Consider the following 57671-nt stretch of genomic DNA (forward strand, 5'->3'; position numbering starts at 1 on the left):
CGGCACCGGCCGCGAACGCCTTCTCCGACCCGGTGATCACCACCGCACCGATCGAATCATCGGCCTCGAGCTCCTCGAGCGCGGCCACGACATCATCGAGGACCTGCTTGTTGAGCGCGTTGAGCGCCTTGGGCCGGTTCAACGTGATCCAGCCGACCCGGTCTTTCGTCTCGAGCAGGATGGTCTCGAACTCGCTCATTCGGCGGCCTCCCCGGAGCGGTCGCGGATGTCGGTGACGATCGCCGAGAAGTCCCGGCCCGCGTCGGTCTGGTTGAACCGCTCGTAGATCGCCGCGGCCAGCTCACCGAGCTGTCCGTCGATCCCGTTGGCGCGCAACGCGTTCGCGGCAAGGGTGAGGTCCTTCGACATGAGCGCGGTGGCGAAGCCGGGCCGGTAGTCGTTGTTGGCCGGGCTGGCCGGGACCGGGCCGGGGACCGGGCAGTAGCTGGTGAGGGCCCAGCTCTGGCCCGAGGCGGTGGACACCACGTCGAAGAACGATTGGTGGCTGAGCCCGAGCCGCTCGCCGAGGACGAGGGCCTCCGAGAGCCCGATCATCGAGATGCCGAGCAGCATGTTGTTGCAGATCTTGGCGGCCTGGCCGACCCCCGCGTCACCGCAGTGCACGACCTTGCCGCCCATCACGCCGAGGACATCGCTCGCGTCGGCGAAATCCGCGGCCGCGCCGCCCACCATGAACGTGAGCGTGCCGGCCGTGGCGCCGGCGACGCCACCGGAGACCGGTGCGTCGAGGGGCCGATGCCCGGCCGCGACGGCCTGGGCCGCAGCGGCTTTCGCGTCCGCGACGTCGATGGTGGAACAGTCGATGAACAGGGTGTTCGGCTCGGCGGCGGGCAGCAGCTCGGCGTAGACGTCGAGCACCAGCTTGCCGTTGGGCAGCATCGTGATCACGATGTCGCGACCCGCGGCCGCCTCGGCGGCGGTGGCCACCACGGTGGCGCCGTCGGCACGTGCCTGGTCCTGGGCCGCGGGCACCGGGTCGTAGGCGAGCACGTCGTAGCCGGCCCGCACGAGGTTGGCCGCCATCGGGGCGCCCATGTGGCCCAGGCCGAGGAAGCCGATCTTCTTGGTCATCGCTGTGTCTCCTGTGTCGTCGCCCGCAGTTCCCGCTCGCCCAGGTCGGCGAAGTACGCCGCCACCAGGTCGTCGCTGACATCGGTGAGGGTCGCGGGCGCCCACCGCGGATTCCGGTCCTTGTCGATGACCTGGGCGCGAATGCCCTCGACCAGGTCGTGCGAGGCGAGCGCGGCGATGGAGACCCGGTACTCCTCGTCCAGCACCGCCTCGAGGCTCTCCAACCGGCGCGCGGCACGCAGCGAGCGCAGCGTGACCTTCAGCGCGACCGGTGATTTCGCCAGGATGTCGTCAGCGGCCTTGGTCGCCTCGGGAGCATCGGCGGCCCGCAGGCGCGCCACGATCTCCTCGACCGAATCGGCGGCGTAGCAGGCATCGATCCAGCCGCGCTGGGCGAGCAGGTCCGAGGCAGGCGCGGGCTGGGCGACCGCGGCGATCGCCTGGTCCACGCTCTGCGTGCGCAGCGCGGCGAGGAGCTCAGGGAGCGCGGTCGACGGCACGTAGTGGTCGGCGAAACCGGCCGCGATCGCGTCGCCCGCGGTCATCCGCGCGGTGGTCAGCGCGACGTGGGTGCCCAGTTCGCCCGGTGCCCGCGCGAGCAGGTAGGTGCCGCCGACATCGGGAACGAAGCCGATACCCACCTCCGGCATCCCGATACGGGACCGCTCGGTGACGACGCGGTGGCTGCCGTGCGCGGACAGACCGACCCCACCGCCCATCACGATGCCGTCCATGATCGCCACGTACGGCTTGGGGTAGGCGCCGATCAGCGCGTTGAGCAGGTACTCGTCCCGCCAGAAGCGACCGGTCGGCGAATCCGCGCCCGCCGTACCGTCTTTCGCGTCGGCGTGGATGGCGACGATGTCACCGCCCGCGCACAGCCCACGCTCCCCCGCGCCGGTGAGCACCACCGCGCGGACCGCGTCGTCGTCCGCCCACGCGCGCAGCGCGTCGGTGATCGTCAGCGTCATCGCGTGGTTGAGCGCGTTGATGGCCTTGGGCCGGTTCAGGGTGATCAGGCCGAGTCCGTCGGAGACGGAGATCAGCACTTCGGGTTCGTCGGTCATGCCGCTCCTGTCACTGCGCGGGCGACGACCACCCGCATGATCTCGTTGGTGCCCTCGAGGATCTGGTGGACCCGCAGGTCACGCACGATCTTCTCCAGCCCGTACTCGTGCAGATAGCCGTAGCCGCCGTGCAGCTGCAACGCCTTGTCGGCCACCGCGAAACCGGTGTCGGTGGCGAAACGCTTGGCCATCGCGCACAATTCGACCTTGTCCGGCGCCCCGGCGTCGAGTGCGGCGGCGGCCCGCCACAGCAGGGTGCGCGCCGCTTCCAGCTCGGTCCGCATGTCGGCCAACTCGAAGCGCAGGGCGTCGTTGCGGATCAGCGGCGCGCCGAACGCGTGGCGCTCGGTCAGGTACGGAACCGACTTCTCCAGCGCGGCCTGCGCACCGCCGACCGAGCAGGCGGCGATGTTCAACCGCCCGCCGTTGAGCCCGTTCATCGCGATCGAGAAGCCGTCGCCCTCCTCGCCGAGCCGGTTGGCGACCGGCACCCGCGCATCCTCCAGGATCACCTGGCGTGTCGGCTGCGCGTTCCAGCCCATCTTCCGTTCGTTCGGCCCCACGCTCAGCCCCGGGGTGTCGGCGGGCACGATCAGCGCCGAGATGCCGCGCGCGCCGTCGCCGCCGGTGCGCACCATCATCACGTACACGTCGTTGGCTCCCGCGCCGGAGATGAACTGCTTGGCGCCGGTGAGGACGTAGTCGTCGCCGTCACGAACGGCCCTGGTGCTCAGGGCCGCCGCGTCGGACCCGACGCCCGGCTCGGTGAGGGCGTAGCTGCCGAGCAGTTCCATCGAGGCCATGCCGGGCACCCACCGGTGCCGCTGCTCCTCGGTGCCGTAGGCGTCGATCATCCACGTCGCCATGTTGTGGATCGACATGTACGCCGCCACCGACGGGCAGCCCGTCGCGAGCTGTTCGAAGATGCGCACCGCGTCGAGCCTGCGCAGGGCCGAGCCGCCGACGTCCTCGGCGACGTAGATGCCACCGAGGCCGACCGGACCCGCCTTGCGCAGGACGTCGACCGGAAAGTGCTTGTGCTCGTCCCATTCCAGGGCGTTCGGCGCGAGGAACTCGTCGGCGAACTGGCGCGCGGTCTCGGTGATCGCGCGTTCGTCGTCGTTGAGAATGAACATCGACGCTCAGTCCATCGTCGGGATGACGAAGGCGTTGGACTCCTTCAGCCCCGCGGGCCAGCGCTGCGTCACCGTCTTGGTCTTGGTGTAGAAGCGGATCGAATCCGGGCCGTGCTGGTTCAGATCGCCGAAGCCGGAACGCTTCCAGCCACCGAAGGTGTAGTACGCGATCGGCACCGGGATCGGCACGTTGATGCCGACCATGCCGACCTGCACGCGAGCGGCGAAGTCGCGGGCGGTGTCGCCGTCGCGGGTGAAGATGGCCACGCCGTTGCCGTACTCGTGCTCGTTCGCCAGGCGCAGACCCTCCTCGAAGTCCCGCGCGCGCACCACGGTCACGACCGGGCCGAAGATCTCCTCCTTGTAGACACGCATGTCCGGGGTGACCTTGTCGAACAGGCTCGCGCCGACGAAGTAGCCGTCCTCGGCGCCCTCGACGGTCAGCCCGCGCCCGTCCACGACCAGCTCGGCGCCCTCGTCGACACCGATCTGGACGTAGTTGTTGACCCGGTCCACCCCGTCCTGGCCGACCAGCGGGCCGAAATCGGCACCCGGGTCGTCGGAGCGGCCGACATTGAGCTTGTGCACCCGCTCGGTCAGCTTCGCGACCAGCCGGTCCGCGGTCTCCTCGCCCACCGGCACCGCCACCGAGATCGCCATGCAGCGCTCGCCCGCCGAGCCGTAGCCCGCGCCGATCAGCTGATCGGCCACGTCGTCGAGGTCGGCGTCGGGCATCACGATCGCGTGGTTCTTCGCCCCGCCGAAGCACTGGGCGCGCTTGCCGTTGGCGGTCGCGGTCTCGTAGATGTACTGCGCGATCGGAGTGGAGCCGACGAAGCCGACGGCCTTGATCCGCTCGTCGCGCAGGATCGTGTCGACGGCTTCCTTGCCGCCGTTGACCACGTTGAACACCCCCGGCGGAAGCCCGGCCTCGAGGAACAATTCGGCCAGGCGCAGCGGCACGGACGGATCACGCTCGGACGGCTTGAGGACGAACGCGTTGCCACACGCCAGGGCGGGGCCCGCCTTCCACAGCGGGATCATGGCCGGGAAGTTGAACGGGGTGATGCCCGCGACGACGCCGAGGGGCTGGCGCATCGAGTACACGTCGATGCCGGTGCCCGCGCTCTCGGTGTATTCGCCCTTGAGCAGGTGCGGGATACCCACGGCGAACTCGATGACCTCGAGGCCACGCTGGATGTCGCCCTTGGCGTCGGCGATGGTCTTGCCGTGCTCGGACGACAGCAACGCCGCCAGGCTGTCCATCTCGTCGTTGACCAGCGTCAGGAACTTCATCAGCACCCTGGCCCGCTTCTGCGGGTTGAACGCCGCCCACACCGGCTGCGCGGCCGCCGCGTCGGCGATCGCCGCCTCGACCTCGGTGGTGTTCGCCAGCGGAACCCGGGCCTGCACCTGGCCGGTATTGGGGTCGAACACGTCACCGAACGCGCCCGAGGCGCCCGTCACGTGCTCGCCGCCGATGAAGTGGGTCAATTCGCGAACCATGCCAGTCCTTTGCCGAGGGTCGATGCGCGGAGCGCAAGTCTGAGGTTATCCAATAGTTGGATGTCCATGTAAATGGGACCTTCGCATCCACGGGGGATCTCTGTCAATGCCGCCCGGGTTATCGTCCGACTATTGACAGAATGCCAACAGGGTGGCCACTCTGGTGCCGCAGGACTCCACAACGAGAAGAGGAAACCCGATGACCACCGACGCCGACTCGGAGCTGCAAGGCCTGGCCGAACTGGCCCGCAACTTCTTCGCGAACACCGTCGCGCCGCAGCGCGAGGAGTTCGCCGCTCAGGGATACCCGAGCCGGGAGGTCTACCGCCAGGCCGGCGAGCTCGGCCTGCTGTGCATGTCGATCCCGGAGGAATACGGCGGCGGCGGTGGCACTTTCGCGCACGAGGCCGTGCTCTTCACCGAACAGGTCAAGGGCGGGGACTCGGCCATGCAGCTGGGCGTGCACACCGGGATCGTGCCGCACTACCTGCTGGCCTACGCCTCGGAGGAGAACAAGAAGCGCTGGCTGCCCAAGCTCGCCTCCGGCGAGTGGATCGGCGCCATCGCCATGACCGAACCCGGCACCGGCTCGGACCTGCAGAACATCGCGACCAAGGCGGTCAAGGACGGCGACGACTACCTGATCTCGGGCGCGAAGACCTTCATCTCCAACGGCCGCAACTGCGATCTGCTGATCATCGCCGTGAAAACCGACCCGACGCAGGCCGCCAAGGGCGTCTCGCTGGTCGTCGCCGAGGTCGCCGACGACACCCCCGGCTTCGAACGCGGCAGGCTGCTCAAGAAGGTCGGACAGAAGGGGCAGGACACGACCGAGCTCTTCTTCGACAACCTGCGGGTGCCGCAGGCGAATCTGCTCGGCGCCGAGGGCGAGGGCTTCATCCAGCTGATGCAGCAACTCCCCCAGGAACGCCTGATCTGCGGCGTCGCGGCCGCCGCGGCGATCGAGGCCGCCGTGGCCGAGACCCTCGCCTACGTCAAACAGCGCAATGCCTTCGGCAAGCCGCTGTTCGCGATGCAGAACACCCGCTTCGAGCTGGCCGAGTGCGCCACGATCGCGGAGGTGGTGCGCACCTTCGTCGACGCCGCGGTCGACAAGCACCTGCGAGGCGCGCTCGACGTCAAGACCGCCGCGATGGTCAAGTACTGGACCACCGATCAGCAGTCCCAGGTGATCGACCGCTGCGTCCAGCTACACGGCGGCTACGGCTACATGGAGGAGTATCCGATCGCGCGCATGTGGGCCGACGGCCGCATCTCCCGCATCTACGCGGGCGCGAACGAGGTGATGAAGGACCTCATCGCCCGGTTCCTCTGAGCGGCCGCCGCTACTTGGCGTCGCCGTAGCAGTCGACCACGGCGGTGGTGAAGGGAAACCGTACCGGGGTCTCTCCGAAGGCGATCCGGCCGGCGGTGTCGGCCGCGGTGGCGATCGCCTCGGACACCGCCTCGGCTTCCTCGGCCGGGCAGTGCACGATCACCTCGTCGTGCTGGAAGAAGACCAGCTCGGCGCGCAGTCCGCCGTGGAAGAGAGTGTGGCGCAGGCCCGCGAGGACCAGCAGCGCCCAGTCGGCGGCGCTGCCCTGCACGACGAAGTTCCGGGTGAAGCGGCCACGCGCCCTGGCCGCGGGGGTGTCGGTGAAACCGGCGAGGTCGTGGTCTCCGGCGACCGACAGCGGCGTGCAGGTGCGTCCGAGCCACGTGCGCACGAGGCGGCCCTCCGCCCCGGCGTCGGCCGCCTCGTCGACGTAGGCGACCGCGCGCGGGTACCGGCGGCGCAGGGCGGCCATGTGGGTGAGGGCGTCACCGGAGGTCTGGCCGTAGATGGCGCCGAGCAGGGCCAGTTTCGCTTCGGCACGGGTACCGCCCAGACCGCGGGCGGCGAGGTCGGCGTACATGTCCTCCGCGCGGCTCGCCGCGTCCATCAGGCCGGGGTCGCGGGAGATGGCGGCCAGGACGCGCGGCTCCATCTGGTCGGCGTCGGCGACCACGAGCGACCAGCCCGGATCCGCGCGGATCGCCTGTCGGATCACCTTCGGAATCTGCAGGGCGCCACCGCCATTGGTGGTCCAGCGACCGGTCACCGTGCCGCCGGGCAGGTACTCGGGCCGGAATCGGCCCTCGCGCACCCACTGTTCGAGCCACGACCAGCCGTGCGCGGTGTACACGCGATACAGCGATTTGTAGGCCAGCAGCGGCGCGACGGCCGGATGGTCGACGCGCTCCAGTTCCCATTTCCGGGTGGAGGACAACACGATTCCGGCGCGAGCGAACGCCTTGACGATCTCGTTGGGCAGATCGGCACGCACCCGGACCCCGCCGAACGCCCGCGACACCTCGTCGGCCAGCTCGGCCATCCGGCGTGGTTCCCCACCGGCGAATCGTTCGCCGAGCATGGCGTCCAGGAGTCCCCGGTGGATGTCGGCGCGCCACGGGATCCCGGCCCGCGACATCTCGGTGGCGACCAGCATGCCCGCCGACTCGGCGGCGATCAGCAGCCGCATGCGGTCGGGATGTTCGGTTCGCGCGGTCCGCGCGAGCTGTCCCGCGTAGACGGCGAGCAGGGCGTCGAATTCGTCGACGCCGGGTGGGAGTGGGACCGTGGTGGATTCGAACAGCGAGGGCTGGGTGTCGGCGGCGCGCAGGGGCGGATCGGGTGGCACGGGCAGGTTGCGCAAGCGGGCCCAGGCGGCCGCGAGCGAGCGCGCCTGACCGGACTGCCCCTCCTCGTACCCGATCAGCAGGGCTTCGGCGGCCTGGACGTCGTAGCACCGGTCGACCCGCACGCCCGCCGCCAGCAGCGCGCGGTAGAGCTCCGGGGTGGACCGCCAGACCCACCGTTCGACCTCCGGATGGGCGCGGATGCCCGCCGCCACCGACGGCTCGGTGTGGACGGGTCCCGCGGGCCTGCCGTCCGGGCCGAGCGGACACAGGCGCGCGCCACCGTCGCCCGTCTCCGCCACCGCCCACCGCATGCCGTGAGTCTGGCAGCAGGGTCCGACACGACGACCGCGCCGCGCGGACCCCACGGCCCCGGCTCACGTCGTGGCCGGCGCCTTCGGTTCCGCGCCTTGCGGTTTCGCCGGCCACCAGACCTTGTCGCCCAGCAACTCGAACAGCGCCGGCACCACGAGGGTCCGCACGACAAAGGTGTCGAGCAGGATGCCGACGCCGACGACGATGCCCAACTGGGTGAGGGTGATCAACGGCAGCACACCCAGCACGCAGAAGACCGCGGCCAGCACCGCACCGGCACTGGTGATCACCGCGCCGGTCGAGGCGACCGCCCGGACCATTCCCTGCGTGGTGCCGTAGGTGGCCGCCTCCTCCCTGGCCCTGGTCACGAGGAAGATCGTGTAGTCCACGCCCAGCGCGACCAGGAACAGGAACCCGAACAGCGGGACATTGGTGTCCAGTGCGGGGAATCCGAAGACGGTGTCGCTGATCCAGCTGCCCGCGCCGAGGGCCGCGAGCGCGCTGAGCACCGTCACACCGACGAGCAGCAGCGAGGCGGGCACCGCCCGCAGCAGCACCAGCAGAACGAGCAGGACCACGGCCAGGATCAGCGGAATCACCAGCGCCTGGTCGCGACGCGCGGCGTCACGGATGTCGAGGGCTTCCGCGTCGGATCCGCCGACCAGCGCTTCGGCGCCGGGGACAGCGCCGACGGCGGTCCTGATCCCCTCGACGGCCGTGAACGCCTCGGCCGAGCCCGGCGCCGCGTCGAGGACGACGGACCAGCGCGACAGATCCTCGTCGGTGCCGGTGCGGGTGGCACGCGAAACCCCGTCCACGCCTTCGAGTGCCGATTGCACGGCGGCGTCGGTGGCGGTCCGGGCGACCACCACGGCCGGGTCGGCGGAGCCGGACGGGAAGTGCGCGGCCATGGTCCGCAACCCGTCGACGGATTCGGCCTCGACCCGGAACTGCTCGGTACGCGAGAGCCCGATATCGGTCGTGAGGAGCCCGGTAGCGAAGACCACCAGCACCGCGGCCGCCGAGCCCGCGACGAGAGCGGGGCGGCGCACCACGCGGGTCGCCACCGAGGCCCACATGCCGTGCTCGGCCGGATCGCGGCCGTCCGCGGCGGGCACGAACGGCCAGAAGACGCCGCGTCCGCACAGCGCCAGGGCGGGCGGCAGCGCGCACAGGACGAAGACCAGGGCGACGACCAGGCCGGCGGCGGCGAACGCGCCGAGACTGCGGGTGTTGGGCAGCGCGGCCAGGAGCAGGGTCAGCAAGGCCAGAACCACGGTGACATTGCTGGCGACGATGGCGGGCGCGGCATGCCGCACCGCCGCCCGCAGCGCTTCGCGATGATCGGTGTGCCGATGCAGCTCGTCGCGATAGCGCGACACCAACAGCAGCGCGTAGTTGGTGCCGGCGCCGAACACCAGGACGCTGGTGATGCCGGAGGTCGAGCCGTCGAAGGTGAGGCCGGTGAGCTGGGCCAGCGCGGTGCCCACGCTGGTGGCGACGCGGTCCGCGAGACCGACCACGGTCAGCGGGACCAGCCAGAGCACCGGCGAGCGGTAGGTGAGGATGAGCAGCACCATCACCACCAGCGCGGTGACGATCAGCAGCAGCGTGTTCGCGCCGGAGAACGAGTCGGCGATATCGGCGCCGAAGGCGGGCCCGCCGGTCACCTGCACCCGCAGCGGCTCCGGGAGGTCGGCGGTCACGGCCGCGCGCAGCTCGTCGATCCGCTCGGTGAGCGCGAATCCGTTCAGGTCGGCCGACACCGGGATCGGGGCGAGCGCGGCACGTCCGTCCGGTGCCGGGACCAGGCTGTTCGGGGATGCCCCGACCCGCACGAGCGTGGCATCCAGTGCCGCCAGATCCGCGGGCGTCAACGCCCCGTCGTCGGTGCGGGTAGCCACCGCGATCGCGGCGGCCTCCCCCGCGCCGGGGAACTGTGCGAGCGCCTCGGCGGCCCTGGCGGACTCCGACGTCGACGGCAGTGAGACGGGCGCCTGGCCCGCGCTGTCGTTGGCGCCTGCCAGCCCCATGACGGCCACGGCGGCCGCCACCACCGCCAGCAGCATCACCCACGATCGCCGCCCGGTGACCAGCCGGGCGAACCGATCCCAACCCTGTTGTTCGTTCGCTCCCATCACGGACCGTACTATTTCAGAAACTTAACTATCTGGCAATGTCGCGCGCCCCGGGGCGGCTAAGCTCGCAGCCGGACCGAGAGGAGACAGCGCGTGGACGAACACACCGCGAACATCGATCCGGCCGCCGACCGAGCGGGGCTGGAGACCGAGATCGCGCGGGACCTGCGTGCGCTCACCGCGATCTCCGAACAGATCGGACACGTCTTCGCGCGTTCGAACAGCTTGCGGCCGAACGACTTCCGCGCGCTCATGCACGTCGCCACGGCCGAGGCCGAAGGCGTGCCGGTGACGGCGGGGCAGTTGAGCAAGCTCATGGGCGTCTCCGCGCCCGCCGTCACGTACCTCGTCGAGCGGATGATCGAATCCGGCCATCTCGAGCGGGTGCCCGACGAGACCGATCGCCGGCGCGTCCATCTCGGCTACACCGAGCACGGCATGTCCGTCGCGGCCGGCTTCTTCGGCCCGCTCAGCGCACGCACGAGGGCGGCGCTGGCCGACCTGCCCGACAGCGACCTGGCGGCGGCCCATCGCGTGTTCGTCGGGATCACCTCCGCGCTGCGCGAGTTCTACGGCGAATTGCCGGGGCCGACAGCCGACTGACCGCGATGTCGGCGACTGCCACCCAGATCACCGAACACGGCGTCGCGCTCGCACCGTCAGTTCGCTGAATCGGCGACCGAGGCGCCGGTACGGATGCGTTCGGCCGCGGCGATGGTGGCCGCCCCGAGATCGGCCAGCGCCGCACTCGACAGCCGGGAATCCGGACAGGAGACGACCGAGGCGATGACCACCCCGCGCTCGTCGCGGATCGGCGCCGCCACCGTGACCACGGCGTTCTCCGGCCCGAGCTCCTCGGGCAGATAGTCGATGGTGATGAGTTCGGTGATCACCGAGCCGAGCTGGGCCCGCAGCGCCTCGGTGATCGGCGAATTGCGCAGGCCCGCCAGGACTTCCAGCATCGGCGTCGAGTCGTCGACGAGACGTTCGACCGAATAGCCGCGCGTGCGGATCTCGGCGAGGACGCGCGCGAGACGGTCCCGGTGCGCCGGGTCGGCGGTGGCGAGCCAGGCGCGCCGGGCCGCCTCCGGCTCCCAGGCGATGAACTCGCGGCAGACCGGCGGCGCGAGCGGCAGGCGGCGACCCGCGCGGATCCAGCCCGCCGAGGGCTCCCCCACGACCTCGGTGACCACGATGCTGTCACCGTCGCGTTCGGCCAGGAACACCGGATGCCCGGTGTTCTCGGCGAGCGCGCGCAGGTGCGGCGCGGCGGTGCGGCGCAGCGGGAACGCGGCCTCGGCACGGCGCGCGACGGCCAGCAAGCGCAGGCCGATGCCGTAGCACCCGTCGTCGTCGCGCACGGTCCAGCCGTCGGCGGTGAGCTGGGTGAGCACCGCGTGGGCGGTGGCTCTGGACAGTCCCGCTTCGCGCACGATGCGCGCCAGCGACAGCCGATCGGTGGCATGTCGCGCGAGCAGTTCCAGCACTTTCACCACCCGCTGCGTCGGCGGGGAGGCCACGCCGACGACGGAATCGGCGCTCGCCCCTTGACCGGCGTCCGTGGCCGGGCTTATCGTCGGTGTCACAATATCGAACAATAGCGTCGAATATTCGACATCGCAAGCCCGGGTGAGTCTCACCCGGCGTCGCGACCGAACGAAGTGGGTGAACAGTGCAGACGGGGTACGAGCTGTCGCACCTGGCGGCCTTGGAGGCCGAATCGGTGCACATCTTCCGGGAGGTGGCGGCCACGTTCGAGCGACCGGTGCTGTTGTTCTCCGGTGGCAAGGACTCGGCGGTGCTGCTGCACCTGGCGCGGCGGGCCTTCTGGCCGGCCCCGCTGCCGTTTCCGCTGCTCCACGTGGATACCGGCCACAACTTCGACGAGGTCATCGAATTCCGTGACCGGACCGCCGAGCGCACCGGCGCCCGGCTGCTGGTCGCCCGGGTCCAGGACGACATCGACGCGGGCCGTTCGGTGGAGCGTCCCGGGGGCACCCGCAATCCGCTGCAGACCACCACTCTGCTGCGCGCCATCGGCGAGCACCGTTTCGACGCGGTCTTCGGTGGCGCCCGCCGCGACGAGGAGAAGGCCAGGGCCAAGGAGCGGGTGTTCAGCTTCCGCAACGCGTTCGGCGAGTGGGATCCGCGGGCACAGCGCCCCGAGGTCTGGAACCTCTACAACGGACGGCACCAGAAGGGCGAGCACATCCGGGTTTTCCCGCTGTCGAACTGGACCGAACTCGACATCTGGGAGTACATCGACCGCGAGGCCGTGGAACTGCCCACCCTCTACTACGCGCACCGGCGCCGGGTCGTCGAGCGCGACGGGATGTTGTTGTCGGTAGGCCGGTTCCTGGCTCCCGAACCCGGCGAGACCACCGTCGAGGCCACCGTGCGCTTCCGCACGGTCGGCGACGCGACCTGCACCGGCTGCGTCGAGAGCGAGGCAGACACGGCGGCGAAGGTGATCGCCGAGACCGCGGCCACCCGGCTGACCGAACGCGGCGCCACCCGCGCCGACGACCGGATCTCCGAGACCGGCATGGAAGACCGCAAGCGAGAGGGCTACTTCTGATGAGCCGCAACCTGTTGCGCCTGGCGACCGCGGGCAGCGTGGACGACGGCAAGTCGACCCTCATCGGCAGACTGCTCTACGACTCCAAGTCGCTGTTCGACGACCAGCTCGCCGCCATCGAGCGTGTGAGTGCCGAACGCGGCGGCGCCGCGGCCGATCTCGCGCTGGTCACCGACGGACTGCGCGCCGAGCGCGAGCAGGGCATCACCATCGATGTCGCCTACCGCTACGTGACGACGCCGCGGCGCAAGTTCGTCATCGCCGACACCCCGGGCCACGTGCAGTACACCCGCAACATGGTGACCGGCGCCTCGACGGCCGACCTCGCGCTGATCCTGGTCGACGCCCGCACCGGGGTGTGCGAGCAGACCCGCAGGCACGCCTTCCTCGCCACCCTGCTCGGCGTGCCGCACCTGGTGGTGTGCGTGAACAAGATGGACCTGGTGGACTGGTCGCAGGAGCGATTCGAGGAGATCCGGACCGAATTCGCCGCCTTCGCCGCGAAACTGACCGTGGGCGATCTGAGTTTCGTGCCGGTCTCGGCACTGCTCGGCGACAATGTGGTCGACGCGTCAGCGCACATGCCCTGGTATCCCGGGCCGCCGCTGCTGCGCCACCTCGAGGACGTGCACATCGCCTCGGACCGCAATCTCATCGATGCCCGCCTGCCGATCCAGTACGTCATCCGCGCCCAGCAGGGCCTCGATCACCGCAGCTACGCGGGCACCGTCGCGGGCGGCATCTTCAAACCGGGCGACGAGGTGGTGGTGCTGCCCGCCGGGCACACCTCGCGGGTCCGCGAGATCTGGGGCCCCGGCGGCACCAAGGTCGACGAGGCGTTCACCGGGATGGCGGTCTCGCTCACCCTCGACGACGAGATCGACGTGGGCCGTGGCGATCTGCTGGCGCGACCGGGCAATCGCCCGCAGGTCGGCGCCGAGCTGGACGCGATGGTGTGCTGGTTCTCCGAGACGACGCGCCTGCGTGCCGGGGCGCGATACCTCGTCCGCACCGCGGCGCAGATGTCGAGCGCCGAGGTGCTCGACATCGACTATCAGCTCGATGTGAACACGCTGCACCGCATCGAGGACGCGGAGTCGTTGTCGCTCAACGACATCGCCCGGGTGCGGCTGCGCAGCAGACAGCCGCTGCTGTTCGATCCGTATCGGGAGAACCGGCGCACCGGCAGCTTCATCCTCATCGACCCGGTCACCGATCAGACGGTCGCCGCGGGCATGATCACCGGCCGCGACACCGGCGCGCACCGCGAATCGGTCTCGGTGGTGTGGCATCGCTCGGCGGTGACGCGCGACGATCGCGCGCACTCCGGGGCGACGATCTGGCTGACCGGGCTGTCGGGGTCGGGGAAGTCGACCGTGGCGGTGGAAGTGGAACGGCAACTGGTCGCCGCGGGCCGTGCCGCCTACCTGCTCGACGGCGACAATCTGCGCCACGGCCTCAACGCCGGCCTCGGCTTCTCCCCCGCCGACCGGGACGAGAACGTGCGCCGGGTCGCCGAGGTGGCCGCCCTGTTCGCCGACTCCGGCGCGATCGCCATCGTGTCGGTGATCAGCCCCTTCACCGCGCAGCGCGACCGCGCGCGCACCACCCACACCGAGCGCGCGCTGCCGTTCCACGAGGTGTTCGTCGACACCCCGCTGGCCGAATGCGAACGCCGCGACCCCAAGGGCCTCTACGCCAAGGCGCGCGCCGGTGAGCTGCCCGGGTTCACCGGCATCGGTTCGCCGTACGAGCGGCCGGAGCGGCCCGATCTCGTCATCACCCCCGACCTCGGCTCCCCCGCCGAGATCGCCGCCCATATCCTCCGAGAGCTAGGAATCGCAGACCGTTGACCCACTCCAGTACCGCCACCGAGGCAGGCAGCACCGCGCCGCCGGATTCGCTCACCGCGCCGTTCACGGCCGCGGTCGCCCAGGCCGAAAAGCTCATCGCCGGCGCGGAATTCGTGCGTGACGAGGCCGACCTCGCCGAGGGCTACGACTACCTGGCAGCCGGCGTCGCCGCCTGCCTGCGGCTCTCGGGCGCGCACGGCACCAGTCATCCGTACTTCGTGTCCTCCACCGGGCCCTACGCCAAGATGGGCCTCGACAACCCGGACACCCTCTACTACCACGCGAACATCGAGCCCGGCGCCGAGTATCTGGTGACCGGGGTCCGCGGCAGCACCGTCGACCTCAGTTTCCAAGTGCTCAAGGGTGATTACACCGCGACCGACGTGCCCGGCGGCGAGGACGCCTTCGACGATCGACGGATCACGATCGCCGAGGACGGCAGCTTCGCCCTGCGGTTCGGGCCACCGAAGCCCGAACCGGAGCCCGGCTACTTCACCCTGGGCGAGGGCGCGTCGATGCTGGCCGTGCGTGAGGTCTACAGCGACTGGACCGAACGCAAGGGCTCGATCACGATCGAGCGGGTCGACACCATCGGCACCGCGCCCGTGGAGCCGGATCTCGCGCGGATGCGCAAGCGCTACAACGCGGCGGCGAAGATGCTGCTCACCCGCGTGCACACCTGGTTCAACTTCCCGAAGTGGTTCTACCTGGACCTGCCGGTGAACACGCTCACCGCGCCGCGGCTGACCCCGGGCGGGCTCAGCACCCAGTACTCCTCGGTCGGGCACTTCGATCTGGCCGACGATCAGGCGCTGGTGATCACGGTGCCGAAATCGGACGCGCCGTACCAGGGTTTCCAGCTGGGCAGCCTCTGGTACATCTCGCTCGACTACGTCAACCATCAGACGAGCCTCAATCACGCGCAGGCACAGGTGGATCCGGACGGGATGATCCGCATGGTGGTGAGCAAGGCCGACCCCGGCATCGCGAACTGGATCGAAACCACCGGGCGCACCCGCGGCATCCTGCAGTTCCGGTGGCAGCGCACCGACCGGCCGATGACCGAGGCGGACGGGCCGACCGTCGCCGTGGTGCCGATCGGCGAGATCGCGCGCCACCTGCCCCATTTCGAGGACAACCGGATCGACGCCGCGGCATGGCGCGAGCGGATCGCGGCCCGGCAGCGGGCCTTCGCGGAGAGGATGCTCGGATGAGCGGGTCATTGTTGGACGGCAAAGTGGTCGTGGTGTCGGGCGTCGGGCCCGGGCTCGGCCGCTCGATCTGTCTGGAGGCGGCCGCGGCCGGGGCCACCGTCGTGCTCGCGGCGCGCACCGAATCGCGGCTGCTCGAGGTCGCCGCGGAGATCGAGGGTGCGGGGGGCGCGACGCTGTGCGTACCCACCGACATCACCGACTCGGCGGCCGTCGAGAACTTGGTGGCGCAGACCCTGGCGACCTTCGGCGGGGTCGACGCGCTGGTGAACAACGCGTTCTCGATGCCGTCGATGAAGCCGCTGGACCGCACCGATTTCGACCACATCCGGTCGAGTCTGGACATGACGGTCCTGGGCGGCCTGCGGATGACGCAGGCGTTCACCCCCGCCCTTGCCGAGTCCAAAGGCGCTGTGGTGATGATCAATTCGATGGTCGTGCGGCACTCCGAACCGCGCTACGGCAGCTACAAACTCACCAAGGCGGCGCTGCTGGCCATGTCGCAGACCCTGGCCACCGAACTCGGTGCCAAGGGGGTGCGGGTCAACAGCGTGCTGCCCGGCTACATCTGGACCGATCAGTTGAAGTGGTATTTCGGCGAGGTCGCCAAGAAGTACGGCATCACCGTCGAGCAGGTGTATGAGCAGACGGCGTCGAAATCCGACCTGAAGCGGCTGCCCGAACCCGACGAGATCGCCCGTGCCGTGGTGTTTCTCGCCTCGGCGTGGTCCTCGGCGATCACCGGCCAGACCCTCGACGTCAACTGCGGCGAATACCACAACTAGGAGCTCTCGCGATGACCGTGCGCACTGATGTCGGCACCGTGGCCGACCTGCACGCCTCAGCCACCAAACTCACCGGACTCACCGACTTCGGGACCGACGACTACACCGAGGCGCTGCAGATCCTGCTCGACTCGTATCGCCAGGAAGCCGGGCTCACCGAGCTCGGCTCGAAGATGTCGCGCTTCTTCCTGCGTGGCGCCCTCGTGGCCCGCGCGCTCAGCGAGGCGGCGTGGGCCGCCAACCCCGGCTATGTCGACACTCCGGTCACCCGGCCGATTTTCGTCACCGGGCTGCCCAGGACCGGCACCACGGCGTTGCATCGCCTGCTGGCCGCCGATCCGGGGAATCAGGGTCTGGAGATGTGGCTGACCGATTTCCCGCAGCCGCGGCCGCCGCGCGAGTCCTGGGCCGAGAACCCGGCGTATCAGCAGATCGACGCGGGGTTGCGGCAGCACCAGGTGCAGAATCCGGAATTCATGGGGCTGCACTACATGAGCGCCGCCGATGTGGAGGAATGCTGGCAGCTACTGCGTCAGTCGGGGACCTCGCATTCCTACGAGTGTCTGGCCTATGTGCCGGGGTACTCGCGGTGGCTGGCCCAGCAGGACTGGACACCGGCCTACGCACGGCACCGCCGCAATCTGCAGCTGATCGGGATGAACGACGATCGCCGGTGGGTTCTCAAGAATCCCAGCCATCTGTTCAACCTGGACGCTCTGCTCGCGGTCTACCCGGACGCGGTGGTGATCCAGACCCACCGCGATCCGGCCACGATCATCCCGTCGGTGTGCAGTCTCAACGAGCACGCCACCCGCGGCTGGTCCACCGTGTTCACCGGCGAGACCATCGGCCGCACCCAGCTCGACCTGTGGGCGCGCGGACTCTCGGAGTTCGGCGCGGCGCGGGCCCGGCATCCCGAAGCGACGTTCCTCGACATCGAGTTCGACGACCTGCGCGCCGATCCGTTCGCCGTCGTCGCCGGGATCTACGACCGCATCGGGGCCGAATTCACCGAGCAGGCGCGCACCGCCATCGCGGCCCTCGACGCCGAGAGCCGCACCGGTGATCGCAAACCCACCCACCGGTACTCGCTGGCGGACTACGGATTGACCGAGGAGATGGTCGCCGAACGTTTCGCCTGAGTGGTGTCGATCGGTCCGGCTCGAGCCGGACCGATCACATCCCCTCGCCTAGACCCGTTCGAGCGAGCGGTGCGGACCTTCGGGCGGCTCGACGGTGATGACGTCATCCGGCCGCACTGGGCCACCCGCCACGACGACGCCCATGATCCCGGCCTTGCGGATCACCCGGCCGTCTTCGTCGCGGTATGCCACTCGGCTCAGCAGGCCCGCCCGGAACATGTCGATCTGCAGGCAGGGGTTGCGCAACCCCGTCACCTCGACCACGGCCGCCGGGCCGATCCGCAGGAGCGTCCCGACGGAGAGCCCCAGCAGATCGAGTCCGGCGGTCGTGATGTTCTCGCCCAGTTGTCCCGGCCCCACGTCGAAGCCCTGCTCGCCGAGCTCGTCGAACAGCTCGCGCGGCATGAGGTGCACCTGGCGCAGATTCGGCTGCGCCGGATCCTGCGCCACCCGCGACCGGTGCTTGACCGTTTCGCCCGCGTGCGCGTCTCCCTCGACGCCCAGCCCCGCCAGCAGTCGGATGCCGGCCCGCGGCTCCTTGGCGAACGTGTGCTCACCGCTGCTGCTGACCGCGATCACCGTGCCGCTCATCGCGATTCCTCCCCCGCCTCGACGACCATCGCGTCCACTCAGCGTAGTACGCCGCGTTGACCTACAGGGCCGGCCGACCGCTCGACGACCCGATCCACGAGGCTCGCCCGCGGCTGTTCACACCCGTCTCGGGAGGCCCACCGCGATACGTTCACCGGGAGCGAATCCCGGACGACGGTTCCTCGGCAGTCATATTGGCGTTCGTGTGCCAGGTTCCGTCGGGGTAGCTGATGTAGAGCGGGCCGAGGTTGCAGGGGGTCAGGCAGCCGGTGGCGGTGATCAGGGCATCCGGATGGTCGCGGCGCAGGGTGCGGTGGAGGTCGGCGGCGCCGTAGACGGTGCAGCGGGGGCCGCGGCAGACCAGGAGGTGTTGGGTGTGGTCGGGGATGTGGGACCACGCCGGGCTGCGGAAGGCACGCGGGCTCGCGGTGACGGGGGTGCCCTCCTCGCCCAGGCGGGAACGGACAAGTTCCGCGAATCCGGTTGTGCTGTCCAGAGCTTCGGTGACGCGGATGTCGAGATCGCGGTTCCGGGTCTCGCGCCAGTTGGCGACGGCACGGGCGATCCACGTTTCCAGGTAGCGGTCGCGGGGGACGGCCAGCGGGATCAGGGTGACCGGGAGGTCGTGCGCGGCGGCGACGTCGAGGGCGTCGTGGATCGTCGGCTCGCCCTGGTCGAGCAGGGCGTAGCCGATGCCGCACGCCTCGGCGAGCGCCGCGACGGCGGGTACGTCGACGCCGGACGGCGTGGGGCGAGCGACGAGAACGTGGCGGCGGGTCATGCGGCACGCACCGAGCGGGCGGCCGGGACCACCAGGGGCGTGCCGGTCATCGGGTCCTCGATCACCGCGCAGGGGACCCCGAAGACCTCGGCGACCAGGTCGGGGCGCACGATTTCGGCGGGCGTGCCCTGGGCGACCACGCGGCCGTCCTTCACGGCGACCAGGTGGTCGGCGTAGCGGGCAGCCAGGTTCAGGTCGTGCAGGACGGCGATGATGGTGCGCGGCAACAGGTTCCGCAGCACGTCGAGGATGTCGAGCTGATGCGCCAGGTCGAGGAAGGTGGTCGGTTCGTCGAGCAGCATCACCTCCGGTTCCTGGGCGATCGCCAGGGCGAGCCAGACCCGCTGCTTCTGCCCGCCGGAGAGCTGGTCGACGGTGCGGTCGACCAGATCGAGCGTGTCGGTCGAGGTCAGCGCGGCACGGACCGCGGCCTCGTCGGCGGCCGACCACTGCCGGAACCAGCGCTGATGCGGGTGGCGGCCGCGACCGACGAGTTCACCGACGGTGATGCCGTCGGGCGCGACGGGCTGCTGGGGCAGCATCCCGAGGCGCCGCGCCACCGTCCGCGCCGGCATGGTCGTGAGATCGGCGCCGTCGAGCAGGATCGCGCCCGCGCTCGGCGGGATCAGCCGGGCCAGACCGCGCAGCAGCGTCGACTTGCCGCAGCCGTTGCGGCCCACGATCACGGTGAGCGCGCCGACCGGGAAGTCGACGGTGGCGTCGGCGACGATCGTGGTGTCGCCGTAGGCAAGGTCGAGTATCTCGGTGGTGAGATGAGCGGTCATCCAGCGTGTCCGATCCGGGTTGCGCGGGCGAGGAGATACAGCAGGACGGGTGCGCCGAGCAGGGCGGTCACCACGCCGACGGGCAGCTCCGCGGGGAACAGCCGCCGCGCGGCCAGGTCGGCGGTGACCACCAGCAGGGCGCCCGTGGCGGCGGCGGGGGCGAGTCCGGCGCCGCGTTCGGCGACCAGGCGCCGCACGATCTGCGGCGCCACCAGTGCGATGAACGCGATGGGCCCGGCCGCCGCCGTCGCCAGGGCGGCGGCCACCGCCGCGAGAGCGACCAGCGTGGTGCGGTGCGGACCGCGCCGTCCGGCGAGGGAATTGGCGAGTTCGTCACCCAGTTCGAGCAGCGGCAGCGCGCGGGCGAGCACGAGCAGCGCCGGCACGACGACCACCAGCGCGGCCACCGCGAATCCCACGTGCGTCCAGTCCCGATTGGCGAGGCTGCCGGTGAGCCACAGCGCGGCCGCGTGCGCCTGGTAGACATTCGCTGTCGTCAGCACGTACGAGGTGGCCGCGGTGAGCATCGCGGTCACCCCGATCCCGACGAGGACGAGGCGGTACCCGTCGAGACCGTCCTTGCTCGCCACCACGACGATCAGCGCCATGGCCACGGCGGCCCCGGACATGGCCCCGCCGACCAGCGCCACCCCGGAGCCGCCCAGCAGCACACTCACCACCAGGGCGCCCAGGGAGGCACCGGCATTGATGCCGATGATCTCCGGGCTCACCAGTGGATTGGTCGCGATCCGCTGCAGGATCGCCCCGGCGAGGGCGAACGCGGCGCCGACGCCCAGCGCGGTCAGTGCCCTGGGCAGCCGGTCGGCGACGACCACGTCGTATTCGATGCGCGTGCCACCACCGGTCAGCACGCGCAGCACATCGCCGGGCGCGAGCGGATAGTGGCCGACGGTGAGCGAGTAGCCCGCCACGGCGATCGCGACCGCGGCGAGCAGCACCGTCAGCACCACCGATCGCCGCTGTACCCGGAGCACGACGCGACGACCGGGCGAGCGGATCAGGAGGGTGCCGCTGGGCAACACCCGGGGGTGAGTATCGGTCACAGCGTGGCCACCCGCCGATTGCGCACCAGATAGAGGAAGAACGGCGCGCCCGCGAACGCGGTGACGATGCCGACCTGGATCTCCATCGGCCGGGCGACGACCCGGCCCAGGATGTCGGCGAACAGCAGCAGGGTGGGGCCGAGCACCGCCGACCACACCAGCACCCACCGATAGTCCTGTCCCGCGAAGAATCGCGCGAGGTGCGGAACCACCAGACCGACGAAGGCGATGGGTCCGGCGATCGCCACCGCGCCACCGGCCAGCAGGACGACACCGGCGGCGCCGACGGCCCGCACCGCGACCAGCCGCGTCCCGAGCGTGCGCGCCATGTCCTCGCCCATCGCGATCGCGTTCAGCGACCGCGCCACCGAGACGGCCAGCACCGCGCCCGCCACGATGAACGGGGCGACGCCCCACACGGATTCGGCATCGGCGCGGGCCAGCGACCCGACCACCCAGAAGCGGAAGTTCTCGAACGTCGTCCGGTCCAGCAGCGTGATGGCGGTGGTGATCGCCCCGCACAGCGCGGCGAACGCCGCTCCGGCCAGTGCCAGCTTCACCGGTGTCGCCCCGCCGAAGCCGAGGGAACCCAGCGTGTACACGAAGACGGCGGCGACCGCGGCACCGAGAAAGGCGAACCACACATAGCCGGTCGCCGAGGCCACGCCGAGCCCACCCATGGCGAGCACGATGGCCAGCGAGGCGCCCGCGTTGATCCCGAGCAGTCCGGGACCGGCGAGCGGATTGCGGGTCAGCCCCTGCATGATCGCGCCTGCCAGCGCGAACGCCAGCCCGGCGAGGACACCGGCGACGGTGCGCGGCAGCCGGATGTAGCGCACGATCCGATCACTGTCGGACCCGGTGAACTCGGTGAACGCCGCGATCGCCTGGTCCGGGGACAGGGCGTGCGCGCCGATCAGGATCGAGGCCGCACAGGCCACGGCCAGCGCGACACCGGCCGCGAGCAGGCCGGTGCCGCGAACGGCGGGCGTCACCGGCCGAACAGGTCGGGGTGGATCAGCTCGGCGACCAGCTCGGTGGCGTGCGCGATCCGGACGCCGGCGGCCCGGTCGGCGAACAGGAACGGGTGCACTCTTCCCGACCGGACGGCAGTCAGATTCGCGAAGGCCGGGTTCCCGACGAGCTTGTCGACCTGGGGTCGGGCGTCGGCGCGGGTGTAGGTCGCCTTGCAGCACTGGCTGGTCAGGATGATGTCGGGATCGCGGGCGATGAGTTCTTCCGCGCCGATGGCCACATTGCGGCGGGCGGTGAGGTCGGCGAAGGCGTTGGTCCCGCCCGCCGCGTCGATGATCTGGGTGATGAAGTCGAGTCCGCCCGCCACCTGGAAGGACCCGTCGTCCTTGGGCGTGACCACCGCGACGCGCGGGCGTGGTGCGGTGCCCACCTTCGCGCGCACCGCGTCGATCCGCGCGCCCAGCTGGGCGACCACGTCGTCGGCGCGGTCGGCCACGCCCCAGAGCGCGCCGAGGTCACGCAGGTCGGCGTAGACGTTCTCGAAGCGCACGGTCTTCGGGTCGATCGCCTCGTCGGCCAGGCCGTCGGCGCTCGGGCACAGCGGGCTCAGCACCCACGTGCGAACACCCAGCTCGTGCAGGCTCGCTCGGGTGCCGACGCTCTGCTGGGCCGACTTCGCGAACACCCCGTTGAAGCCCGACAGCACGAAATCCGGGTTCTCGGCGAGCAGTTCGTCACGGCTCGGCAGCTTCTCCGTGTAGGCCGACTTCGCCTGCGCCTCCTGGTATTCCGGCAGGACCGCGGCGTCGAGGAACGCCGTGCCGACGAGCCGGTCGGTGACGCCGAGCGCGTGCGCGATCTCGATGGAGGGCTGGTACGCGGCGTAGATCCGCTGCGGCGGTGCGGGGACGGTCACCTCGATCCCGCAGTTGGCGCGGGTGACGGCGTTCGCGCCGTTCGCTTCCGGAACGGGTGGCGCCGCGCACCCGGTGATGACGATCGCGCAGGCGATCAGCGCGACGCCGCGTAGGCGCGCGAGAACAGACGGAGTCAAGGTGCCGGCCTTCCAGGTCCTCGTGGAATGGGTACTTCGTGGCCGTGGCCGGTCTCCTGGCTGACGGGATTGACGCGACGGATCCACCTTCCCAGGGCACACGTGCCCCAGTGGCTCCGGACGACGGTGTCGTCCGGAACGATTCGTCGCTCCCGATCACAGTGGCGAGGGCCGCACCGGTTTCGCACCGATTTCCCGAACACCACGGCTGGCCGGACTGTACCAAGATCGGCCGCCGCGGTGCTCGGCCGCCCCGCTCCGGCTCACCGCCGAGCGAAGCGGGCGTACCAGGACAGCAGGTCCGGGTCGTCGACGGCGCTCGGATCGACGACGCTGCCGGGGTCGGCGCCCTGCAGCACCTTCTTGATCGGGACCTCGAGTTTCTTACCGGTGCGGGTGCGCGGAACCCCCGGTGCCGCGATGATCTCGTCGGGCACGTGGCGCGGCGAGGTGCGGGTGCGGATCGTGGCGCACAGGTGCGCGCGCAACTCCTCGGTCAGTTCGACGCCGGGGGCCAGGACGACGAACAGCGGCATCCAGTAGCCGCCGTCGGGCTGTTCGGCGCCGATCACCAGGGAGTCGGTGATCTCCGGTAGCGGGTCGACGGCCTGGTAGATGTCGGCGCTGCCCATCCGGATGCCGTGCCGGTTGAGGGTGGAGTCGGAGCGCCCGTGCACCACGACGCTGCCGCGTGCGGTGACGGTGATCCAGTCGCCGTGCCGCCAGACGCCGGGGTGGTCCGCGAAATAGGCCGCGCGGTACCGGGATCCGTCGTGATCGCGCCAGAACCCGACCGGCATGGACGGCATCGGCGCGGTGACGACGAGTTCCCCGACCGCGTCCCGGACCGGCTCACCCGCGTCGTCCCAGGCCGCCAGCGCGACACCGAGATACGGTGCGGACAGCTCCCCGGGCCAGACCGGGACCGTGGGCGCGCCACCGGCGAAGGCCGACACCACATCGGTGCCGCCACTGATCGAAGCCACCGGGATGTGCGCGCCGACGGCGTCGCGCAGCCACTCCGAGGACGCGGCGGGAAACGCGGAACCGGTGACGCCGATCAGGCGCAGGGCCGACAGGTCGTGGTCGCGGCCCGGCATCGTGTCGGCCTTCGCGCAGGCCTGGACGTAGCCGGGACTGGTGCCGAGAACCGTCACGTGGAGGCGAGCCGCGATGTCCCACAGCGCATCCGGTGCCGGCGCCGCCGGGCTGCCCGGGTAGCAGACGATGGTCGCGCCCACCAGCAGCCCGGCGACCTGGTAGTTCCACATCATCCAGCTCGGGCTGGTGTACCAGAAGAAGGTGTCCTCGGCGCCGAGGTCGGTCTGCAGCGCGAGGGCTTTGAGGTGTTCCAGCAGAACACCGCCGTGCCCGTGCACGATGCCTTTCGGCAGGCCGGTGGTCCCCGACGAGTACAGCACCCACAGCGGATGATCGAAGGCGACCGGCTCGGGCACCCACGGTTCCGGGGTCGGTGCGCTCGCCTCCGCCCAGTCGAGCGCGCCCTCGACCACGCCGCCGAGCCGGGCGCCCACGACGGTCGCCCGCAGGCCCGGTAGCGCGTCGCGCAGCGCCTCGATCTCCGCGAGGCAGGAGTGCCGTTTGCCGCCGAACAGGTAGCCGTCGGCGGTCACCAGGACCATGGGGTCGAGCTGGCCCAACCGGTCCAGCGCGGCCGCGGCCGTGTAGTCCTGGCCGCACGCGCTCCAGATCGCGCCCAGGCTCGCGGTCGCCAGGAAGGCGATCACCGCCTCGGCGATGTTCGGCAGGTAGCCGGCGACCCGGTCGCCGGGCCCGACCCCGGTCGCGCGCAGGGTGCGCGCGAATCCGGCTGCCCGGCCCAGCATCTCGTCCCAGGACAGTGCGGTGACCGCGCCGTCCTCCTCGATCGACACGATCGCGGGGCGGTCCGTCCTGGCCTGGGTGAGCACCCGCTCCACGTAGTTGAGCCGGGCACCGGGAAACCAGGACGCTCCCGGCATCTCGGTCCGGGCGAGGACCACCGGTGGGCGCTCCCCCAGCGCGAAATAGTCCCAGACCGCACCCCAGAACCCGGCCAGGTCGTCGACGGACCATTGCCACAGCGCGCGGTAGTCCGGCAGCGCGACCGCGTGCCGCTCGGTGACGAACCGCGCGAAGTCGGTGATGCGTGCCCGCGCGATGTCCTCGGTGGCGGGCATCCACTGCGGCGCCACGGTCGCGCCGGTCATCGGGCGCTCCACCCCCCGTCCATGACATAGGAGGCGCCGGTGACCATGCCCGCCTGGTCGGCCGCCAGCCAGCCGACCAGCGCCGCGACCTCGGCGGGTTCGATCAGCCGTTTGATCACGCTCTCGGTGAGCAGCACCTTCTCCACCACTTCCTGTTCGGGGATGCCGTGCGCGGTCGCCTGATCGGCGATCTGCTTGTCCACCAGCGGTGTTCGCACATAGCCGGGATTCACGCAGTTGCTGGTGACACCGTGCGGGCCGCCCTCGAGCGCCGTCACCTTCGACAGCCCTTCGAGCGCGTGCTTGGCGGTCACGTAGGCCACCTTGTACGCGGACGCGCGCAGTCCGTGCACCGACGAGACGTTCACGATCCGGCCGAATCCGCGGGCGTACATGTGCGGCAGGGCAGCGCGGATCAGCAGGAACGGCGCCTCCACCATCAGCGTCTGCATGAGCCGGAACCGCTCCGGCGAGAACTCCTCGATCGGGCTCACCGACTGCACGCCGGCATTGTTGACCAGGATGTCCACCGACAGCGTGAGTTCGGCCAGCGCGTCGACCTCGAGCAGGTCCACCGCCCAGGCGTTGCCGCCGATCTCGGCCGCCACGGATTTCGCGCCGACCTCGTCGATGTCGGCGACGGTCACCTCCGCGCCGCGCGCGGCCAGCTCGCGGGCACACGCGGCGCCGATTCCGCCGGCCGCGCCGGTGACCAGCGCCCTGCGTCCGATCAGGTCGGTCATGCCGTCACGACCTCGGCCGTCGCGGGCGCGCCCGCGGGCGCCGACTGCGCGGCGTCGTCGGCGTCGAGGGTCTCCAGGTCGATGCCCTTGGTCTCCTCGGCACAGAGCACCGCGACCACGGTGACCGCCGCCGCCACCGCCAGATACACCGCGATCGGGACCGAGGAACCGTAGGTGTCGAGCAGCTTCACCGCGATGATCGGGGCGAGCGACCCCGCCACGATCGAGGTGACCTGATAGCCCAGGGACACACCGGAATACCGCATCCGGGTCGGGAACATCTCCGCCATGATCGCGGGCTGACCGGCGTACATCAGGCCGTGGAAGACCAGGCCGACGATGATCGCCGCCAGGATCAGCGCGCTGTTGGCGGTGTCCATCATCGGGAAGGCGAAGAAGCCCCAGGTGGCGGCCGCCAGCGCACCCGCCAGATACACCGGCCGACGGCCGAACCGGTCACCGAGGTGTCCGGCCAGCGGGATCACGCCCATGTGCACGGCGTGCGCGGCCAGCAGCCACCACAGGATGGTGGTGGTGTTCGCCTCCACGTGCACCTTCAGGTAGGTGATGGAGAAGGTGACGACCAGGTAGTACATGATGTTCTCGCCGAAGCGCAGCCCCATCGCGGTGAACACCCCGCGCGGGTAGCGGCGCAGCACCTCGAACACGCTGAACGAGCCTGCCTTGGCCTGTTCCCTCTGCTTCTGCGCCTCGACGAAGATCGGCGCGTCGGTCACCTTGGTGCGCACGTAGTAGCCGACCAGGACCACCACCGCCGACAGCCAGAACGCCACGCGCCAGCCCCAGCTCAGGAACGCCGCGTCCGAGAGCGTGGAGGTAAGCACCAACAGCACGACCGTCGCGAGCAGGTTGCCCGCGGGCACACCCGCCTGCGGCCAGCTCGACCAGAACGCGCGGCTGCGGCTCGGGCTGTGCTCGGCGACCAGCAGGATCGCGCCGCCCCATTCGCCGCCGATCGCGAAGCCCTGGATGAAGCGCAGGGTCACGAGCATGGCCGGCGCCCAGTAGCCGATCTGGGTGAAGGTGGGCAGACAGCCCATCAGGAAGGTCGCGCCGCCCACCAGTACCAGACTCAGCTGGAGCAGCTTCTTGCGGCCGTAGCGGTCGCCGAAATAGCCGAAGACGATGCCGCCGAGCGGGCGGGCCGCGAAGCCGACCGCGTAGGTGACGAAGGCGGCCAGGATCGCGTCGAGATCACTGGTGTCCTCGGCGAAGAACACCTTGCTGAACACCAGCGTCGCCGCGGTGCCGTAGAGGAAGAATTCGTACCATTCGACGACGGTGCCCGCCATCGAGGCGGCCACCACCCGGCGCAGTCCACTCGGTGCCCCGCCGGGATCGTCGCCGGGCCGCTCGGTCGCATTGCGGACGCTCATCACTACTCCTTGGTGATCGAGGCCACTACACGAAGCGAATGTGATGTGGCCCACTAGCAATGGGGAGAGTATTCGTGCAGATCGGATTCGGTCGCAATGGCCAAGTTCGCACCGCGTATCTGCGAAGATGCAGAAATGAGCGCTACCTCGCCGGACGCCGGACGCCGGCCCAGCGCCGATGACCTGCTGGTTCTCCTCGCCGTGGGCCGATCGGGCCGGTATGTGACGGCTGCGGAGGAGCTGGGGATCAACCACACCACGATCTCCCGGCGGATCGCGGCGCTGGAACGGGCTGTCGGCGGGCGGGTGCTCACGCGCGTCACCGGCGGCTGGGAGCTCACCGACCTTGGGCGGTCGGCGTTGGCGGCCGCCGAGACCGTCGAGGCCGCCGTGCGTTCACTCGGCACCCCGGGCGGCGAGCCGGAACTCGCAGGCGTGGTGCGCCTTTCGGCGACCGACGGATTCAGCGCCTATCTCGCCGCCCCCGCCGCCGCGCGCGTGCAACGACGGCACCCCCGCGTGCAGGTGGAGATCGTCGCGACCACCCGGCGGGCCTCGACCCAGCGCAGCGGCCTCGACCTCGAGGTGGTCGTCGGCAAACCGCAGGTCCATCGCGCCGAGGCGATCCGCCTCGGCGACTACAGCCTCGGCCTCTACGCCGCCCGGAGCTACCTCGCCGAGTACGGCACCCCGGCGGGCATCGACGACCTACGCCACCATCCGCTCGTCTACTTCGTCGAGTCGATGCTGCAGGTCGACGACCTGGACCTGGCCACCAGCTTCGCCCCCGCGATGCGCCAATCCGTCTCGTCGACCAATGTCTTCGTGCACGTGGAGGCCACCCGCGCAAGCGCGGGCATCGGCCTGCTGCCGTGTTTCATGGCCGACCGCCACGACGACCTGGTGCGCGTACTCGGCGACCGCGTCCGCGTCCAGCTCACCTACTGGCTCGTCGCCCGCGCGGAAACCCTGCGCCGCCCCGAGGTGGCCGCCGTCGTCGAGGAACTGCGCGCCACCGTCGCCGAGCGGCGCACCGAACTCCTCGGCACTCAGCGCGGATCGGGACAGCGGCCCGCGTAGTGACTCAGCCCGAGGCCGTGACTGCTCTTGCTGCGACCGACCGGGCCCTTCTTCGCCGAACGCACCCAGGCGCCCGCGGTGTCGAGGACCGGCATGCGTTCGCTGAAGGCCCGGCTGTAGCGGGTGGTGCCGTCGACGGTGAGGATGCCGTCCCTGACGTCGATGTGGGCGACCGTGGCCCAGAACGAATTCTTGCCGTTGCCGATGACGACGGTGATCTGGTCGGCATCGGCGCCCGGCAGGCCGTCGGGTCCGGGGCGGCCGTAGCGGACCCGCACGCGGGGACGGCCGAAGGTATCGATGGCGCCCGCGCCGTTGTCGACGGACTGGTAGACGTTGAGCAGCAGGTCGCCGTTCTCCACGGGACGCACGATCACCTGTTCGGTCGCGGGCCGGTTGTTCGCGCCGGGTCCGCGGCTGTCGCCCTGGTGGTGGATGAACGGCCAGACCGCGAGGTCACCCTGGTGTCCCTTCTCACCGCTGATCACGACGTAGTCGCCGGTGATCTCGTTGCGGCAGAAGAAGTACACGTCCAGATCGCCCTTGCCGAACTGGGTGACCCGCCCGGCGTCGTCGTATTTCGCGCCGCGGCCGTCCCATTCGAGGCCGACGGTCAGGACGTAGCCCGGATCGCCTTTGCGCAGGTCGATACTGGCGCGCTGGTTCGGTGAGTCCTTCGTGAGGACGACGTCGACCTTGCGCAGATCGACGGCGGGCGCGGGCGGCGCCGGGCGCGGTTGCGGTGGTGCGGCGGGAGCCGGGGACACCTCGTCGGCCGGGTCGCTGTCCACCTCGATGCCGTGCTCGGTGGCGAAGGCCGCGAGCCCGGCGCTGTAACCCTGCCCGATCGCGTCGAGCCGCCACCCCGCACCCCGTCGATACAGCGCCACCGCCTGCAGCACCGTCTCCGAATCCAGCCCGGGCGGAATGAAACTCAGCGTCTGCCCGCCACCGGCGACCACCACCCGCACGCCGGTGACCTCACCGAACCGCAGCCCCTGCGCCTCGGTGCTGCCTGCGATCACGACGCGGTGGATATCGGCGGGCACGGCCGCGAGATCGACCGAGACCACCGCGTCCGACTCCAGCCGGACCCCCGGCGCGGCCGGGTTGTTGAAGAACACGAAGTCGGCGTCCGAGCGCACCCGTCCGTCGGCGGTCACCAGGACGGCCGAGACGTCCACCGCTCCCGCCGGAGCGTCGGCATCGAGGCGCACCGTGTACCGGCCGTCGGCCAGATCGGTCTTGGATCCCTTGACGACCTCGATCGCCATCGCGCTGCCCGTCATGCCGCTACCTCCACCGATCGTCGAGTCCCCCGCCGATCGTCACCGGAACGAGCGGCACACCCATCGTGCGTCATCGAGCGGTCCCGTGCACGAGCATCGCCTGTCCACCCGAATAGCGGGGCCGAAGCGCCGTTGGCTCTGATCACAGGAATTGGCGATCCGGGTGGCGGCCGCGGGTCCGGTGTCGTTCACTGGTCGGCATGGACGTCCGTGAGCTGATCGACCGCAAGCTGGGTCGCCGGGTCTCGGTGGTGGTGCCCGCGCTCGACGACGAGGACACCGTCGCCGGGGTGGTCGCCGCCGTGCGCCCGTGGCTGGGCGGGCTGGTCGACGAACTGGTGGTGCTGGACGCGGGCTCGACCGACCGCACCATCGCGCGGGCCCGGGCCGCCGGCGCCGCGGTCTACACCAGGGAGGAAGCGCTGCCCGGCGTCCCGACGCGTCCCGGCAAGGGCGAGGCGCTGTGGCGCTCGCTGGCGGTGTGCACCGGTGACCTGATCGTGTTCCTCGACGCCGACCTGGTCTCCCCCGACCCCCGGTTCGTCCCCATGCTCCTCACGCCCCTGCTCGAGGACCCGGCACTGGCCCTGGTGAAGGGCTTCTACCGGCGACCGATCACCAACGGCGCCGGTATCGATGCCGACGGCGGCGGGCGGGTGTCCCAACTCGTGGCGCGCCCCCTGCTCACCGCCCTCGCGCCCGCGCTGGCCGAGATCGTGCAGCCGCTGGGCGGCGAATACGCCGCCACCCGAACGCTTCTCGCCGACCTCTCCTTCGCCAGCGGCTACGGCGCGGAGATCGGCATCCTCATCGACTGCTGGCAACGCCACGGACTGTCGGCGATCGCGCAGGTCGACCTGGGCACCAGGGTGCACCGCCACCGGACGACGCACGAACTGGCGGTGATGAGCAGGCAGGTCGTGGCGACCCTGCTGGACCGGCTCGGCATCCGCGATTCCGGCATGGGCCTGGTCCAGTATCAGCCGGGCGAGACCGGTTGGCGGCGAACGCCTTCCGAGGTGAGCCTGACCGACCGGCCCCCGATGACCCGGCTCATCGAGGCCCAGCGCGAGAGCGCCTGAGACGGCGAACGCCGGCCCGGCCACGAGGACCGAACCGGCGTTCATCTGGTGCGGATCACACCGCGACGAGACCGAAATCGAGCTTCACCAACTGGTCGGCGCAATCGAAGTAGCGATCGTCGTGGGTGATCACGATGACCGTCTTACCGCGCCGCTTGAGATCGGTGAGGATCTCGCGATAGAAGACCTCGCGGAAACGTGGCTCCTGATCGGCGGCCCACTCGTCGAAGACATAGATCTGGCGGTCTTCGAGCAGGGCGGTCAGCAGGGCCAGGCGTTTGCGCTGGCCCTGGGACAGATCCACGGTCGACAGGCGCCCGTCGCGCACGGTCACCTTGTGCGCGATCTGCAACTCCTCGAGGTATCGCTGCACGTCGGCATCGATTCCGGGGCGGTCGAAGCCCAGGTAGTCCTCGAACAGATGGAAATCGGTGAACACCGCCGACGAATTCTGCCGGTACCACTCGATGTTGTCGTGGTCGATCCTCTCCCCGTTGAGCGACAACGACCCCGAGCGGGGCACGTACAGACCCGTGATGAGCTTGGCCAGCGTCGACTTGCCGCTGCCGTTGCCACCGACGATGAACGTGATCTGACCCGGTTCGAAGACCAGGTCGATCGGACCGAGCCGGAAACCGGAGTCCTCGGCTTCGCCGGGTCCGGGTGGTGGCGCCAGCGGTCGCACATCGGTGCCGCCGTGGTCGATCCAGTTCTTGCCGTTGACATCCGGCTGCGGGCCGCCGGGCTGCGCCCCACCCGGATGCGCACCGGGATGCGCGGGGTGCGGATGCGCGCCGTTGCCCTGGTGCGGCGGGCGACCGGGACGCGGCGGATGCCCACCTCGTGCCGGCGGTCCCGCCGGCGGCGCACCGGGCGGCGGCGGCACCGGTGACGGCGCCTCGGAGCGGTACACGTAGCTCACGTTGCTCAGTTCCAGCTTGGCCTCCCCTACCGCTGGACGCTCGGCATACGGGAGCTGCTCCTCGTTGTGCAGCGTCGCCATCGACAGGTTCATCGCGCGGATCTTGGCCAGCGCCACATCACCGCGCAGCAGATCCGGGATGCGATGCATGAAGTTCTGCATCGGCATCGCCAGGAAGGTGGTGACCAGGACGTACCCGACCATGGTGTCGCGTGGCACGTCCAATGCCGCCGCCACCACGAACAGGATCAGGGCCATCGTCGCCAACTGCAGTGCCTGACCGAAACCCTGGGCGTAGGAGAACTTCGACCCGGCGTCGGTGTTCTGGTCGCGCAGCGTGCCCGCGGAACCGAGCAGGTGCCGATCCATGAAGTCCCGGCGACGGCCGCGGTGCAGCTTCAGTTCCTTGATGCCGAGAGTGACGGCCTGGAACGAACGCAGCAGCGCGTCCTCGTTCTCGCGGGCCTCGCGGTAGATCCCGCGCACCCGCTTGAGCACCATCTCCACGCACGCGATGCCGATGAGCGTGCCTGCCACCGTCACCGCGAAGATCGGTCCCGAGACCAGGAACAGGAACACGAAGCAGCCGACGATGGTCGCCACGTCGACACAGATCGACGGAATCGCGGTCACCGCCTGCGACAGCGAGCGCACGTCCTCGGTGAGCGTCGCCATCAGGCGATGCATGCCGAGCCGTTCCAGATGTTCCAGCGGCGCCGAGACGATGCCGGCGGACAGGTCACTGCGCAGCCGGTAGATCGCGTCCTGCGACAACCGGATCAGCAGTACCTGCGAGGCCACCCCGCTGACCAGGATCACCAGGCCGGTGAGTCCGAAGCGCAGCAACAGCTGATCGGGTTGCGGTTTCGGCGAGACCACCGCGTTGATCAGCGTCACCAGGTAGGTGTTGGCCACACCGCAGATCAGACCCGCGGCCACCACGGCGGCGATGCGACCCGGCGAGAGCGCGGCGAGAAATCGGAGCAGATGCATGGCGGTGGCTCTCAGCCGCGGATGACATCGAACACGATGCCCTCGAGGGTGACACCGGGCGCGAACGAGAACGCCACGCCGGTGGAGATCGGCGCCGCCGTCCGTGCGTCGCGGATCATCCGCTCCAGCACGAAGATCAGCGACACACTCAGCATGTTGCCGTGCTCGGCGAGCACGTCCCAACTCGGCGCCGCCAGCTCGGCCGCGATGCCGAGGGAGCGCGCCGACTCCTCGATGATGCGGGGACCACCGGGGTGGATCGCCCACAACTCGATATCGCTCTTGGTCAAGCCGTTGCGCGCGAGCACTTCCGACACCACCGGGTCGACGCCGCGGTAGATGTAGTCGGGCAGGGTGGTGGCCAGCTCGCAGGTGATGCCGGAGTCCCGCACGCCGAGCACGATGCCGTCCTCCGCGTCGTCGAACAGGTGGCTGAAGCTGTCGCGGATCACCACGCTGCCCGCCGCCAGCGGCTGGTGCACCTGGTTGGCGCCGATCACCACCGCCCCGCAGCCGTCACCGAAGAGGCTGTGCGTGATCACGTCGTTGACGTCGTCGTCGAAGACCGCGTTCACGGAGCTGACCTCGATGCACAGCACCATCGCCTTCTTGTCCGGGTTGGCCCGCACGTAGTCGGCGGCGGCGCGTACCCCGTTCATCGCCGCGGCGCACCCCATGAAGTTGATGACCATGCGGCCGACCGTCGGCGACAGCCCCAGCTGCTTGACCACCGCGACATCGACGCCGGGGGCGATGAAGCCCGTGCTGGTGACGAAGATCAGCTGCCCGATCTCCCCGGCGGGGTCGACCAGACCGGCCACGGCGCGCCGGGCCACGTCGACGGCCAGGGGCACCGCGTGCGCGAAGAACAGGTTCATCCGCTCCCTGATGGTGCCGGGACGGCGGCTGAAGGCGAGGAACTCGGGCTCCAGCGGGTCGACGGCCAGGTGCCTGGTGTCGATCCGGGTCTTCTGGTAGATCCGCGGAATCCGCTGCCGCTGGGCGGGATCGGTGAACAGCTCGGCCACCCGGCCGGCGTTCACCGCCTGCTCGACCACCCGTTCGGGTGATCCGGTGGCGACCGACTCGATGACAGCGACGGTGGTCGGCGGCGCGGGCGGGAGCCGATCGTGCCCGCGCTCGACGTCGGCCGGTGAGCGCAGGTCAATGGAAACAGACACGGGCACAAGTCCTTTCGAAACAGATGGAGACGGCCACGGAATCGGGGTCAGACGGTTCCGATGCCGGTGAAGCCCTGCACCGTGTAGGTGACACAGGTCTTCAGCGCTGTGGGTGCGCAGTGTTCGCGCACGAGTCCCCACCGGTTCTCCTCCGCCTCGCGCGACGGCGCGAGCAGGTAGGTTCGGCACAGCTTGGGGAAACGATCACCGAAGAAGCTCTTCGCGGGCAGCCATTCCACGCCGAACTTCGCCGATTCCTCGCGCACCACGTCCTCGGTGGCGATATTGGCGAAACCGCTGCGCTGGAAGGGCAGCACGTGGTGCACCCGATGCGAGCTCAGGCCGGCGGAGAGGAAGCAGTCGACGTACTTGTTGCCGACCACCGTCAGGTCGTAGGCCTGTTCCAGCTGGTTGACCGCCCAGTCCTCGGTCTCGGTGTGCAGTTCCTCGGTCGGCACCTCGAAGTCGTGGCTGGCCACCACCATGAAGGTGCTGATCCACAGCGTGATCACGAATTGCAGTGCCCAGGCCCAGAAATCGCCCGCCACGGCGAACGCGATGAACTCCGCGACCAGCAGGAAACGGACACCGAAGGAGCCGATGAAGTGCGGGAGCGCGCCGCGCCAGGTGCCGTACATGTCCTTGATGCCGACCTTGCGAGTCAGGCGGCAGACGTCGAGCAGCCGAATGATCATGCCGGTCAACAGATGTCCGAACTTGTGCACGGTGTGCACCGGCACCCGGTACAGGCGTGGCACCTGCATCATCATCGTGAAGACGTTCTTCTTGATGTCGACTTCACTCTGGGTGTGCGGGTGGTGCAGCAGGGCATGCCCGTCGGCGGTGACGAAAGACAGTGCCACATAGTTCATGTCGAACGCGTTCACCGCGTACTTGTTGAGCCCCTTCTGCGCCCGGTGGATCGCGTAGTGGCCGAAGCCTGCCAGCGAACTGCGCAGCAGCACCATCGCGATCACGAAGACCGGCAACGGCATCCAGCTGGTGTCCCACAGCCGCAGGCCCTGGACCGCGAAGTAGGCGAAGATCAGGAACGCGACGACGATGTCGAACGCGCGGTCCATCCGCTTCAGCCGCGCCGCCAGTTCGGGCTCCTTGATCCGGGCCTTGATCTTGTGCAGCAGGTCGTTCTTGTCGTCGAACGCGTACTTCGGGGTGTCGTCCCAGCTGTTGAAGCCTTCCTTGAACAGGAAGTCCGGCGCGTTGTTCTTGGGGTGGATGTCCTCGGGCGTGGCGGCGCGATCGAGGCTGTAACGCTCGATCATGCGCGCGATTCTTTCCGGATCGCGGTGGTAGGAACCGATGATCGAGGTGATATCGCGGTTTTTCGTTCGGCCGATGAAGAATTCACCGCCCGGATGCTTGGAGATCCACTCACTCAGGTCGTAGGCTCTGCCGTTATAGACCCATACGTTGTTGACGGGAGGCCGACCCCCAGGGCCGGGCGGTGGCGGGAGCTCGCGCTCCTGTTCATCAGGTCGATCATCGATCGTCATGCGTTCTTCCTCCGTGTCGATCGGCGTTCGATGCGTGCTGCCTGCCGACCTGCGTCCCGACACGTATAGTCCTTGTGGCGCCTTGCATCTCGCTGAACATTCTCTTATTGCCGGGGCGGCCGTCGCTACGGAGTTCCGGTCCCCACCAGCGACACCCACACGACACACCGGTCCGGGGCCGCGGCCGACACTGCGTGCCAGGCTTCGCTGACCCCGGACCGGTGATGGTGGGTCCGGAAAACGGCTCGGATCAGCCGGCCGGTTTGACGATGTTGACCGGCTTGGCCCAGTTGGACAGGCCGACGGTGACCTCGCCCTGGTCCTTCTTCACCACGGCCTGAACGAGGTTCGGGCCGTCACCGGTGGACGGCGCGTCCGACGGCTTGGTGGAGTCGGAGGCCGGCGGCGCGGTGTCCTGGATCCACAGGGTGATCGGCATGGTCCCCGCGTTCTCCCCTACGCGCGGCACGATGGGATCGATCACGGCGGCATCGATGGTGCCGGTGACCTTGACGGTGTTGATGCCGTCGATGACCTCACGGCCCTCGGTCTTCGGGTTCTGGACGTTGGCGATCACGTTGGCGATGCCCTTGTCCTTGTCCAGGATGACGCCCGGATCGTAGACCTTCTCGGCCGGGCCGGCGGGCACGTAGCGGCCCGCGGTCTGGGTGTAGAGGACCTTGTCCACCACGAGGAACTTCGCCTCGGTGAACTCCGACTCCGGGGTGAGCTTGACCTTCGCCTCACCCATCGCGGCGCCGGAGCCCTGGGTCTCGTTGGTGACGTCGGCCGAGACCGTCTCCACGGGGAGGTTCGGCAGGTTCTTCACGTCGATGTTCAGGTGGACGGTGCGCAGGGTCTGCGTGGTCTTCGCCGACTCCTTCACGATCTGCGCGCCGTCGGGCAGTTCGCCGGTCGGCGGCGCGGCGGGCGTGTCCTCGGACGAGGAGCAGCCGGTGACGAGGGCCGCGGCGAGCGCGGCGGCCGCCACGATCGACGTGATGCCGGAGCGACGCGCGAAGCGGCTCCGGGGGGCGGCGTGCGTTGTCGATTCGATCAAGTTCATCCCCTGGAGATGTCGTGTATGGCGTAGGTGAGGCAGCCGAAGCTGCCGGCGCCTGCGACATACTAAGCAGACGATCGGACATCTCGCGCTCCCCCGACGGCGATAGTACCGCAGGATCGAAGATTGCGACTTGCTAGTGAGCACAAGAGTTTTGGGGGCTCGCTCGGCCCGGAGAATTGATCATCTCCGCAGGTCAGCCAGCCGCGTGGGCCTGCCGGATGTGCTCGGTGAATGGTCGGCGGCGCTCCTCGTCGGGCATCGCGAGCAACTTCGCCAGCTTCGCCGCGGCCATGTCGTCGACCGGGGTGAAGATCTGGATCCACGCGCCCTCGATCACCGGCAGCGACATGCTCGTCATGTGCATCGAGATGGACCCGATCGCCAGGTGCTGGATCACCTTGACGATGTTCGCCGGGACGGCCACATCGTTGCTGGCCCACAGTCTGGCGAACAGCTCGCTCGCGCCGCACAGTTCCTCCACCAGACGCTGCCAGGCGGGATCGTCGAGGTGCCGGACGTAGGCGCCGCGCAGGTAGGCCACCATCCGGCGCAGGTCGGCGTCGTTGTGCTCGTAGGGGTTACAGCATTCCGGGGTCAGGAACGCCCGGCGCAGCACATTGCGTTCCCCGTCGGTGAACCCGGGGCACAGCGCCCGATAGGCGTCGTTGTGGGCGAGCACATCGTATTTCGCGCTCAGCAACGCCGCGGGCAGGGGGCCGAGCTGGTCGAGGATCATCGGCAGGCCGGGCGGCATCACCGTCTGCGCCGCGGCGCTGGGCACCGTCGGCACATCGGCCAGCCGGTACAGATGCGCCTTCTCCACCGGGTCCAGACACAGTGTTCGCGCGACCGCGTCGAGCACCTGCACGCTGGCGTTGATGGGCCTGCCCTGTTCGAGCCAGGTGTACCAGGTGACCCCGATCCCCGACAGCTGCGCGACCTCTTCGCGCCGCAGCCCCGGCGTGCGCCTGCGCGGCCCCGGCGGCAACCCGACATCTCCCGGTGCGATCCTGGCGCGCCGGGACTTCAGGAACGCGCCGAGCTGTGCCCGCCGCTCGGTACGCACCGCGCGCATGTCGACCACTTCACTCATCGACCCATCGTCGCCGAACCGGATCCAGGTATCCAGGTGGTACTGGTACCCGTTTCAGGGCTCAGCTCACCAGGATCGGCGCACCGTGCACCGGCACATGGGTGATGTTGCGGACCCGGCCCGCCGCGCTGGCGCCCGCGGGCAGCGACAGGGTGTGCCGACGCAGGATCTCCCGCAGCACCGCCGCCCCCTCCATCAAGGCGAAACCCGCACCGATACAGCGCCGTACGCCGCCGCCGAAGGGCAGCCAGGTGTTGGGTGCGACGCTGCCGTCGAGGAACCGTTGCGGCCGGAACACCGCGTCCGGGTAGGCCTCTCGCCGCCTGTGCGCAAGCAGGATCGAGGCCGCGACAACGGTCTCGGCGGGCAGCTCGTGGCCGCCGATCGTCATGTCACGGGTCAGTTTCCGGACGACACCGCCGATCACCCAGTGGTAGCGCAGCGCTTCCTTCATCACGGCTTCGAGGTAGGCGGTGTCGCCGTCGAGCGCGGCCCGGCGAGCGAGCTCCTGCTGTTCGGGGTCGGTCGCGAGTTCGTGCAGCGCCCAGGCCAGGGCCGAGGACGTGGTCTCGTGGCCTGCCACGAGCAGGGTGACCAACTGATCGCGCAGTTCCGCCGAGCTGAGCGGGGCATCGGTGTCCGAGCCCGCGGCCAGCAGCCGGGACAGGACGTCGGTGCCCGATTCCGCACCGGCGGTGCGGCGTTCGTCGATCTCGGCGTACAGCAACTCGTCCAGGCGCGCCTTGTCCTGGGCGAAGCGCTGCCACGGTCCGTACTTCTGCAGGCGTGGATAACGCGAGCCGAGCAGCGTGAGCGGTGCGATGTCGGTGATTCTCCGCATCGGCGCACCCAACAGCGCACGCCTGCGTGGATCGGCCACGCCGAGGACCACCTCGCCGATCACGTCGAGGGTGATCTCGGTCATCGCGTCCAGGCTGTGCACCGGGGTGCCCACCGTCCAGGCTTCGACCCGAGCGGCGGCGATCTGCTCGATCATGGCGCGGTATTCGACCAGCGCGGACCCGGCGAAGGCGGGCATGAGCAGACGGCGGGCGCGGGCATGTTCGGCTTCGTCGGTGATCAGGACGGAATGGTCACCGAGGAGCGGGCGCAGGATGCCGTTGCTCTCCCCCGCGTGCAGGTCGGCCGGGGAGGCGGCGAAGATCTCGCGAATGTGCTCGGGCCGGGTGAACACGACGAGGTGGTGGGCATAGGGCGGCACCATTCGCACGGTGAAGGTGTCGCCGTAGCGGCGGGTCGCGGCCGTCAAGAACCGTTCTCGCGCCTGCACATACCGGATCGTCTGCAGAATCCGGGGAATTCGGGGGCCGGGCGGATACATCGCAACCATCCTCTCCTCGCGTCCACGGTAGCCCCGTCACCGGCGCGGATTCCGTTTTCGCGCATCGACCTCGCCGGTACCGGCGAGCCGGCACCACGACGATCAAGCGAATGTGTGCTCCCAGTCGAGTTCCCATATCCGCACCGTCACGTCGAGGCCCAGGGAGACGACGAATCGGCCGTTCGGTGTCACCGAGATGTTCGATATCGAAGCGGTATGACCTTCGAGGGTGCGCAGACAGCGCGCGGTGTGCAGGTCCCACACGCGCAGCGTGCCGTCGGCACCGCCGGTCACCGCGAACCTGCTGTCCCGGCTCAGCGCGAGGGCGGTGACCCGGTCGGGGTGACCGGTCAGCACCCGCAGACATCGCCCGCTGTCGGTCTCCCACAGGCGCACGGCGTCGTCCCTGCCCGCCGAGAGCAGCAGCAGGCCCGACGCGCTCGCGGCCAGGACGTCCACCGGCGCGGTGTGGCCGATGAGGCGAAGCCGGCTCCGGCCACTCGTCATGTCCCACACCTCGATCTCGGCCGATCGCACCGCGACGAACGCCGAGACCCCGGCCGTCGTGAGGACGACGCTGCCCGCGATGTTCGCCGGGCGGCAGCGCACGGTCCGCAGGCAGCGGCCCCTGTCGAGTTTCCAGAATCGGAGCTGCTCGCCGTGGATGTCGAGCGTCGCCAGGTATCGGCCGTCAACGCTGGAGCCGGAGTATTCGGCCGCCGCGGAACCGCGGACGCGGGTGATCCGGCGCCATCGATTGCCCAGTATGTCCCACTCCCGCATCTCGGTGGCATCACGCACGACGACGCTGCCCCCGTACGGCGAGACGGCGAACATGTCGATCTCCGCGCCGGCACCGGGCATGACCCGCAGGCACGCACCGGTGTCGACCTCCCACACCCGCACCGAGCCGTCCTCCGAGAGGGTGTAGGCCGTAGTTCCCTCGGCAACGCACCGGATCTGCGAGATGGCACCGGCTCTCAGCGAGTGCAGGTGCCGACCGGACGCGAGGTCCACCACTCGACCGACACCGTCGGCGTCGCGGAGGACAAGCCGGTCGCCCGCGCCGAGCTCGAGGCTGCCCCAATACACGAAGTCGAGCTGGTGCGCCGCCCACGCCCCGCGCAAGGTGGTTCGCTCCCCCTGCGGTGCGACCTGCCACCAGCGATCCAGCAGTTCCGCGTGCCGTGCGAAGCCGGGCACCTCGCGCGCCTGCCTGATCTGTTCCGCGGCCCGCGCCCACTGCCGGTCGGCCAGCAACGAGTCCACCCTCGCCAGGGCCGCGCTCACCTGGTCGGCCTCAGCGGAGAGTTCGAGGGTGTCGCGCGGGCGCGCGTAGCTCCACGGTGCCGCGGGACCGGCCGAGCCGAGCCGCCACACCTGAACGGTGGACGCACCGCCCGCGAGCACGACCGAGCCGTCCGCGCTGAGTGCGAGCTCGCCGACCTGGACCGGCTCGGTTTCGTCGAAGTACTCGATCGCACCGTCTTCGGTGCGGTGGAGCGCGACGCGCGCGGTGCCCGCGTCGATCGTGCGCAGGCAGCGGCCCCGGTCGAGATCCCACACGCGGACGACGTTCGGCGTCGACCGGCTTCCGCCGCACACGGCGATCCGGGCATTCGCGTCGATGACCCACGGCGAGGTGAACCACTGCGGGTCGAGCGATTTCGACCACTCGAGCACCGCGGAATCGGCGTGCCGGAGAAGGTGTTCGGCGGAGCCCTGGTACCACTGTGCCCGGTGTTCGACGAATCGCGACAGGGCGAGGCGCCCGTCGGGCCCGAGTGCGGTACCGACGTGGCCGGGCAGCTCGCCGACCAGTTCGCCGGTTCCGACCTCCCAGACCGTGGTGGCCAGATCGATGGTGTCCCAACTCCATACGTCGGTGCCGTCGGGGGTGATCGCGACATCACCGCGGACGAAACTCTCCGATCGGGAGGGCGCGCGCAGGGTGCGCGACAGCCGGCCGCTGGCCAGATCCCACACATGGACACCGCCGTTGCCCGGGAACGACGTCGCCGCCAGTGATCCGGCGGTGTCCACCGCGAGGGCCGCGCCGAGACTGCCGGGCACGTCGGTGACCGGGACCGATATGACGTCGGCGACGTCGATGCGATGCAGTGACCGCCCGGATGCGGCATCCCAGACCTCGAGCACGGTGTCGCCGACACCCATGACCAAGGCGACGACACGAGTACCGTCGCCGCTCACCGCCACGGCCAGGTCGTGCAGGAACGGCGGACCCTGCTGGGAAACGGCGAGCACGCGCGCGCAGCTTCCCGTATCCAGGTCCCACACCCGGATGACGGCCTCCGCGTCGCCTGTCACCCCGGTTCTGCCGTCCGCGCTGATCGCGACCGAGTAGACCTTCAGGATGTGGCCGTCCAGCGAGATCGGCCCGGGATCCTCGGGCACTCGCGCGGCCGCCGCGGCGACGGCGGCGGCGAGCGCGCTGTCGCGTGGCGCGTGGCGGGCGGCCACGGCGAACTGGGTGCCCGCCGCGGCACTGTCGCCGCGTTCCAGGTGCACCGCACCGAGCAGGTGCGCGACCGCCGGATCGGTGGGCCGGTCGGCCTGGACCGCTTCGAGGTCGGCGACGAGCCGGTTGTCGGTCAGCTGTCCGGTCCGCCAATGCAGCAGGCCCTGGTTGTAGATGGTCTGGAGGTGGTGCGGATCGGCCGCGCGCGCCTGGCGCCACAGTAGTTCGGCGCGGTCGGACCGGCCGAGATCGAGCAGCGACAGCGCCTGGTTCGACAGGCTGTCCGCCAGCAACTCGGTCGCGTTCGGCGTCGGCCGTGGGTATCGGCTGCCGGTCGACGCGGTGTAGATCTCGATCAGTTCGTCGGCCAGTGCCGCCATGTTCCGGGGCCTGTCGGCCGGGTCCGTGGTAAAGCAGCGACGCAGGAGATCAGCCAATTCCGTCGGCAGCGCGGGTATCCCGGAGGACGCCGGACGCCCGTCGGCGAGGAAGGACGCGAACGCGCGCCCGGCGTCCTGCCCATATCTGCACGGCGGCCCACCCGCGAACACCTCCCAGACGCTGATCGCCCACGACCAGACGTCGGTGGCCCGCCCGAGAGTGGCGGCCGGATTCCACAGTGCCGCAGCCTGTTCCGGCGAGCAATAGGCGGGGGTCAGCCCGCCGAACCCGGCCACCACACTCGGGCCCGGCTGGTCACGCGGCAGTTCTCCCGCGGCCGCCCGCGCCGTGGCCAATCCGAAGTCGGTGACCTTCACCCCGCCGGCCGCGGTGAGCATCACGTTCGCCGGTTTCACATCCTGGTGGACCAGTCGCTGCTCGTGCGCGTGTGCGAGCCCCCACGCGAACTGGATCGCGATATCGAGCAGTCTGCCCGTCACCTGCCGTGGCTCGCCGTCGTACAACCGACGATCGCGCACCGCGTCGGCCAAGCTGCCGCCGTCGACCCACTCCGCGAAGACCCGCGGAACACCCTGCAGGCGACGCACGTAGGCACACGACACGGTGTTCGGGTGGACGCCCAGCCCGACCCAGGCCTCGGCTTCGGCCTCGAAGTTGCGCAGGTGCGCAGCCGAACGCAGCAATTCCGGGCGGGGCGTTTTCACCGCCAGGTCCAGGTCCCATTCGCGGTGCCACACCCGATGGACCAGACCCATGCCCCCGGTCCGGATCACCTCCCTGACCACATACAGGTCGGCGACCACTTCGCCCACCTGCCACTGGGTGAATGCCGTTCCGTCGCTGGTCGAATCCATTCGGCCGCCCTCCCCTGGTCATCACTCCCGGCCACCCGCCTCGATCTGATCGAGGGTAGCCGAGCAGAGGCCGAGCGCCGTTCGTGCGCGTCGGTGGATCAGCGCGCTGGTACCTCGCGGCGATCGGGCGCCGCGCCCGAGAGTGCGCGGTCGTCAGCCGTGACGACCGAGGTGGGGATCTTCGGCAGCGCGTGGGGGTGGTGGGTGCCGAGCCAGTCGAGGAGTTCCTCGCGGACCGCGCAGCGCAGGGTCCAGGCGTCGTCGGCGTTGGGGGTGGACATCGCGGCGCGGACGACGATGTTCGTCGGGGTGCTGTCGGTGACCAGGAGGCTGGCGCTGCGGCCGTCCCACTCGGGGCGGGTGCGCAGGTAGGCGTCGAGGTGTTCGCGCAGCAGGGGTACCGGGGTGCTGTGGTCGAGGTGCAGCAGGACGGTGCCGGTGACTTCCGGGCCGCCGCGCGACCAGTTCTCGTACGGCTTGCTGTTGAAGTAGGAGACCGGCATGGTGAGTCGGCGATCGTCCCAGATGCGGACCGTGAGGAAGGCCAGGCTGATCTCCTCGACGGTGCCCCATTCGCCTTCCACGACCACGGTGTCGCCGATCTTCACGGAATCGCCGAACGCGATCTGCAGACCGGCGATGAGATTGCTCAGGGTCGACTGCGCGGCGATGCCGGCGACGATGCCGATGACGCCCGCCGAGGCCAGCAGCGAGGTTCCCAGCGTGCGCAGGCCGGGGAACAGCAACAGGATCGCCACCGCCGCGGTGGTCACGACCAGCAGTGAGGTCACCACGCGGCGGACGAGGCCGAATTGCGTGCGCAGCTGCCGCACCCGCGAGATCTCCCTGGTCCGCTCGGCGTAGCGGCGCAGGAGATGTTCGGCGACCAGATCGGCCACCCGGACCACCAGCCACGCGGCGGCCAGGACCACCGCCGCGCCCAGGACGTTCCGGACGACGGTGTCGTGGCGGGGATCCAGCTCCGCCAGCGGAGCGGCCGCGTGCAGGACCACCACGCCGAGCAGGACCTGCAGCGGCAGCTGTGCGCGCCGCAGCGACAGCGGAAGTTGCCCACCCGACCCGCGGCGTGCGCTGACGCGCAGCAGCCGGTCGATCGCGAACCGCACCAGCACCGTGACCGCCACGGTCGCGACCACGACGATCAGCGGCCGAAGAATGTCCTCCACGAGATCGAACTCCTCTCGTCGCCGCCCGGGATGAGCTGTGCCACCGGCTGTTCCGGTCGCACGCGACCGAGGCCGGGCCGGCTCACCGACCACGCGAGTGGACGGACCGTCGGTCGCTGGTGCCCGGGTACCCACTCCTCGGCGCGACCGACATGACGATCCCGTTGCCCTGACGCGGCGGCTGCTCGATCAGCGCTTGCGGCCGATGCCCCCGACGATGCAGTTGCGGACGGCGTTGAGCGGGGTGAGGTGCGGTCCGTCGGGCCACCAGTCGTCGCAGCGGACCAGGCCGGGCTCGATCATCTCGAGATCACCGAACATGGCCTGGATCCCGTCCCTGGTGCGGAAGCGGCCGCTGCCCATCGGGCTGTGGATGAACTTCTCTTCCATCTTGCGGGCGAGCTCGGTGTACTCCGGCGTCTGCGGGTCGTAGAAGTGGGCGATGGCCACGAACGACCCCGACGGCAGGGCGTCGATGTAGGTCTGCATCAGCGCGGGCCCGTCGTCACCGAGGTAGTGGTGCAGGGTGCCGATGTGGAACACCGCCAGCGGGCGGGTGAAGTCGATCTCGTTGCGCACGGTCTTGTCGCCGAGCACCTCGAGCGGCCGGAAGATGTCGGCCTCGGCGATGCGGGTGCGGCTGTTGCTGGCCAGCAGCGCCTGCGCGTGCACCAGCACCGAGGGGTCGTTGTCGACGTAGACCACTCGCGACTGCGGGTTCACCCGCTGGACCACCTGGTGGGTGTTCTCCGCGGTCGGCAGACCGGAACCGAGATCGAGGAACTGGTCGATACCCGATTTGGCCAGGAACCGGCACGCGCGGATGAGGAAATCGCGGTTCGCCCACGCGAGATCGTTGACCTGCGGCGCGACCGTGCGGACCTGGGCCAGCACCTCGCGATCGACCTCGTAGTTGTCTTTGCCGTTGAGCGCGGCATCGTAGACACGCGCGATACTCGCGCGTGTGGTGTCCACCCCGACCGGAACTGAGCTGGGGTAGGCGGCAGAGGATTGCGACATCGGGCGCCTCCGGACTTGGACCGACTGTACGAAATCAGCCTAGAGCATCGTTTCCGTTGGTACAGAAGCTATCCCGCTCGTCGCCCGTAGCCGGGTGGTGGTGATACCCGTGTCGACGGACTCCTGGTCGGTGCCGGGCGGCGCGGTCACGATCAGGGCATGACCCAGACCATCACGCCCCCACCGGCGTTCGAAGCCCCGGCGGGCAGGCGGGCCGTTGCCGTGCTCGTCGTGATCCTGACCGGCCAGTTCATGGCGGTGCTCGACGCCGCCATCGTCAATGTCGCCATCCCGTCGATCCGCGCCGATCTCGGCACGGGGGGCGCGGCGTTGCAGCTCATCGTGGCCGGCTATGTCATCGCCTACGCGGTGTTGCTGATCAGCGGCGCGCGCCTCGGTGACCGGGTCACCCAGCGGCGGGCGTTCCTGGCCGGGCTCGCGGTGTTCACCGTCGCCTCGCTCGCCTGCGGTCTGGCCTGGGACGCGGTCTCGCTCATCGTGTTCCGCTTCGCCCAGGGCGCGGGCGCGGCCGCGATGGTGCCGCAGGTGATGACCCTGATCCAGCGCACCTTCACCGGGGCGGCCAGGGCCAGGGCGCTGAGCCTGTACGCGGCGATCATCTCCGGCGGCATGGTGGCCGGGCAGATCCTCGGCGGACTGATCGTGGACGCCGACCTGGCCGGCAGCGGCTGGCGCGGAGTGTTCCTGGTGAACGTGCCCATCGGCGCGGCACTGCTCGTCGTGGCGCCCCGGGTGCTGCCCGCGACCCCGCCGAGCACCGAGCGCCGCCTGGATCTGCCCGGCCTCCTGACACTCACCGCCACCGTGCTGCTGCTGGTCGTGCCGCTCGTGCTGGGCCGGGAACTCGGCTACCCGGCGTGGACGTGGCTGTGTGCGGGCGCGGGCGCGCTCGGTGTCGCGGTGTTCGCGGGAATCGAACGCCGGGTGGCCGCACGCGGCGGTGAGCCGCTGTTCTCGCCACGGGTACTCGCCGCGCCCGGCCTGCTGCTGACGGCCACGACGCTGCTGCTGATCATGACGAGCTTCGGCGGCTGGCTGTTCGCCACGGCGATCCACCTGCAGGGCGAACTCGGCTACAGCGCACTGCGTGCCGGTGTGCAGTTCCTGCCGATGGGCGTCACCTTCGCCCTGGCCGGCCTCTACTGGGACCGGCTCCCGCGGCGCTGGCACTCCGCGATGATCCCGGGCGGGCTGCTGCTGAGCGCGGTGGCACCGGCCTGGCTGGCGGTACTGCTGCGCGAGGGCGCCGCCCTCGGCCCCGCGGCGGCACTGGCGTTGGCGCTGCTCGGGCTCGGTACCGGACTGGCGTTCAGCCCGTTGATGACCAGGGCGCTGGCGACGGTGCCGATGACGCTGGCGGCCGATGCCAGCGGCATTCTCGTGACGAGCGTGCAGCTGGGGGTGGTCGTGGGGATCGCGGTATTCGGTTCGGTGTTCTTCGCCGTGGTCACCTCCTCGGCGGTGGGTGCCGTACAGGCGGTCCAGCTGCTGGCGGCGGGCACCTCGGCGGTGGCGGCGGTGTTCGCGGCACTGGCGGTGCGGCGCACCCGCCGATGATCGGATGATCCGGCCGGCCCCGTGCAGCGACCGCGGGGTCGGCGGCCGTGCGTTAGCGTGATCGTCATGCACGAGCTCCAGGCCGGTGTCGTTTTCGCCGGTTATCGCATCGAGCGGGTGCTCGGGTCGGGTGGGATGGGCAGTGTGTACGCGGCGCGGCATCCGCGGCTGCCGCGCGTGGTCGCCCTCAAACTGCTGCACTCCTCGGTCGCCGCGGACCCGCTGTTCCGCGGCCGGTTCGAGCGTGAGGCCGAACTCGCGGGACGGCTCGATCACCCCAATATCGTCGCCATCCACGATCGCGGGTCCGAAGCCGGACGACTGTGGATCGCGATGCAGTACGTCCCTGGCAGCGATGTCGAGACGGTGCTACGCGGTGGGCCGCTGGCCCCCGAGTGGGCCCTGCACATCGCCGGGTCCACCGCCGACGCGCTCGACCACGCGCACGCGGCCGGGTTGCTGCACCGCGACGTGAAGCCGGCCAACATCCTGCTGCGTGAGAGCGCGGCCGGGGTGAGCGCGCAGCAGGTCCTGCTCACCGATTTCGGGATCGCGAAGGCGGTCGACGAGGGCACCGCGCTCACGCAGACGGGCTCGCTGGTGGCGACGCTGCGCTACGCCGCGCCCGAACAGCTCGACGGACGACCGCTCGGCCCACGCTCGGACCAGTATTCGCTGGCGTGCACGCTGTTCCACCTGCTCACCGGGCAGCCACCGTACACCGCGACAAACGCGGGCGCGCTGATCGGCGCCCACCTGATGCAACCGGTACCGCCGATCAGCGCGCGCACCGGCCTGCCCGCCGCGCTGGACTCCGTGTTCGCGCGGGCGATGGCGAAGGATCCCGCGCATCGGTTCGCCAGTTGCGGTGAGATGGTCGCCGCGGCGTCGACGGTGCTGGCCACCGGGGTCGCCCCGGCGCCGCCCGCTCCCCCGCCACCGGACACCCGGCCCTCCTCCCGGCACCGAACCGCGTGGTCACTCGGCGCGGCGGCATTGGCCGTGGCGCTCACCGCCGGCGCGGTCGTCCTGTTCGCCGACAGGTCGGGCACCACCGGTGGCGACCCGACCAGCACCACGCCGCCACCGCCGACGCCGACCACCACGGTCGACGCCTGGGCGGCGGGCAGGCCGACGATCGCCCTGTTCCCCGATCTGCTCCCGGCGGGCCCCGACGCCGAGGGCTACCGCGCGCTGCGGTGCAGCTTCGCCACGAAGAACCCGGGCGCGGTGTGGGACAACGGCTTCAACTGCACCGACCGGGAGAAGGTGAACCTGCAGGTCCTCGACCACCGCGACGCCGGGACGGTCGACGAGTACGTGCGCACACTCGCGCCGGGTACCCCCGAACAGCTGCGCACCCGATACGGGGAGGCGATCACCGTGCGCCGGTTCAACGGCTCGGACGGCACCTGGCTGCTGGTGCGGTTCGACGCCGCGCCCCGTTCCCGGGTTCTGCTGCAGGTGTATTGGAAGGGCCGCACCCATCAGGAGATGATCGACGAATGGCTCACCACCGCGCCCCTGTGATCTCGCGCCTCGCACTCGGCGCGCTGGTCGTCGTGCTCGCCGGCTGCGGCACCGTCGACGGCGCCGCCACGGCCGGGGAGATCGATGTCCGCACGCTCGAGGTCGGCAAGTACACGACCGCCCCCGCCGACGTCGAGGCCGCCCGCGCACCCACCGACGGGGCGACGCTGGAGGGCCTGCGGATGGCGGGTGCGGTGGTGCTGCCCCACGAGGTCGACCCGGCGCTGTCGCACGACTGGGGCACCGATGTCATCGACAGCCCGCGCAAGGCCGCCGACGCCTCGGCCATCTCGAATGTGAATCTGCCGACGCTGGAACGGCATCGGATGATCGTGGCCTTCGACGTCGCCGAGGGCGACCGGGCGTTCGACAGCAAGGTCCGCGCGATCGACACCGACGCGCGCGTCACCCGGATCGTGCTGTTCCGCTTTCCCGGCGCGGCCACCGCGGAGACGGCGGCCAGGGAACTCGCGGCCGCCGATTTCGGGGTGAGCCCCGACAATCAGCCGGTGCCGATCCCGGGACATCCCACGGCACACGCGCACTGGCGACCGGGCGTGAAGACCATCGGGGCGATCTTCGCCGAGGGCGAGATCGTGGTGAGCATGTTCCTGCAACACCCGACGCCCGACATCGACGCGCTCGCGCGCCGGGTGGCCGCGATCCTGGACGCGCAGAAACCGCTGCTCGAGACATTCACCCCGACCGCGCCCGAGCGCATCGCGGATCTTCCGCGCGATCCCGACGATCTGTTGCGCCGCACGCTGATTCCCGGTCCGGCCAATCAGCGGATCGCCATCTCCTCCCGCGAGTACGCGGCGTGGCCGGGCCGGGCGAGTCTGCACTTCCGCCCGAGCGCGCCCGCCGAACTCGCCGCCGCCTGGGACCGCGGCGGCGTGGACAGCGTCGCGAACGCCTACACCACGGACCTGTTCCGGTTCCGGGACGCGAGCGCGGCGCAGGACTTCGGCGCCACCTGGCACGAGACACTCAGCACGGCCGCGCATCCCGTCGCCGGGCCCGAGCGCGTGCCCGGCGCCCGCTGCGCCGAGCGCCGGGCGGGCGACGAACCGGCGGTGGTGCGCTGCTATGTGAGCTATCGGCGCTACGGCGCGTTCGTCAGCGGGTCGGAGGCGACCGGGGTGCGTCAGCAGGCCGCCGCGCAGTACGCCTTGCTGGCGAACGCGCAGTAGCTCAGAGCTGGGCTTCGATCGCGGCGACGAGCTCGGCCGCGTCCGGGGTGACCGTCGGCCGTAAGCGGCCCGCGACCGTGCCGTCGCGGGCGATGAGGAACTTCTCGAAGTTCCACTGGACGTCGCCGGCGCTGCCGTCGGCGGCGGGCGTCTCCACCAGCGCGGTGTAGAGCGGATGGCGGTCGTCGCCGTTCACATCGGCCTTGGCCAGCAGCGGGAAGTCGACGCCGTAGGTGACCGCGCAGAACTCCTGGATCTCCTCGGCGGTGCCCGGTTCCTGTCCCATGAACTGGTTACAGGGGAAGCCGACGACGGTGAAACCGCGCTCGCCGTAGGACTTCTGCAGCTCGACCAGCCCGGTGTACTGCGGGGTCAGGCCACACTTGGACGCCACGTTGACCAGCAGGACGGCCCGATCGCCGCTCAACGCGCCGAGCGTGGTGTCGTCCCCGCTCAGGGTCCGCACCGCAATATCTTTCACGTTCGTGCTCACGCCAACACCCCAGTTTCTCGTCCCGTAACGGTTCGATCGTCACCGTACCGGAGCCCGATCGACGCGCAAGCGTCCCGCTGTCCGGGAATTCTGTAACACGTTCTTGTTTTGTCGCCGGGGAGGCGGCACCATTTCGGTACACACACCCGAGCACCGGAGGCACCGTGACCGAGCAACCCCACCGGATCGACACCGTCCGCCCGCTGCGCGCGCACGATGTGACGAACTGGGACTTCGAGGCCGACGTGGTGGTCGCCGGGTACGGCATCGCGGGCGTGTGCGCGGCGATCGAAGCCGCCAGGGCGGGGGCGCGGGTCCTCGTGCTGGAGCGCACCGGCGGCTGGGGCGGCGCCGCGGCGCTCGCGGGCGGCTTCGTCTACCTGGGTGGTGGCACGCCGTTGCAGCAGGCGCTCGGATTCGACGACACCCCCGAGAACATGGCGGCGTTCCTCACCGCGGCCCTGGGGCCCGGCGTCGACACGGCCAAGATCGAGGACTACTGCGCGGGCAGCGTCGAGCACTACAACTGGCTCGTCGAGTGCGGTGTGCCGTTCAAGGAGTCGTTCTGGGGCGAGCCCGGCTGGGAACCGCCGCACGACGAGGGCCTGATGTACTCCGGCGGCGAGAACGCCGCGCCGTTCCTCGACATCGCCGAGCCGGCGCCGCGCGGGCACGTGCCGCAGATGGCGAACAAGAAGACCGGTGAACGCAGCGGCGGCTACATGCTGATGAAGCCGCTGGCCGACACCGTCACCGAGCTCGGTGTCGCCGTCGAGTACGACACGCGCATCCGCAGGCTCATCGTCGACGAGCAGGACCGTGTGGTCGGCCTGCTGGCGACCAAGTACGGCAAGACCGTGGCGGTGCGCGCGGAGCGCGGTGTCGTGCTGGCCACCGGCAGCTTCGCCTACGACACCGAGATGATCGATCGCTACACCCCGCGGCTGAGCGGGCGGCCCGGCGCCGCCATCGAGGAGCACGACGGCATCGGCATCCGGCTGGCGCAGGCGCTGGGCGCCGAGCTGGCGCACATGGACGCCAGCGAGGTCGCCATCTTCGGTGACCCGCAGATGATGGCGCGCGGCATCCTCGTCAACGGGCGCGGTCAGCGCTACGTCACCGAGGACACCTACCCGGGCCGGATCGGCCAGGCGACGCTGCTGCAGAACGACAACCAGGCCTTCCTGGTCATCGACGAGACCTCGCTCGAGGAGGCACTCGCCACCGAGAGCGCGACCCCGTTCTTCCGGTTCCCGCCCAAGTGGGTGGCCGAGACCGTCGCCGAACTCGAGGCCGAGATGGGACTGCCCGAGCAGACGCTGCAGACCACCGTCGCCACCTACAACCGGCACGCCGAGAACGGCAGCGACCCGCTGCTGGGCAAGAAGGCCGAGTGGGTCCGCCCGCTGACCCCACCGCTGGCCGGATTCGATCTGCGCGGATTCACGGCCGGCTTCACCCTGGGCGGCCTGCGCACCGATCTCGACTCCCGGGTCCTGCACGTGAGCGGCGAGCCGATCGCCGGGTTGTACGCCGCCGGACGGTGTACGTCCGGGCTGTGCGCGTACGGCTACGTCAGCGGGGCGTCGCTGGGTGACGGCAGTTTCTACGGCCGTCGCGCGGGGAAGGCCGCCGCTGCCGCCGGCACCGACTGAACCGCACCCCACCCGCCGGGCCGCCACTGTCAGTACGCTGCATGCAACGCCGGGGCCGGACCACGAGTCCGGCTGTGCGCACGGGGATTTCACCCGTGCGCGGAGTGCGTTCAGTTGGCCACGACAGCAGCAGTACAGGATCGGAGTTGGACAGTGCAAGCAGGTGGGACGTCCGCGGATTACGTGATCGTCGGCTCCGGGTCAGCGGGGGCGGTGCTCGCGAATCGGCTCAGCGCCGACCCGGGCACCACGGTCGTGCTGGTGGAGGCCGGTCCGGCCGATGACGACAAGTTCGCCCACATTCCGGCGGCCTTCTCGAAACTGTTCCGCACCGAACGCGACTGGGACTATCTGACCGAGCCGCAGCCGGGTCTGGGCGACCGCCGGATCTACTGGCCGCGCGGCAAGACCTTCGGCGGCTCGTCGTCGATGAACGCGATGATGTGGGTGCGCGGGTTCCGCGCCGACTACGAGGAGTGGGGGCTCCTCGCCGGCGAGAAGTGGAACTTCGCGGCCGCGGTGGAGCAGTTCCGCAAGATCGAGAAGGTGCAGGACGCGCAGTTCCCCGACGAGGGCACACACGGGCCGCTGTTCGTCCAGCGCCAGCGCAGCCCCCGCGCGTCGACCCACGCCTTTCTCGAGGCGGCGCGTCAGGCCGGCCACGATCTCGAGTCGCCGAACCGTCCGGCGCCCGAGGGGTTCTCGCAGACCATGGTGACCCAGCGCGACGGCAGGCGCTGGAGCACCGCCGACGCCTACCTGCGGCCGGCGATGAAGCGCGCCAACCTGACGGTGCGCGCCGAGGCACTGGCCACCCGCGTCCTCTTCGAGGGCAGCAGGGCCGTCGGCGTCGAGTACCTGCACGCGGGCAGCACGCACACGGTCACCGCCGCCAAGGAGGTCATCCTGTGCGGTGGCGCGGTGAACAGCCCGCAACTGCTGCAGCTCTCGGGCATCGGCGACCGGGAGGAGCTGAAGGAGCACGGCATCGAGGTCGTGGCCCATTCCCCCGAGGTCGGCGCCAATCTGCAGGATCACCTGATCACCGCCCTCGGCTACAGCGTCGACGGCGATTCGCTGTTCGCGGCGGAGAAGCCGCTCGAACTGATCAACTACCTGGTCCGGCATCGCGGGATGCTCACCTCCAATGTCGGTGAGGCGTACGGCTTCGTGCGCAGCGAACCCGACCTCGAGCATCCCGACCTCGAGCTCATCTACGCGCCGGCGCCGTTCTACCACGAAGGGCTGGTCGAGGCGACCGAGCACGGTGTCGTGCTGGGCGCCATCCTGTTGCGTCCGCGCAGCCGCGGCCGGATCGGGCTGGCCTCGGCCGATCCGACGGCCAAGCCGGTGATCGATCCGCGGTACCTGTCCGACGCCGAGGGCGCCGACCGCGCCGCGCTGCTGGCCGGGTTGCGGGTATGCGCCGGTCTGGCCGAGCAACCCGCGCTCAAGAGCGCGCTCGGCCCGCTGATCTACCCGCCGCAGGCGCCGGACGATCTGGAGGAGACGATGGCGCTGTCCCTCGAGCAGTTCTCGCACACCCTCTATCACCCGGTGGGCACCTGCCGGATGGGGACCGACGCGGCCAGCGTGGTCACCCCGGAACTGAAGGTGCGCGGTGTCGAGGGCCTGCGCGTCGCGGACGCCTCGGTGATGCCGTTGATCATCCGTGGCCACACCAACGCGCCGGCGATCCTCATCGGCGAGCAGGCCGCGGACTTCATCCTGGCCGGGTCCTGACCCCCGCGGGGGGGGGGGGGGGGGGGGGGGGGGGGGGGGGGGGGGGGCGCGCGCCCCCGCGGGCGCGCGGCGCCCCCCCCCGGGGGCCCGCCCCCCCCCCCCCCCCCCCCCCCCACCACCGGCTTCACACCAGCGCAGCGGCCAGGGCGCCCGCCGCGAGCAGCAGATACGGCAGCGGATAGCCCAGGTGGCTGTACCAGCGTGCCCGCAATACGGTCAGTTCCGCGCAGACGAAGTACCCGACCAGCCCGGCCGCGGCGGCGATCGCCAGCGGCCGGTAGAACAGCCCGGCCAGCAGGCCGAGCCCACCCAGCGCCTTGATCACCGCCAGCGGTGTGAGAGTCCACGGCGCGACGCCGTAGTGGCGCATGTTCTCGCGTACCCAGTCGGCACGGACGACATCGATCGCGGCGGCGGCCAGCGCGGCCACGGCCGCGAGCACGGTGACGACGACGAAGACGGTATGCATCGGACGGTTCCTCCGGTCTACGGTGAGCGACGGCAAGTGCCGTTGTCTTCCTTGACGAACGGGCCGACCGAAAGGTGACCGATGCGCGCGGATTCGCTGGCCACGGCGTTCGAGCAGCGACGCACGCGGCTGCGCGGGCTGGCGTTGCGGCTGCTCGGCTCGGCCGCCGAGGCCGACGACGCGGTCCAGGAGACCTGGCTGCGGCTGGATCGTGGGGCCGCCACCGAGATCGGCGACCTCGACGGCTGGTTGACCACGGTCCTGACCAGGATCTGCCTGGACGCGCTGCGGACCCGCACGCGGCGGGCGGAGACCACCGACGCGGCGGCGATCGGCACGGTCGCCACCGGTCGCGGCGTCGATCCCGAGGACGAGGCCCTGCTGGCGGACGCGGTCGGGCGGGCCATGGTGGTGGTCCTGGACGCACTCGGTCCCGAGGAACGCGTCGCGTTCGTGCTGCACGATCTGTTCGCCGTGCCGTTCGCCGACCTCGCCCCGATGCTGGGGCGGACACCGGCCACGGCCAAGAAACTCGCCAGCCGCGCGCGGGCGCGCGTGCACGCGCCTGCCCGGCTGGACGCGGTCGAACTGACAGCGCACCGCCGCGCGGTCGCGGCCTTCCTGCACGCCGCCCGGGAGGGTGACCTGGCCGGATTGCTGGCCGTCCTCGCCCCGGACGTGGTGCGCACCGCCGATCCCGCGGCCCTCGCGCCGGGGATGGCGGCGCTGGTCCGCGGCGCCGCCCGGGTCGCCGAGGGCGCGGTCGCGTTGCGGCAGCGCTCGCGTGACGCGGTGGCGCTCCTCGTCGACGGGCTCCCCGGCCTGGTGGTGGCGGCCGAGGGCAGGCCGGTGTTCGCGGTGACGTTCACCGTGCGCGCGGGGCTCATCACCGCCTACGACGTGGTGGCCGACCCCGACCGGCTGGCGGGACTCACTCTGGCGCTGGACTCGGAACAGCCCTGAACCATGGACGTTTCGGCACTCGATGCAAGATCGCGGCGAGTGCGTGTCGGCAGACGATGCGTCCGCGTATCGCCCGCAGCGTCAGAGCGCCGGGACGCGCGCGAAGCCCAGTGGCGGCGTGGGCAACCGGTCCGACCGCAGGTCGTGGCGGAAATCGGGCAGCAACGGCAGCATGTCGACGTTGCGGGCGGCATAGCAGCGCACCATCGGCAGCGCCCGCGAGACCTCGGCCCGTTCCACCGGCTCCGCGTCGAGGAAGGCCATCGCCTCCAGCCCGAGTCCGAGGGTGTCGGCGATCCGCACGATCGAGGCCGACTTGCGGCCCCACCCCACCTCGACCGCCGAGAACATCTCGTACAGGCCGTGCCGGTAGAGCGTCCGCAGCGTCCGGGCGCGATCGCCCCGCGCGGCGACCGCGTGCAGCACCCCGCGCTCGCTCAACTTCGTCAGCGTCCGCAGCGCCTCGGGGCGCAGCGCGGTGCTGGTCGAGTCGTGGACCACACCGTCCCACAGGGTTTCGTCCAGTTCCCAGACCAGACAACGGACGGCAGGTCGCATGGTGGTGCCCCTATCGGTTCGTTCCGGCGCGGAGAACTCTACAACCACTCATAGCCGGGGACCAGACTTGTGACCGGTCACCACGTGGGCCCGCGATGCGCGCGTCGGCACCCCAGAACCTGATGTTCCATTCCGGCATCGCCGCCGGTTGGCTAGGGTGAAGTCGCTGGACAACGGGGGTGAGCAGTACTCGGGTGAAGGGAATTCAGATGTCGGTCGACAATCGACCTCGGCAATCGCTGACCATCTCCGGTCAGCCGATGTCGTCGCCGTTGAAAGATGTCCGGACGCTCTCCAGGCAAATGGTCGGCCACTTCGTCGCCAATGTCGTGCCCTGCGGCACGCTGCCTGGCGACGCCATCTCCGGTGACGTCACCACCATCACCCGCATCTGCCTCGAGTTCGCCGTGAGCATGCTCGACGGCCGCGACATCCCGAACAAACTGCAGCGCCTGCAGGACGCCGCCAGCGGCTGGGCCCGCGAGGGCGTGCCGATCGACACCATCCACCACTCCATCGCCGAGGGCTTCAAGATGGGCCTGGACCTGGTCGTCGCCAACGCCTCGGTGAAGGACTACGACAACCTGGTCGACGGCGTGAAGATGGTGATGGAGATGCTCGACACCATCACCGCCCAGGTGTCGCTGGCCTACGTCCGCGAACTGCGCGGGGTCGTCAGCGAACACCACACCGCCGTGCACACGCTCACCTCGGCGCTGCTCGGCGGGCACAGCACCTCGACGATGGCCCGGGAATGCGGCATCGCCATCGCCGAGTCCTACGCCGTGCTGGCCCTGGCCATCCCCCCGCACCGCGAGGAGGCCAATCCCGCGCTCGACACGAAGGTCGTGGCCCGCCGCAAGCTGCGCCGGGTGCAGGCCGAGCTGGCCAAGCGGTGTGGCGACACGGCACTGTCGCTGCTCAGCGTCGACGGCGGCACCGTCCTCATTCCCGCCGACACCTTCGATCGGGAGGGGCTGGCCGCGCTCGTGGCCCAGCTGTCACAGGCCGCCCAGGTCGGCATCACCGCGGCCCTGGTGGAGACCTCGACCACCGGGGTCCCCGACGCCGCCGACCAGGCGCACGAGCTGCTCGACATGGTGCAGCGCCTCGAGGTGACCTCGGGCCTGTACCGCTTCGACGAGCTGGCGCTGGAATATCAGCTCACCCGCCCCGGCCCCGGCCGCGAGTTCCTCGGTTCGCTGCTCGACCCGCTGGACCAGTACCCCGAACTGCTCGAGACGCTGCAGCGCCACATCGCCAACAATCTCAACCGGCAGCGCACCGCCCGGGTGCTGCACGTGCACACCAACACCGTGGACTACCGGCTCAAGCGGATCGGTCAGCTCACCGGTTTCGATCCGACCCAGCCGTCGGGCCTGTGGTACCTGCGCTCCGCACTCGTCGCGCGCACCTATCGCGCCGCCGCCTGACGCTCAGCATTCGCTGCGCGCCGGAACACCCCGCAATCGGTCGTCGAGCCACAGCATCGCCTCCGGGTACCCGGTCACCGCGCCGATCACGTGCTCGCCGAACACACTGCGGTACACGGCGTTCGCGCCGAGCGAGCACTGTTCGTCGTACAGTTTCCGGGCACCGGCGGCGGGGATCCAGAACTCCTGCTCGCCGTTGTAGATGTAGAGCGGGGTGGCCGAACGCAGTCCCGACATCCGGGTGATCTCATAGATCTTCGTGGCCAGTTCCGAACGCAGCGGGTCGGGGATGTTCGCGGCCACGTCGATCGGCAGGTGCAACACGCCGGGAACGGCGAACACACTCACACACTGGTCCTTCATCACCGAGGTGGCCACCCACCGCGCGAGATTGTTCATCGCCGCCAGGATTTCGGGGCGCTCGCGCCCGATCGCGAACGTCGCCGCCATGAAGATCCCGGAGGCGAGATTGGCGTTCATGCTGCGCGAGAGGATCTCGAAATCGGCGGGCACGCCGCCCAGCGCCGCGCCGACGATCGCGTCGGCCAGTTCCGGCGCGTAACTGTCGATCAGCTTCGCCGCGCCGTGGGTGGCGATGGCGCCGCCGGAATAACCCGTCATCGCGAACCTGCTGTCGCCGAACGCCGTCGGGTCGAGGCCGCGGGTGGCGCGGATCGCGTCGAGCACCGCGTGCCCGGCGACATAGGGCTCGGCGTAGGCCATCAGCGGGCCCTCGTGGTCGGGTACCAGCACCGCGTAGCCCCGCAGCGCCGCCAGCTGGGTGGTCGGCGGGAAGAACTCGGTCATGCTCGAATGCAGCGTGAGGCCGTGCGCCAGGGTGTATCCCGGCGTGCAGTCGCGGCCCAACGCGTCGATGGGCAGGTTGTTGACGAGGACCGGCCGATCGCCGGGTCCGGTCCAGTCGGCGGCGGGCACGAGCAGGGTCGCCGTCGCGAACGACGGCCTGCCCTGGGAGTCGTCGGTGCGGAACTTGAGCAGCGTCGCCGACCGCAGCGGCACCAGGGTGAGTGGCGCGGCGGTGGCGGCGATGTCGCGGTATTCGATGATCTCGCCCGGCCCGTAATCGGCCAGGTTCGCCGGCCACTGATCGAACATCGGGTCACCGACCTCGGCGGGCAGCACCGCGGCGCGCAGGGCGGCGAGTTCGGCCTCGGGATCGGCGGCACCGCCGGAGGGTTGGATGGGCGAGGGCAGCACCTGATCGATCCACTGCTGCAGATCGGGCAGGAATCCCGGGTGCGGCACCGGAATGCCCGGCGCCGGTGGCGGATCGGCCGCGGCGGTACCCGCGGCGAGGGAACAGAGCAGCGCTATCGAGCAGACCAGCACACGCACAGATCGCATGGCACACACGCCTTCGGGTGGCAACGTCGGATTCGTCGTGACGTGCGGCGATGCGGTGCTTCGAATCCCGCCGAACCTCCCCCAA

47 protein-coding genes and 1 riboswitch are annotated in these 57671 nt (G+C 70.2%); of the genes, 16 read left to right on the forward strand and 31 right to left on the reverse strand.

Annotation, left to right across the window (positions count from 1 at the left end; all coding sequences use genetic code 11):
- The 5 genes from QH270_RS08385 to QH270_RS08405 all read right to left on the reverse strand — a co-directional run.
- The coding region (locus QH270_RS08385; protein ID WP_280339945.1) for an enoyl-CoA hydratase-related protein at nt 1–199 on the reverse strand (199 nt) is incomplete at its 3' end.
- Entirely contained in the window at nt 196–1092 is an 897-nt protein-coding gene (mmsB, locus tag QH270_RS08390) for a 3-hydroxyisobutyrate dehydrogenase (RefSeq protein ID WP_280339947.1), read from the reverse strand. The genes QH270_RS08385 and mmsB, both read right to left, overlap by 4 nt.
- The gene (locus tag QH270_RS08395) at nt 1089–2159 is read right to left on the reverse strand and encodes an enoyl-CoA hydratase/isomerase family protein (RefSeq protein ID WP_280339949.1); all 1071 of its coding nucleotides are present in this window, start codon (nt 2157–2159) and stop codon (nt 1089–1091) included. Before QH270_RS08395 ends, mmsB begins: the two co-directional genes overlap by 4 nt.
- Nucleotides 2156–3295, reverse strand: coding sequence for an acyl-CoA dehydrogenase family protein (locus tag QH270_RS08400; RefSeq protein ID WP_280339950.1), 1140 nt, complete (start codon nt 3293–3295; stop codon nt 2156–2158). Before QH270_RS08400 ends, QH270_RS08395 begins: the two co-directional genes overlap by 4 nt.
- Nucleotides 3296–3301: 6 nt before the next feature.
- Nucleotides 3302–4801 carry a CoA-acylating methylmalonate-semialdehyde dehydrogenase gene (locus QH270_RS08405; RefSeq protein WP_280339952.1) on the reverse strand — a complete coding sequence of 500 codons (1500 nt, stop codon included), beginning with the start codon at nt 4799–4801 and terminating at the stop codon, nt 3302–3304.
- Nucleotides 4802–5000: 199 nt separating this feature from the next.
- Here QH270_RS08405 and QH270_RS08410 point away from each other — a divergent pair, with 199 nt between their 5' ends.
- Nucleotides 5001–6137, forward strand: coding sequence for an acyl-CoA dehydrogenase family protein (locus QH270_RS08410; RefSeq protein ID WP_280339954.1), 1137 nt, complete (start codon nt 5001–5003; stop codon nt 6135–6137).
- Nucleotides 6138–6147: 10 nt separating this feature from the next.
- On the opposite strand, the gene QH270_RS08415 is transcribed toward QH270_RS08410, so the two are convergent.
- A complete protein-coding gene (locus tag QH270_RS08415) occupies nt 6148–7794 on the reverse strand; it encodes a bifunctional 3'-5' exonuclease/DNA polymerase (RefSeq protein ID WP_280339956.1) in 1647 nt (548 codons plus the stop codon).
- 63 nt (nt 7795–7857) lie between these two features.
- Nucleotides 7858–9933, reverse strand: a complete 2076-nt coding sequence (locus QH270_RS08420) for an MMPL family transporter (protein WP_280340000.1) — start codon at nt 9931–9933, stop codon at nt 7858–7860.
- 93 nt (nt 9934–10026) lie between these two features.
- Here QH270_RS08420 and QH270_RS08425 point away from each other — a divergent pair, with 93 nt between their 5' ends.
- Nucleotides 10027–10536, forward strand: a complete 510-nt coding sequence (locus QH270_RS08425; RefSeq protein WP_280339957.1) for a MarR family winged helix-turn-helix transcriptional regulator — start codon at nt 10027–10029, stop codon at nt 10534–10536.
- 56 nt (nt 10537–10592) lie between these two features.
- On the opposite strand, the gene QH270_RS08430 is transcribed toward QH270_RS08425, so the two are convergent.
- The gene (locus QH270_RS08430; RefSeq protein ID WP_280339958.1) at nt 10593–11519 is read right to left on the reverse strand and encodes an IclR family transcriptional regulator; all 927 of its coding nucleotides are present in this window, start codon (nt 11517–11519) and stop codon (nt 10593–10595) included.
- An 86-nt stretch (nt 11520–11605) separates the two neighbouring features.
- Here QH270_RS08430 and cysD point away from each other — a divergent pair, with 86 nt between their 5' ends.
- Genes cysD through QH270_RS08455 form a run of 5 tightly spaced genes read left to right on the forward strand, consistent with a single transcriptional unit; the run spans nt 11606 to nt 17502 of the window.
- The gene (gene cysD / locus QH270_RS08435) at nt 11606–12511 is read left to right on the forward strand and encodes a sulfate adenylyltransferase subunit CysD (RefSeq protein ID WP_280339959.1); all 906 of its coding nucleotides are present in this window, start codon (nt 11606–11608) and stop codon (nt 12509–12511) included.
- Nucleotides 12511–14364: an adenylyl-sulfate kinase gene (gene cysC / locus QH270_RS08440; RefSeq protein WP_280339960.1), complete on the forward strand. Its 1854-nt coding sequence runs from the start codon at nt 12511–12513 to the stop codon at nt 14362–14364. The genes cysD and cysC overlap by 1 nt, the downstream gene beginning before the upstream one ends.
- Complete coding sequence (locus tag QH270_RS08445; protein WP_280339961.1) at nt 14361–15578, forward strand: hypothetical protein; 1218 nt, start codon at nt 14361–14363, stop codon at nt 15576–15578. Before cysC ends, QH270_RS08445 begins: the two co-directional genes overlap by 4 nt.
- Complete coding sequence (locus QH270_RS08450) at nt 15575–16360, forward strand: SDR family oxidoreductase (RefSeq protein WP_280339963.1); 786 nt, start codon at nt 15575–15577, stop codon at nt 16358–16360. Before QH270_RS08445 ends, QH270_RS08450 begins: the two co-directional genes overlap by 4 nt.
- Before the next feature lie 11 nt (nt 16361–16371).
- The gene (locus tag QH270_RS08455; protein ID WP_280339965.1) at nt 16372–17502 is read left to right on the forward strand and encodes a sulfotransferase family protein; all 1131 of its coding nucleotides are present in this window, start codon (nt 16372–16374) and stop codon (nt 17500–17502) included.
- A gap of 48 nt (nt 17503–17550) precedes the next feature.
- On the opposite strand, the gene QH270_RS08460 is transcribed toward QH270_RS08455, so the two are convergent.
- The 9 genes from QH270_RS08460 to QH270_RS08500 form a co-directional block, all read right to left on the reverse strand.
- Nucleotides 17551–18093: an MOSC domain-containing protein gene (locus QH270_RS08460; protein ID WP_280339966.1), complete on the reverse strand. Its 543-nt coding sequence runs from the start codon at nt 18091–18093 to the stop codon at nt 17551–17553.
- 151 nt (nt 18094–18244) lie between these two features.
- On the reverse strand, nt 18245–18874 hold the full coding sequence (locus QH270_RS08465) for a (2Fe-2S) ferredoxin domain-containing protein (RefSeq protein ID WP_280339967.1): 630 nt from the start codon (nt 18872–18874) through the stop codon (nt 18245–18247).
- The gene (locus QH270_RS08470; protein ID WP_280339968.1) at nt 18871–19659 is read right to left on the reverse strand and encodes an ABC transporter ATP-binding protein; all 789 of its coding nucleotides are present in this window, start codon (nt 19657–19659) and stop codon (nt 18871–18873) included. Before QH270_RS08470 ends, QH270_RS08465 begins: the two co-directional genes overlap by 4 nt.
- Entirely contained in the window at nt 19656–20723 is a 1068-nt protein-coding gene (locus QH270_RS08475) for a FecCD family ABC transporter permease (RefSeq protein ID WP_280339969.1), read from the reverse strand. Before QH270_RS08475 ends, QH270_RS08470 begins: the two co-directional genes overlap by 4 nt.
- Entirely contained in the window at nt 20720–21718 is a 999-nt protein-coding gene (locus QH270_RS08480) for a FecCD family ABC transporter permease (RefSeq protein ID WP_280339970.1), read from the reverse strand. The genes QH270_RS08475 and QH270_RS08480 overlap by 4 nt, the downstream gene beginning before the upstream one ends.
- Nucleotides 21715–22752 (reverse strand): ABC transporter substrate-binding protein, encoded by a 1038-nt coding sequence (locus tag QH270_RS08485; RefSeq protein WP_280339971.1) that lies wholly within the window; start codon nt 22750–22752, stop codon nt 21715–21717. Before QH270_RS08485 ends, QH270_RS08480 begins: the two co-directional genes overlap by 4 nt.
- A 29-nt stretch (nt 22753–22781) precedes the next feature.
- Nucleotides 22782–22974: riboswitch (cobalamin riboswitch) on the reverse strand.
- Nucleotides 22975–23015: 41 nt separating this feature from the next.
- Nucleotides 23016–24962, reverse strand: coding sequence for an acetoacetate--CoA ligase (locus QH270_RS08490; protein ID WP_280339972.1), 1947 nt, complete (start codon nt 24960–24962; stop codon nt 23016–23018).
- A complete protein-coding gene (locus tag QH270_RS08495) occupies nt 24959–25705 on the reverse strand; it encodes a 3-hydroxybutyrate dehydrogenase (RefSeq protein ID WP_280339973.1) in 747 nt (248 codons plus the stop codon). The genes QH270_RS08490 and QH270_RS08495 overlap by 4 nt, the downstream gene beginning before the upstream one ends.
- Nucleotides 25702–27102, reverse strand: a complete 1401-nt coding sequence (locus QH270_RS08500; RefSeq protein ID WP_280339974.1) for an MFS transporter — start codon at nt 27100–27102, stop codon at nt 25702–25704. Before QH270_RS08500 ends, QH270_RS08495 begins: the two co-directional genes overlap by 4 nt.
- 96 nt (nt 27103–27198) lie before the next feature.
- Here QH270_RS08500 and QH270_RS08505 point away from each other — a divergent pair, with 96 nt between their 5' ends.
- Nucleotides 27199–28182 (forward strand): LysR family transcriptional regulator, encoded by a 984-nt coding sequence (locus QH270_RS08505; RefSeq protein ID WP_432420320.1) that lies wholly within the window; start codon nt 27199–27201, stop codon nt 28180–28182.
- Here the strand turns inward: QH270_RS08505 and QH270_RS08510 are convergent.
- Nucleotides 28152–29471 (reverse strand): TerD family protein, encoded by a 1320-nt coding sequence (locus QH270_RS08510; protein ID WP_280339977.1) that lies wholly within the window; start codon nt 29469–29471, stop codon nt 28152–28154. The two genes, QH270_RS08505 and QH270_RS08510, sit on opposite strands and share 31 nt — an antisense overlap.
- A 200-nt stretch (nt 29472–29671) precedes the next feature.
- On the opposite strand from QH270_RS08510, the gene QH270_RS08515 reads away from it, so the two are divergent.
- Nucleotides 29672–30553 carry a glucosyl-3-phosphoglycerate synthase gene (locus tag QH270_RS08515; protein ID WP_280339978.1) on the forward strand — a complete coding sequence of 294 codons (882 nt, stop codon included), beginning with the start codon at nt 29672–29674 and terminating at the stop codon, nt 30551–30553.
- 55 nt (nt 30554–30608) lie between these two features.
- On the opposite strand, the gene QH270_RS08520 is transcribed toward QH270_RS08515, so the two are convergent.
- The 9 genes from QH270_RS08520 to QH270_RS08560 form a co-directional block, all read right to left on the reverse strand.
- Nucleotides 30609–32468: an ATP-binding cassette domain-containing protein gene (locus QH270_RS08520; protein ID WP_280339980.1), complete on the reverse strand. Its 1860-nt coding sequence runs from the start codon at nt 32466–32468 to the stop codon at nt 30609–30611.
- Between the two features lie 11 nt (nt 32469–32479).
- Nucleotides 32480–33649: a type III polyketide synthase gene (locus QH270_RS08525; RefSeq protein WP_280339981.1), complete on the reverse strand. Its 1170-nt coding sequence runs from the start codon at nt 33647–33649 to the stop codon at nt 32480–32482.
- A 47-nt stretch (nt 33650–33696) separates the two neighbouring features.
- Complete coding sequence (locus tag QH270_RS08530) at nt 33697–35163, reverse strand: fatty acid desaturase (protein ID WP_280339982.1); 1467 nt, start codon at nt 35161–35163, stop codon at nt 33697–33699.
- A 250-nt stretch (nt 35164–35413) separates the two neighbouring features.
- The gene (locus QH270_RS08535) at nt 35414–36229 is read right to left on the reverse strand and encodes an LppX_LprAFG lipoprotein (RefSeq protein WP_280339983.1); all 816 of its coding nucleotides are present in this window, start codon (nt 36227–36229) and stop codon (nt 35414–35416) included.
- A gap of 193 nt (nt 36230–36422) precedes the next feature.
- Nucleotides 36423–37322 (reverse strand): helix-turn-helix transcriptional regulator, encoded by a 900-nt coding sequence (locus QH270_RS08540; protein WP_280339984.1) that lies wholly within the window; start codon nt 37320–37322, stop codon nt 36423–36425.
- A gap of 61 nt (nt 37323–37383) precedes the next feature.
- Nucleotides 37384–38673 carry a cytochrome P450 gene (locus tag QH270_RS08545; protein WP_280339985.1) on the reverse strand — a complete coding sequence of 430 codons (1290 nt, stop codon included), beginning with the start codon at nt 38671–38673 and terminating at the stop codon, nt 37384–37386.
- A gap of 93 nt (nt 38674–38766) precedes the next feature.
- Nucleotides 38767–42399, reverse strand: a complete 3633-nt coding sequence (locus QH270_RS08550; RefSeq protein WP_280339986.1) for a WD40 repeat domain-containing serine/threonine protein kinase — start codon at nt 42397–42399, stop codon at nt 38767–38769.
- A 98-nt stretch (nt 42400–42497) separates the two neighbouring features.
- The gene (locus tag QH270_RS08555) at nt 42498–43586 is read right to left on the reverse strand and encodes a mechanosensitive ion channel family protein (protein ID WP_280339987.1); all 1089 of its coding nucleotides are present in this window, start codon (nt 43584–43586) and stop codon (nt 42498–42500) included.
- Between the two features lie 189 nt (nt 43587–43775).
- Nucleotides 43776–44606, reverse strand: a complete 831-nt coding sequence (locus QH270_RS08560; RefSeq protein ID WP_280339988.1) for an SAM-dependent methyltransferase — start codon at nt 44604–44606, stop codon at nt 43776–43778.
- Nucleotides 44607–44765: 159 nt separating this feature from the next.
- On the opposite strand from QH270_RS08560, the gene QH270_RS08565 reads away from it, so the two are divergent.
- From QH270_RS08565 to QH270_RS08575, 3 genes are all read left to right on the forward strand, one after another.
- Entirely contained in the window at nt 44766–46184 is a 1419-nt protein-coding gene (locus tag QH270_RS08565) for an MFS transporter (RefSeq protein WP_280339989.1), read from the forward strand.
- A gap of 66 nt (nt 46185–46250) precedes the next feature.
- Nucleotides 46251–47714 (forward strand): serine/threonine-protein kinase, encoded by a 1464-nt coding sequence (locus QH270_RS08570; RefSeq protein ID WP_280339990.1) that lies wholly within the window; start codon nt 46251–46253, stop codon nt 47712–47714.
- Nucleotides 47711–48907 (forward strand): DUF7373 family lipoprotein, encoded by a 1197-nt coding sequence (locus QH270_RS08575; protein WP_280339991.1) that lies wholly within the window; start codon nt 47711–47713, stop codon nt 48905–48907. Before QH270_RS08570 ends, QH270_RS08575 begins: the two co-directional genes overlap by 4 nt.
- A gap of 1 nt (nt 48908) precedes the next feature.
- On the opposite strand, the gene QH270_RS08580 is transcribed toward QH270_RS08575, so the two are convergent.
- Complete coding sequence (locus QH270_RS08580; protein WP_280339992.1) at nt 48909–49400, reverse strand: glutathione peroxidase; 492 nt, start codon at nt 49398–49400, stop codon at nt 48909–48911.
- 164 nt (nt 49401–49564) lie between these two features.
- Between QH270_RS08580 and QH270_RS08585 the strand changes: the two genes are divergently transcribed.
- Nucleotides 49565–51055, forward strand: a complete 1491-nt coding sequence (locus QH270_RS08585) for an FAD-dependent oxidoreductase (protein ID WP_280339993.1) — start codon at nt 49565–49567, stop codon at nt 51053–51055.
- Between the two features lie 153 nt (nt 51056–51208).
- Nucleotides 51209–52798, forward strand: a complete 1590-nt coding sequence (locus QH270_RS08590) for a GMC family oxidoreductase (protein WP_280339994.1) — start codon at nt 51209–51211, stop codon at nt 52796–52798.
- 124 nt (nt 52799–52922) lie between these two features.
- Here QH270_RS08590 and QH270_RS08595 read toward each other — a convergent pair whose 3' ends face one another.
- Nucleotides 52923–53267 carry a DoxX family protein gene (locus tag QH270_RS08595; RefSeq protein ID WP_280339995.1) on the reverse strand — a complete coding sequence of 115 codons (345 nt, stop codon included), beginning with the start codon at nt 53265–53267 and terminating at the stop codon, nt 52923–52925.
- Nucleotides 53268–53348: 81 nt separating this feature from the next.
- Between QH270_RS08595 and QH270_RS08600 the strand changes: the two genes are divergently transcribed.
- Nucleotides 53349–54230 carry a sigma-70 family RNA polymerase sigma factor gene (locus QH270_RS08600; RefSeq protein ID WP_280339996.1) on the forward strand — a complete coding sequence of 294 codons (882 nt, stop codon included), beginning with the start codon at nt 53349–53351 and terminating at the stop codon, nt 54228–54230.
- 81 nt (nt 54231–54311) lie between these two features.
- Here the strand turns inward: QH270_RS08600 and QH270_RS08605 are convergent, their stop codons facing one another.
- On the reverse strand, nt 54312–54788 hold the full coding sequence (locus tag QH270_RS08605) for an HAD-IIIC family phosphatase (RefSeq protein WP_280339997.1): 477 nt from the start codon (nt 54786–54788) through the stop codon (nt 54312–54314).
- Between the two features lie 209 nt (nt 54789–54997).
- Between QH270_RS08605 and QH270_RS08610 the strand changes: the two genes are divergently transcribed.
- Entirely contained in the window at nt 54998–56221 is a 1224-nt protein-coding gene (locus QH270_RS08610; RefSeq protein ID WP_280339998.1) for a PucR family transcriptional regulator, read from the forward strand.
- A 3-nt stretch (nt 56222–56224) separates the two neighbouring features.
- Here QH270_RS08610 and QH270_RS08615 read toward each other — a convergent pair whose 3' ends face one another.
- Entirely contained in the window at nt 56225–57586 is a 1362-nt protein-coding gene (locus tag QH270_RS08615; protein WP_280339999.1) for a lipase family protein, read from the reverse strand.
- Nucleotides 57587–57671: the final 85 nt, after the last annotated feature.

Source organism: Nocardia neocaledoniensis (assembly GCF_029868625.1).
GTDB lineage: Bacteria > Actinomycetota > Actinomycetes > Mycobacteriales > Mycobacteriaceae > Nocardia > Nocardia neocaledoniensis_A.

Coding starts and splice junctions, on each gene's coding strand:
- QH270_RS08500 (WP_280339974.1), bottom strand. CDS start 27,102: ATGAGCGTCCGCAATGCGACCGAGCGGCCCGGCGACGATCCCGGCGGG.
- cysC (WP_280339960.1), top strand. CDS start 12,511: ATGAGCCGCAACCTGTTGCGCCTGGCGACCGCGGGCAGCGTGGACGAC.
- QH270_RS08470 (WP_280339968.1), bottom strand. CDS start 19,659: ATGACCGCTCATCTCACCACCGAGATACTCGACCTTGCCTACGGCGAC.
- QH270_RS08530 (WP_280339982.1), bottom strand. CDS start 35,163: ATGACGATCGATGATCGACCTGATGAACAGGAGCGCGAGCTCCCGCCA.
- QH270_RS08565 (WP_280339989.1), top strand. CDS start 44,766: ATGACCCAGACCATCACGCCCCCACCGGCGTTCGAAGCCCCGGCGGGC.
- QH270_RS08460 (WP_280339966.1), bottom strand. CDS start 18,093: ATGAGCGGCACGGTGATCGCGGTCAGCAGCAGCGGTGAGCACACGTTC.
- QH270_RS08505 (WP_432420320.1), top strand. CDS start 27,199: ATGGCCAAGTTCGCACCGCGTATCTGCGAAGATGCAGAAATGAGCGCT.
- mmsB (WP_280339947.1), bottom strand. CDS start 1,092: ATGACCAAGAAGATCGGCTTCCTCGGCCTGGGCCACATGGGCGCCCCG.
- QH270_RS08550 (WP_280339986.1), bottom strand. CDS start 42,399: ATGGATTCGACCAGCGACGGAACGGCATTCACCCAGTGGCAGGTGGGC.
- QH270_RS08395 (WP_280339949.1), bottom strand. CDS start 2,159: ATGACCGACGAACCCGAAGTGCTGATCTCCGTCTCCGACGGACTCGGC.
- QH270_RS08455 (WP_280339965.1), top strand. CDS start 16,372: ATGACCGTGCGCACTGATGTCGGCACCGTGGCCGACCTGCACGCCTCA.
- QH270_RS08535 (WP_280339983.1), bottom strand. CDS start 36,229: ATGAACTTGATCGAATCGACAACGCACGCCGCCCCCCGGAGCCGCTTC.
- QH270_RS08510 (WP_280339977.1), bottom strand. CDS start 29,471: ATGACGGGCAGCGCGATGGCGATCGAGGTCGTCAAGGGATCCAAGACC.
- QH270_RS08545 (WP_280339985.1), bottom strand. CDS start 38,673: ATGGTTGCGATGTATCCGCCCGGCCCCCGAATTCCCCGGATTCTGCAG.
- QH270_RS08420 (WP_280340000.1), bottom strand. CDS start 9,933: ATGGGAGCGAACGAACAACAGGGTTGGGATCGGTTCGCCCGGCTGGTC.
- QH270_RS08515 (WP_280339978.1), top strand. CDS start 29,672: ATGGACGTCCGTGAGCTGATCGACCGCAAGCTGGGTCGCCGGGTCTCG.
- QH270_RS08400 (WP_280339950.1), bottom strand. CDS start 3,295: ATGTTCATTCTCAACGACGACGAACGCGCGATCACCGAGACCGCGCGC.
- QH270_RS08450 (WP_280339963.1), top strand. CDS start 15,575: ATGAGCGGGTCATTGTTGGACGGCAAAGTGGTCGTGGTGTCGGGCGTC.
- QH270_RS08605 (WP_280339997.1), bottom strand. CDS start 54,788: ATGCGACCTGCCGTCCGTTGTCTGGTCTGGGAACTGGACGAAACCCTG.
- QH270_RS08495 (WP_280339973.1), bottom strand. CDS start 25,705: ATGACCGACCTGATCGGACGCAGGGCGCTGGTCACCGGCGCGGCCGGC.
- QH270_RS08465 (WP_280339967.1), bottom strand. CDS start 18,874: ATGACCCGCCGCCACGTTCTCGTCGCTCGCCCCACGCCGTCCGGCGTC.
- QH270_RS08570 (WP_280339990.1), top strand. CDS start 46,251: ATGCACGAGCTCCAGGCCGGTGTCGTTTTCGCCGGTTATCGCATCGAG.
- QH270_RS08490 (WP_280339972.1), bottom strand. CDS start 24,962: ATGACCGGCGCGACCGTGGCGCCGCAGTGGATGCCCGCCACCGAGGAC.
- QH270_RS08410 (WP_280339954.1), top strand. CDS start 5,001: ATGACCACCGACGCCGACTCGGAGCTGCAAGGCCTGGCCGAACTGGCC.
- QH270_RS08615 (WP_280339999.1), bottom strand. CDS start 57,586: ATGCGATCTGTGCGTGTGCTGGTCTGCTCGATAGCGCTGCTCTGTTCC.
- QH270_RS08560 (WP_280339988.1), bottom strand. CDS start 44,606: ATGTCGCAATCCTCTGCCGCCTACCCCAGCTCAGTTCCGGTCGGGGTG.
- QH270_RS08600 (WP_280339996.1), top strand. CDS start 53,349: ATGCGCGCGGATTCGCTGGCCACGGCGTTCGAGCAGCGACGCACGCGG.
- QH270_RS08520 (WP_280339980.1), bottom strand. CDS start 32,468: ATGCATCTGCTCCGATTTCTCGCCGCGCTCTCGCCGGGTCGCATCGCC.
- QH270_RS08595 (WP_280339995.1), bottom strand. CDS start 53,267: ATGCATACCGTCTTCGTCGTCGTCACCGTGCTCGCGGCCGTGGCCGCG.
- QH270_RS08610 (WP_280339998.1), top strand. CDS start 54,998: ATGTCGGTCGACAATCGACCTCGGCAATCGCTGACCATCTCCGGTCAG.
- QH270_RS08540 (WP_280339984.1), bottom strand. CDS start 37,322: ATGAGTGAAGTGGTCGACATGCGCGCGGTGCGTACCGAGCGGCGGGCA.
- QH270_RS08415 (WP_280339956.1), bottom strand. CDS start 7,794: ATGCGGTGGGCGGTGGCGGAGACGGGCGACGGTGGCGCGCGCCTGTGT.
- QH270_RS08405 (WP_280339952.1), bottom strand. CDS start 4,801: ATGGTTCGCGAATTGACCCACTTCATCGGCGGCGAGCACGTGACGGGC.